We start from the raw sequence: 57,671 nt of genomic DNA, 5'->3' as shown, positions 1-57,671 counted from the left end.
AACACCAACTTAGCCAAGCAGACGTTATTGAGCGTCTAGCTGCTATTGGTGAGACCTTGGACGTAGCTGGTGCCTAGATGAGACTAAAGAAAAAGCTTGGTTTTCCAAGCTTTTTTCTGTGTTGATACTTTCTTGAACTGATAAGACAATCTAGCAAGCTTTTGACTTTTTTGATATAATAAAATTAAGACTAAATGTAACAAGGAAAACTAATGGATATTAAAGATTTACAAAAACGTCAAGAAAAAATTCGTAATTTTTCGATTATCGCGCATATCGATCACGGCAAGTCCACTTTGGCAGATAGAATTTTGGAACAAACAGAGACGGTCTCTAGTCGTGAAATGCAAGCCCAACTTCTAGACAGTATGGATCTTGAGCGTGAGCGTGGTATTACGATTAAGCTAAATGCTATCGAGCTTAATTACACAGCTAAGGATGGTGAGACCTATATTTTTCATTTGATTGACACACCAGGTCATGTCGATTTTACCTATGAGGTTTCACGTTCGTTAGCCGCTTGTGAGGGAGCTATTTTAGTGGTTGATGCTGCTCAAGGTATTGAGGCACAGACCTTAGCAAATGTCTATCTAGCACTAGATAATGACCTTGGGATTTTACCAGTCATCAATAAAATCGACCTTCCTGCGGCTGATCCAGAGCGTGTTAGACAAGAGATAGAAGATGTTATTGGTCTGGATGCTTCTGAGGCTGTACTTGCCTCAGCCAAGTCTGGTATTGGTATTGAAGATATCTTAGAGCAAATCGTTGAGAAAGTCCCTGCTCCGACAGGAGATGTCACAGCACCACTAAAGGCATTGATTTTTGATTCTGTCTATGATGCTTATCGTGGCGTTATCCTACAAGTGCGTGTTATGGAGGGTATGGTCAAGCCAGGAGATAAAATTCAGCTGATGAGTAATGGTAAGACCTTTGATGTGACTGAGGTTGGTATTTTTACTCCTAAAGCTATTGGGCGAGATGTTTTGGCAACGGGAGATGTAGGCTATATTGCAGCCTCTATCAAAACCGTAGCTGATACGAGGGTTGGTGATACGGTGACCCTTGCTAACAATCCAGCTTCTGAAGCGCTTCATGGCTACAAGCAGATGAATCCAATGGTCTTTGCAGGGATATACCCTATTGAATCTAATAAATATAATGATTTACGTGAAGCTCTTGAAAAGCTCCAACTGAATGATGCTAGTCTGCAGTTTGAGCCAGAGACGTCACAAGCCTTGGGATTTGGTTTTCGTTGTGGTTTTCTAGGCCTCTTACACATGGATGTGATTCAGGAACGCTTGGAACGTGAGTTTAACATTGATTTGATCATGACAGCACCATCTGTAGTCTATCATGTTTTCACGACAGATGGTGAGATGTTAGAGGTGTCAAATCCATCTGAATTTCCTGATCCGACCCGTGTGGCTGCTATCGAAGAGCCTTATGTTAAAGCGCAAATCATTGTTCCTCAAGAATTTGTCGGTGCCGTTATGGAGCTAGCCCAACGTAAGCGTGGTGATTTTGTAACGATGGATTATATAGATGACAATCGTGTCAATGTCATCTATCAGATTCCATTAGCTGAGATTGTTTTTGATTTCTTTGATAAATTAAAATCATCTACTCGTGGCTATGCTAGCTTTGATTATGAAATTTCAGAATACCGTAAATCAAGTTTGGTTAAAATGGATATTCTCTTAAACGGTGATAAGGTGGATGCATTAAGTTTTATTGTCCACAAAGAATTTGCTTATGAACGTGGAAAAATCATCGTTGATAAGCTTAAAAAAATCATTCCACGTCAGCAGTTTGAAGTGCCTATTCAGGCCGCTATTGGACATAAAATTGTCGCAAGAACAGATATTAAAGCACTGCGTAAAAACGTCCTTGCCAAGTGTTACGGAGGAGATGTCTCACGTAAACGTAAGCTTCTTGAAAAGCAAAAGGCTGGTAAAAAACGGATGAAAGCAATCGGAAGTGTCGAAGTGCCTCAAGAAGCTTTCTTAAGCGTCTTGAGTATGGATGATGAGTAATGAGTGAGTCAAAGGAGACAAAATGCCTATTCGTCGAGCTAAAAAAGAAGATATAGAAGCTATTCAAGTGCTGCTAGGACAGATTTTGGAGCATCATCACCAGTTACGTCCTGATTTATTTGAAAAAATGGGCAGTAAGTTTACCTCAGAGGAGCTTTTAGACTTGCTGGAGGATGAGACAAAACCCGTCTTTGTCTATGAAGATGATAAGGGAGCCATTTTAGGACATCTTTTTACTGCTATTTATGAAGCAAAGATGCCTAAAGTATCTCATAAAACCTTGTTTATAGATGATTTATGCGTTGATCAAACAGCGCGTGGTCAAAAAATTGGGGAGCAACTTTACCAGTTTGCCCTTGATTTGGCGAAACAGGAAAATTGTTACAATATTACCCTAGATGTTTGGGAGGGTAATGACGGAGCTAGACGTTTTTATGAACGTCTAGGTTTGCGTCCGCAGATGACGGTACTTGAGCAGATTTTATAAGACTTTATCTGCCTAAACAGGATTGATTTTGAGATTAGGAGATGCTATGGCTAGTTTGTTTGAGTATTTGAAAGAACACCAAAATGATGATTTTAGTGATTTTGCCCTTAATGATGTGGATCGTGTGTGTATCAATGAATTAGGTTATCTGCCTTTTGGTGAGATAGCCTCTTGGTCAAAAGGGCATAAGGCTAGCCTAAATTCCTTTTATCAAGCTTGTCGTCATCAGATGGAGGAAGATTTTTTAGTCAGCGCTGATAGGCTAGCCTTGCTAGATGTTATGGCGCAGTCAAAGCGTTTTAAAGAAATAGGTATACAATATTATGAGAGCCATATCACACGTGAATTTGAGCGTCAATTTGCGGCCGTGACATTTACTCTATCTCAAACAGCAGGGCATCAGATTGTATTTAGAGGGACAGATGACACCTTGGTTGGCTGGAAAGAAGATTTTAAGTTGAGCTATGTCCGAGAGATTCCTTCCCACCGCTCTGCGATCAGTTATTTAGAAGAGTATCTGCCTCATTTAGACGGTGAGATTTGTCTGACAGGGCATTCAAAAGGGGGAAACTTAGCGCTCTATGCCGCTAGTCATCTCCAAGAAGACTTACAAGCTAAAATCTCTCAGATTTTGTGGTTTGATGCACCTGGTCTTGAAGAGGGATTGCTAGAAACCTCTGGTTATTTAGCGATCAAGGATAAGACAAGAGGTTATCTTCCTCAAGACTCGATAGTTGGGATTATGCTTTGGCATGATGGGGATTATCAATGGGTCAAAAGCAAGTCATTTGGTATCAATCAACATAACATTGTCTTATGGCAAGTGACTTTGGAAGGAGCTTTTATTAAGGCTGATAAGCAAACCGAAGTCAGTCGTAGCTTAGAATTGACTTTCAAAGACTGGATGCATGAGTTTAGTGGGCAAGAGTTAAAATTAGTTTTTGATTTAGTCTTTGATACGTTTATAGACAATGGCTTTGAAAGTCTCAATGATTTTACGTTAGATGCCAATAAAAAACTGTTATCTACCATTTCGCAAATGCAAGAGCTAGATAAAAAACATAAGCAACTATTGACTAGAGCAGCCAAGTCTTTGCTGAAGCATTTTGCTAGTCATCTTTTAATGAACAATAAGGAAACATCATAAAAAGCAGGGATTTCCCTGCTTTTTAGTCAATATTTGTTAAGGTTTTATGGGTTAGTCTATCATCGGTGAATTCTAGTGAAATTTGAGCTTGAGCTTGAGTTTGGGTTTGGTTGCTAGCTCCTTCGATACCGCTAACCCAAAGAGCCTGTGTGCGGGTATTGTCTGATGAGACCGATTCAGAATAGACGTCAGGTTGACCGAGAAGATCAATGGCTTGTTGGAAAGTCATTCCATCTGCAATTTGTGCGATAGCTTGCTTTGAGATGGTGTTAAAGCGGATAAAGTTAAAGTTTGAAATAGCGCGTGTAATAGCACTATCACGAAGAAGGTTGACAGTCACTGTAACAGTATCAAATTGCCATGTATAGCCATCTAAGGTCACATCACCAGCAGGTGTTTGAAAGGTTTGCGCAGGCTCTCCAAAGAGATTTTTAAGGTCTTCTAGTGTTGAACCTCCAGAAAAATCATTATCACGGTTACCTAGCTTGATATTATTGAAAGCTAGACGAATATCTTGGTGTGCTGCTGGGACGTCTGAAACCTTAGTTTCTTGAGATGGATTGTTGGAAGTGGAACCATTTATCGAACAAGCACCAAGTCCCAAGCCAGCGATACACAGCATAGTAACTAAAGCTAATTTTTTCATAGGATTTCCTTTTCTATTTAGTATATTCATTATAGCATATAATCAGGCATGAGGGAGATTATATGTGTTATTTTGAAGAAGCTTAAAGCTAATCCTTGATACTTGATGGCTAATATGCTATACTAAATTTATATGCTTTGGGGTCGTTACGGATTCGACAGGCATTATGAGGTCTATTTGGCAACTCATCTCGCGGATGTAAAACGCCAGTTAAATATAACTGCAAAAAATAATACTTCTTACGCAGTAGCTGCCTAAAAACCAGCCTGTGTGACTCTCACAAGATTGTTTGCGTTTTGTTGAGGGTCTTATTGATTAGCAAACTACGTTTAGTTATTGCCTAGCTAACTAAAAAGAGATTGATAGGCTCGCAAGGATAGGGCTTGAGCTATGTGTCATTTTCTTGTTAAATAAAGACATAGCCTATGGTTGTAGATGAATAGATTGGCAGGTGTTTGGACGTGGGTTCGACTCCCACCGGCTCCATAGATATAAGCTAAAAAGCACATCGTGAAAACGATGTGCTTTTTTAATGTGATAAGATGTTTTGTCATTGATAAGATAGCGCTTAGCTGATATAATAGACAGTATGGTATCAGGTATTATCAATTTAAAAAAAGAAGCAGGGATGACGTCACACGATGCCGTATTTCGTTTGCGTCGTATATTACAAGAAAAAAAGATAGGACATGGTGGTACGCTAGATCCTGATGTTGTGGGGGTTTTACCTATAGCGGTAGGAAAAGCAACGCGCGTCTTAGAGTATATGACTGAGAGTGGAAAGGTCTATGAAGGACAGGTTACACTTGGCTTTTCAACGACGACAGAAGATAGTAGCGGTGAGATAGTGAGTAAAACGCCTGTTTCAACAAGCTTGACAGAAGAAATGGTTGATGAGGCTATGACGTCTTTTATCGGAGTTATCGAGCAAATCCCACCTATGTATTCAGCCGTTAAGGTTAATGGAAAAAAATTGTACGAATATGCTCGTGCTGGTCAACATGTTGAGCGTCCTGTTCGTAGAGTCACGATTGATTCGTTTGTACGCACCAGTCCTCTTTGCTTTGAAGGAGAGCTGTGTCGCTTTAGCTTTAGAGTGGCTTGTAGTAAAGGGACTTACGTGCGAACTTTAGCAGTAGATTTAGGAGAGAGACTAGGATATAGCAGTCATATGTCTTTTTTGACACGTACTGCCTCGGCTGGGTTAAAGCTAGAGCAAGCATTGACTTTAGATGAGATTGCTCAAAAAGTCAAACAAGCTGATTATGATTTTCTACTTCCTATTGATTATGGCGTTTTAGATTTGCCTAGGATTTCTATTACTTTAGCGCAAAAAGAAGATTTGCACTTTGGGCGTCAGATTCATTTGGAGGCGACAGAAGAGTTGCTAGCAGCTTTTTTTGAAGAACAATTAGTCGCTATTATTGAGCGACGCGGAGCATTGTATAAACCACGAAAAGTATTGAGTTAGAAAAGAGAGATTATGGACATTCAAGAGATTACGCATTATAGTCAAATTGAGCCAATTGGTGATTGTGTCTTGGTTTTAGGCTATTTTGATGGTTTACATAAAGGACACAAGGCTCTTTTTGATAAAGCGCGCCAAGTGGCAGAGCGCAAGCAATTGAAGATTGTGGTTTTGACTTTTAAGGAGTCACCGCAGCTTGCTTTTGCTCGTTTTCAGCCTAATCTTTTAAATCACCTGACCTATCCTGAAAAGCGTTACCGCAAGTTCGCTGAATATGGTGTTGACAAGCTATTTTTGACAGATTTCACGAGTTCTTTTTCTCGACTTTCAGCAGATGATTTTATAAGGGATTATATTAATCATGTAAAGGCCAAAGCTGTGGTGACAGGGTTTGATTACAAATTTGGCAATGATAAGTCAGATAGTCAGTATTTGAAAACACATTTTGACGGTGAGGTTTATACCGTTGATGAAGTGACAGAAGATGGTGACAAGATCAGCTCTACCCGCATTCGAAAGCTTATCAGTCAAGGTGATGTTCATAAAGCTAATAGCCTCTTAGGATATCCTTTTTCAACGAGAGGTATTGTCGTTCATGGAGATGCTAGGGGACGGACTATCGGTTTTCCAACAGCCAATCTAGCGCCGATTGATCGTACTTTTATTCCTGCTGATGGAGTGTATGTTACGAGCGTCCGTCTTGGAAACAAAGAGTATAAAGCCATGACTAGTGTCGGTAAAAATGTGACTTTTGGTGGCACAGAGTTAAGAATGGAAGCGCATTTATTTGATTTTGCTGAGGATATCTACGGTGAGACCATTGAGATTCTTTGGTGGGATAATATTCGAGATATGATAAAATTTGACACAGTAGAAGAATTAGTGGAGCAGTTAGAAAAAGATAGAAATTTTGCTTTAAATTGGAAAAAAAATAGTCAAAAAGTGTAATTTTGTGTATAATATTATTAGAGTAAAATTAAGAGGAGCTTTCATGATTACCTTATTTCTATCTCCTAGTTGTACCAGCTGCCGTAAGGCGCGAGCTTGGTTGTCTAAACATAAAATTGGTTTTGAAGAACACAATATCGTTACAAGCCCTCTGACACCAGATGAGCTGATGTCGATATTGGCTCTTACTGAAAATGGAACTGAGGATATTATCTCAACACGCTCAAAAGTTTTTCAGCGTTTAGATGTGGATGTGGATGAATTATCAGTCTCTGACTTGCTTAACTTAATTGCTGAAAATCCAAGTCTTTTGAGACGTCCGATTATCCTTGATGATAAGCGGATGCAAATCGGCTTTAATGAAGATGAGATTAGAGCCTTTTTACCACGAGATTACCGTATGCAAGAGTTGCAAGAAGCAACCTTAAAAGCAGAAATTGAGGGTTCTTATGAAAGATAACTATGCTTATCCGCTTGATGTGACATGGAGTACTGATGAAATAGGTACGGTACTTCATTTTTTAAATCAAGTTGAGAAAGCTTATGAGACAAAGGTTGAGGCCAGTAAGGTCTTAGAGGCTTATGCCACTTTTAAAACGGTTGTCAAAAGTAAAGCACAGGAAAAACAAATTGATAGAGAATTCACGAAAAATAGTGGTTACTCGCCCTATCAGGTTGTGAAAATAGCTAGGGAAAAAGAGAAAGGAATGATTTCTCTTGGACGATAAATTAGCATTTGCAAAAGATTTGATTAGGCGAGCTGGAAAGCGTATTTTAGAAGCTCTATCAGATGATTTAGAAATTGAAGAAAAAAGTGGTTTTGATGACCTTGTGACAACTCTTGATAAGCAAATACAACAGTTTTTGATTGAAGAGATTAGCTGTCGCTACCCTGAGGATGCCATCTTGGCTGAGGAAAATAACGTCAGGCATCCCTTTGATGATGGTAAGGTGTGGATTATTGATCCGATTGACGGTACTGTGAATTTTATTGTTCAAAAGGATTATTTTGCCGTGTTATTAGCTTACTATGAGGACGGTGTTGGACAGTTTGGTTTGATTTATGATGTTGTCAATGATCGTCTTTGTTATGGTGGCGGACAATATGACGTTTATCTGAATGATGAGTTGCTACCGAGTTACCAAGAAAAGCCTTTATCACGTTGTTTAGTTGCAGCTAATGGTGGCATGTTTGCTGATAATTATAAAGGCTTGAGAGATTTTATCGCTAAGACGTTAGGCTTACGTGTCTATGGCGGGGCTGGTATAAGCATGAGTCAAGTTTTGTCTGGAAAGCTTCTTGCTTATTTTTCGTATTTGCAGCCTTGGGACTATGCGGCTGCTAAGATTATGGGAGACAAGCTTGGTTATGTTTTAGTGACAATGGATGCTAAAGAGCCTGATTTTACAACCAGACAAGCGGTTATGTTTGTCCCTAAAGCATTGTTACCTGTGATAACATTATATATTCATTAAAACTTGTTGGTTTAGCTAGCAGGTTTTTTACTATTTGTCATTTAATGTTCAATCTGTGACAAAGAATATAGTAAGTAGCTTAAATTTATAGTATAATGAAAGATATGAAATTACCAGTAGATTTTATCGCTAAGTACCAAGAGCTTTTGGGGTCAGAAGCATCGGATTTTTTAGCGAGCTTTGAAAAACAAGCGCAGTCGGGTTTTCGGATCAATCCTTTAAAAGAGCAGCAGCAATCTTTTGAACACCCCATTTTAGGAACGAACTGGGGCTATTATGGAAAAGTGTCTGGCAAGTCTGTGGCCCACGCAACGGGGCTCGTTTATTCGCAGGAGCCTGCTGCTCAGATGGTTGGACAAGTAGCAGCGCCAAAACCTGATATGCGCGTTTTAGATTTGTCAGCCGCACCAGGTGGTAAGTCCACGCATCTCCTTTCTTATTTAGAAAATACCGGTCTTTTGGTGAGTAATGACATTTCAACAAAACGTAGCAAGATTTTATCAGAGAATATTGAGCGCTTTGGGGCTAGAAATGCCATTGTGACCAATGAAAGCGCAGAGCGTTTGGCAAGTGTATTTCCTTCTTATTTTGATATGATTGTTTTTGATGGGCCTTGTTCTGGAGAAGGGATGTTTCGTAAAGACCCATCTGCTGTGACTTATTGGCATAAAGACTATCCTAAGGAATGTGCTGATTTGCAAAAATCTATTTTAAGAGAGGCTATGCCTATGCTAGCGCAAGGTGGGGAGCTGGTTTACTCGACTTGTACTTGGTCCAAAGAAGAAAATGAAGAAGTTGTCTTATGGCTTTTAGAGCAGTATCCTTACTTAGAATTGGTGCCTATTGAGAAAATAGCAGGAATGTCAGAGGGCATAGAGATGCCAGAAGTTGCTCGTATGTACCCTCACCATTTTCAAGGGGAAGGACAGTTTGTGGCTAAGTTACGTGATAAGCGTCCTAAGAAAACGATTCAGCTTAGAAAAGCTCGTAGCAATCTGACTAGCCTTCAGCTAAAAGAGTGGAAGGCTTTTGAGCAAAAACATCTTAAGAGCTCTTTGAGTGGTATTTATCAGGTTTTTGGAGACCAACTTTATCTTTTGCCTAAAGATAGCCCAGAGATGAAGAATCTTAAAATCATGCGTAATGGCCTGCATCTAGGAACTTTTAAGAAGAATCGTTTTGAGCCATCGTTTGCTTTAGGATTAGCCTTAACACCTGGGGAAGTGATCAATAGTCTGGAAATTACTATAGAACAGTTTGCTGTTTATGTCTCTGGCAATATCGTTCCCCTAGAGACAAATCAGGCTAACGGATGGTACCAGATTACTTGCGAGGGCAACGGTTTAGGCTTTGCTAAGGTGACAGGAAATATACTCAAAAATTACTACCCTAAAGGCCTACGCTTTCAGGTCTAACTGTTATTGAATACATTCTTCAGATATTATACTATGCAAGGCGTAAGTCTTGTGATATAGTGAAGTTATGGAAATACTTAAGTTTCCTACTAATCATTCATGTGATTGGTTTCAATTTTAGAATAGGATTATTGTTTATGAAGAAAAGACAAAAAATCTTAGCATTAGGTTTGGTGGCTGTTTCTGCCATTATACTTGGTGCTTGTTCCAGCTGGATTGACAAAGGGCAATCCATCAATAGTGTCGGCTCAACTGCCTTACAACCCTTAGTGGAAGCTGCAGCAGATGAGTTTGCTAGTCAGCATATCGGAAAAACGATCAACGTCCAAGGTGGCGGTTCTGGTACAGGCTTATCACAGGTACAGTCTGGAGCAGTCCAAATTGGAAATAGTGATGTTTTTGCTGAAGAAAAAGAAGGTATTGATGCCAATGCTTTGGTTGACCATCAGGTAGCGGTTGCTGGCTTAGCTGTTGTTGTCAACAGCAAGGTTGAAGTGGATAATCTGACAAGTGAGCAACTACGTGATATCTTTACAGGAAAGATTAAGAACTGGAAAGAAGTAGGTGGTCAAGACTTAGATATTACGATTATTAACCGTGCAGCAAGTTCAGGATCGCGTGCTACTTTTGATAGTATCGTTATGGATGGACAAAGCGCTATTCGTAGTCAAGAGCAAGATTCTAACGGTATGGTAAAATCCATTGTCTCCCAAACCCCAGGAGCGATTTCTTATCTATCTTTTGCTTATGTAGATGATTCTGTTAAATCGCTTAAACTAAATGGTTTTGCAGCTACTCCTAAAAATGTAGCAACCAATGATTGGGTTTTATGGTCTTATGAGCATATGTACACCAAAGGAGCTGCAACAGGCTTAACCAAAGAATTTCTTGACTATATGATTAGTGATGAAGTCCAAAAACATATTATTGAAAATATGGGTTATATCTCAATCAATGATATGAAAGTTATCAAGGACGCTGCTGGCAATGTCACAGCCAAATAATTCTCAGATTGGAAAGAGAAAAATGGAAAATAAAAAATTGGTCACACAATTAACGACCCCATCAAAAAATTCAAGACTTGAAAAATTCGGTAAAAGCATCACCTTTTTCTGCTTGGCTTTAATTGTATTTGTCGTCGCTATGATTTTGATTTTCGTTGCTCAAAAAGGACTTTCAACCTTCTTTGTTGATAAAGTGAATATTTTTGAGTTTCTCCTTAGTGGCGATTGGCAACCAAGTGGCAAGAAATTTGGTGCAGCACCTATGATTTTAGGTTCCTTTATCGTTACCATTTTATCTGCTATTGTGGCTACACCATTTGCTATTGGTGCAGCAGTCTTTATGACAGAAATTTCCCCTAAATATGGCGCTAAAATTTTGCAACCTGCGGTTGAACTTTTGGTCGGTATTCCGTCTGTTGTTTACGGATTTATTGGTTTGCAAGTTGTTGTTCCGTTTGTACGTTCTATTTTTGGTGGGACAGGATTTGGTATTTTATCAGGGGTTTTTGTACTCTTTGTGATGATTTTGCCAACAGTAACCTTTATGACTGTTGACAGTCTGAAAGCTGTTCCGCGTCATTATAAGGAAGCCAGTCTAGCCATGGGAGCTACGCGTTGGCAAACCATTTGGCGTGTTATTTTAAATGCTGCGCGTCCCGGTATTTTTACCGCCGTTGTTTTTGGGATGGCACGTGCCTTTGGTGAGGCGCTAGCTATCCAGATGGTTGTCGGAAACTCTGCGGTCATTCCAACGTCACTAACAACACCTGCTGCGACGTTGACATCTATCTTGACAATGGGTATCGGAAATACGGTTATGGGTACCGTGCAAAATAATGTCCTTTGGTCACTTGCCTTAGTACTCTTGATTATGAGTCTTGCTTTCAACACAGTGATTAAATTTATCACGAGGGAGGGAAAGAAAAACTATGAACGCTAAAAAATGGGATAAAGTGGCGACAGCTACCCTCTATACGATTGCAAGTATCATTGTCCTTATTCTTGCATCACTTCTACTCTATATTCTAATACGTGGTTTACCGCATGTATCTTGGGATTTCCTAACAGGGCGATCATCTTCTTACCAAGCAGGTGGGGGGATTGGTATTCAGCTCTATAATTCCTTCTTTCTTTTAGTGGTGACACTGTTTATTTCAATCCCTCTATCTTTGGGGGCGGGCGTTTATTTGTCAGAATACGCGAAAAAAGGACGTGTGACAAACTTTATTCGCACTTGTATTGAGATTTTATCATCATTGCCATCTGTTGTTGTCGGTCTGTTTGGTTATTTGATTTTTGTGATTCAGTTTGGTTATGGCTTCTCTATTATCTCAGGTGCGCTTGCTTTGACTGTCTTTAATTTACCACAGATGACACGTAGTGTTGAAGATAGCTTACGTAACGTTCATCATACACAAAGGGAAGCAGGTTTGGCACTTGGTATCTCACGCTGGGAGACCGTTCTTCATGTGGTTATTCCAGAAGCCTTGCCAAGTATTATCACAGGTATCGTGTTAGCGTCAGGACGTATTTTTGGAGAAGCGGCGGCTTTGATTTATACAGCAGGACAATCCGCGCCAGCTCTTGACTGGTCTAACTGGAATCCTCTAAGTGTCACTAGTCCCATCTCGATTTTCCGTCAGGCTGAAACCTTATCTGTTCATATCTGGAAGGTCAATAGTGAAGGAACTATTCCTGATGCGACACAAGTATCTGCAGGAAGTGCGGCTGTTTTATTAGTTGTTATTTTGATTTTCAACTTGTCGGCACGCTATATTGGTAAAAAATTACACAGCAAACTCACCTCTGCTTAGCAGAAGAACAACGCTTTAAAGGAGTCTTTATGGCAAAATATAATTGGGATGAACGCCATATCATTACAATCCCAGAGGATAAGATTACACTACAAACTAAGGACCTTCATGTCTATTATGGTGATAAAGAGGCGATAAAAGGGATTGATATGCAGTTTGAAAAAAATAAAATTACTGCACTTATTGGTCCTTCTGGTTGTGGAAAATCAACCTACCTACGTAGCTTAAATCGTATGAATGATACGATTGATATTGCACGCGTGACAGGCGAAATTCTTTATGAAGGAATTGATGTGAATGCACAAAATATCAATGTTTATGAAATGCGTAAACATATCGGTATGATTTTCCAACGTCCGAACCCTTTTGCGAAATCGATTTATAAGAACATTACCTTTGCCTATGAGCGTGCAGGGGTTAAGGATAAGCAAGTGTTGGATGAGATTGTGGAAACATCTCTAAAACAAGCAGCACTCTGGGATCAAGTAAAGGATGATTTACATAAGTCAGCCTTCACCCTCTCAGGTGGACAACAACAACGTCTTTGTATTGCAAGAGCGATTGCGGTGAAGCCAGACATCTTGTTGATGGATGAACCCGCTTCAGCGCTAGATCCAATTGCTACCATGCAGTTGGAAGAAACGATGTTTGAGTTGAAGAAAAATTACTCTATCATTATTGTGACACATAATATGCAACAGGCTGCTAGAGCTAGTGATTATACTGCCTTTTTCTATTTGGGTGATTTGATTGAGTATGATAAAACAAACAATGTCTTTCAAAATGCGAAGCTAAAATCAACTAGCGACTATGTATCAGGACACTTTGGATAGGAGAGGTTATGACCAAAGAATCTATTTTACAAGTACATGATTTATCAGTGTATTTTAATAAGAAAAAAGCCTTAAATAGTGTCACTATGGATTTTTATCCTAAGGAAATTACAGCACTGATTGGACCATCAGGTTCTGGGAAATCGACATTGCTACGAGCTATCAATCGTATGCATGACTTAAATCCAGAAGTGACCTTGACAGGTGCGGTGGTTTATAATGGGCACAATGTCTATAGTCCTAAGATGGATACTGTAGCATTACGAAAAGAAATCGGTATGGTCTTTCAACAGCCCAATCCTTTTCCAATGACCATTTACGAAAATGTAGTCTATGGTTTACGTCTAAAAGGTGTTAAAGACAAAGAAATTCTAGATCAAGCAGTTGAAAAATCGTTGCGCGGTGCCTCTATTTGGGATGAGGTCAAAGATCGCTTGCATGATTCGGCTGTTGGTTTGTCAGGTGGGCAGCAACAACGTGTTTGTATCGCACGTGTTCTAGCTACTAGCCCTAAAATCATTTTGTTAGATGAGCCAACCTCAGCGCTAGATCCGATTTCAGCTGGAAAGATTGAAGAGACTTTGTACGATCTTAAAAATCAATATACGATGCTAATTGTGACACGCTCAATGTCTCAAGCGTCTCGGATTTCAGATAGAACAGGCTTCTTCTTAGCAGGTGATTTAATAGAGTATGGTAATACTAAGGAACTCTTCCTCAATCCGAAACATGAAGAAACCGAAGAATATATCTCTGGTAAGTTTGGTTAAGAAGAGAAAAAAGGAGACGAGACTATGATGCTACGATCAAAATTTGAAGAAGAATTAGAAAAAATGTACAATCAGTTCTACGCTATGGGGACAGAAGTTGTGGGACAGCTCAATAAAGCAGTGCGTTCTTTTGTAACGCATGACCGTGATCTTGCTCGAGAAGTCATCGAAGAAGATGAAGTGGTTAATGAATTTGAATCAAAATTAGAGAAAAAATCGCTTGAGATTATTGCACTGCAACAGCCTGTATCACAAGATTTGCGTACGGTTATCACGGTATTAAAAGCGTCTAGTGATGTTGAACGTATGGGGGATCACGCTTCTTCGATTGCTAAAGCGACGATTCGTATGAAGGGTGAGGAGCGTTTGTCCATTGTTGAGACACAAATCAAAGAAATGGGCAAGGAAGTTAAGCAAATGCTAGAAGATGCGTTTGATGCTTATATCAATCGGGATAGCCAAAAAGCCTATGAAATTGCAGCTTTTGATGAAAAAATTGACAATTATTTCCGTGAAATCCAAAATCTAGCGATTGAAGAAATCAAAAAACAACCAGATGCGCTATTTGCAGGAAAAGAATATTTCCAAGTGATTATGTTCTTGGAGCGTATCGGAGATTATGCTCGCAATATTTGTGAGTGGATTGTTTATTTAGAGACTGGTAAAATTGTAGAAATGTGATATAATGGTGTTACTTTGCAAGTAACGTCAGAGAAGATGAAGGTGTTGCTTTTGCGACATCTTCATTTTACTATAAATGATACGATAGTGAGGAGAATCATGAAAGTTGCACATTTTGTGGATAGCTTTGTCCCTGAGCATTACAATTTATTTTTAGATCTTAACCGTAAGGAAAAAAACTTTAGCGGTAATGTGGCTGTGAGTGGTGAAGCACTTGAGACAAGGGTGTCTCTTCATCAAAAAGACTTGATGATTCAGTCTGTATTGTTGGATAATCAAGAGCTTGAGTTTGAGATGGACAACAGTCAAGAAGCTGTTCATATCACGCTGCCTGAGACAGGTACCATGACTTTAGTTATCGAATTTTCAGGGAAAATTACAGATAATATGACAGGTATCTATCCTTCGTATTTCACCTTGGATGGTATTAAAAAAGAGGTTGTCTCAACACAGTTTGAAAGTCATTTTGCAAGAGAAGCGTTTCCTTGTGTGGATGAGCCAGAAGCTAAGGCAACCTTTGATTTAAGTTTAAAATTTGATCAAGAAGAAGGCGATATAGCTATCTCAAATATGCCTGAAATCAATAGTGAGCGTCGAAAAGAGACAGGTATATGGACATTTGAGACTAGTCCTAAGATGTCGTCTTATTTGTTAGCTTTTGCTTTTGGAGCACTCCATGGCATAACAACTGAGACTAAAAATGGAACCTTGGTAGGAAGCTATGCGACACGTGCGCATAAAACATCTGAGTTAGCGTTTGCTCTTGATATTGCGAAACGCACGATTGAATTTTACGAGGATTATTTTGGGGTTCACTATCCGATTCCTCAGTCACTCCATCTAGCTCTTCCTGATTTTTCATCAGGTGCAATGGAAAACTGGGGATTGGTGACTTATCGTGAAATCTACCTCTTAGTAGATGACAACTCATCGGCTCAAAGTCGCCAACAAGTCGCTTTAGTGATTGCTCATGAAGTAGCTCACCAATGGTTTGGTAACTTGGTGACAATGAAGTGGTGGGATGACTTATGGCTAAACGAGTCATTTGCCAACATGATGGAATATGTAGCGATTGATGCGATTGAGCCTAGCTGGCACATTTTTGAAGATTTCCAGACGGCAGGTGTCCCTCTTGCTTTGCAACGTGATGCGACTGACGGTGTTCAGTCTGTCCATGTAGAGGTCAATCACCCTGATGAAATCAATACTTTATTTGACCCTGCTATTGTTTATGCTAAGGGTAGTCGTTTGATGCATATGTTACGTCGTTGGCTTGGTGATAGTGCCTTTAGAGCAGGTTTGAAAGCTTACTTTGAACAATATCAGTATGCTAATACAATTGGACGTAACTTATGGGATGCTTTATCTCAAGCATCTGGTAAGGATGTTGCTGCCTTTATGGATTCTTGGCTAGAGCAGTCAGGCTATCCCGTGGTTTCATTGTCTGTGGAAGATGATACATTGATTGTGACACAGGAGCAATTTTTCATTGGAGAGCATGAAGAGCACAATCGTCTATGGCAAATTCCGCTGAACAGTAATTGGCAAGGTTTACCAGATATCTTAACTGAGAAAACGCTAAAAATCCCTAATTATAGTCAATTATGTCGCGATAACCAAGCTCAAGGTGCGCTGCGTTTAAACACTGAAAATACAGCACACTATATTATCAACTATAAAGGTATTGTGTTGGATAATGTTTTGGTAAGCTTCTCTGATTTAGACAGTACGTCCAAGTTGCAGATACTTCAAGACCGTAGGCTATTAGCTGAAGGAGGATATATTGATTATGCGACTCTGGTGCCGTTGGTATCAGGTTTGCGCAATGAAACCTCTTATTTGGTTAATGCTGCTATTAAGGCGATTCTTGATGGTTTAAAACTGTTTGTAGATGAAGGGTCACAAGAAGAATCCATCTTTAAACGAATGGTTGAGACTATTAGTGAGCAAAATTACAAGCGCTTGGGCTTTGTAAAGGTGGAAGGTGAGAGTGATGAGGACGAAATGGTTCGTCAAATCACCCTTTCTAATATGATTTATGCTGAAAATAGTGATGCTAGTCAAGAAGCTAATCGTATTTTTGCGGAATATGACCAAGATTTAGCTAAGATTCCTGCTTCTATTCGTCAGCTTGTATTGACCAATCATATGCAAAGTTATGAATCAAGAGAGTTAGTAGAGCGTTATCTTGAAACTTACGAAAAGACACAGGATAGTTATTTCCAAAGACAGCTAAGCCAAGCTCTTTCTAAAACAAAAGATTTGGAGACGCTTGAGTATATCCTTGGTAAATGGAAGGACAAAGATGTTGTTAAACCGCAAGATTTAGCGGTTAGTTGGTATCGCAATTTCTTAGCTAATAGTTTTACCCAACAACCTGTGTGGGAGTGGGCTAAGGAGAATTGGGAATGGATTAAAGATAGCCTTGGTGGGGATATGAGTTTTGATAAATTTGTTATCTATCCAGCCAATGTCTTTAAAACACCAGAAAGTCTAGCCTCTTATAAAGCATTCTTTGAGCCTCAATTGAATGATTTGGCCATTAGTCGTAATATCACAATGGGAATCAACGAAATTACAGCACGCCTTAATTTATTAGATCAAGCTAAAGACAAGGTACTTGCTGCTATCTCTGAATTAGCATAATGGTTTACCTCCTTGTTTATCAAGGGGGTTTTGGTTTAGATGTGATTAAGCTTTTTATGATATCCTAAAAAGGATATATGGCTTATAGGAGAGTCTAATACGATAGAGGAGACGGTCTATGATTAAAATTTTATTGATTGAAGATGACCTCAGCTTGTCCAACTCCATATTTGATTTTTTGGACGATTTTGCGGATGTCATGCAGGTGTTTGATGGCGAAGAAGGGCTTTATGAAGCTGAAAGTGGCATTTATGATTTGATTTTGCTTGACTTGATGTTACCAGAAAAAAATGGATTTCAGGTCCTTAAAGAGTTACGTGATAAAGGCAATACAACCCCTGTTCTTATCATGACGGCTAAAGAAGGGCTTGATGATAAGGGGCATGGTTTTGAGCTGGGAGCTGATGATTATCTGACAAAACCCTTCTATCTCGAAGAATTGAAGATGCGCATCCAAGCGCTTCTCAAGCGTGCTGGTAAACTAAGTCATAATAATCTGGTCTATGGTAATGTAACTGTTGATACCTCCACTAATACGACTTATGTTGACGGCAAAACTGTGGAGCTACTTGGAAAAGAATTTGATTTATTGGTTTATTTTTTGCAAAATCAAAATGTTATTTTGCCTAAATCACAGATTTTTGATCGCATTTGGGGATTTGATAGTGACACGACTATCTCAGTGGTTGAAGTGTATGTGTCTAAGGTGCGAAAAAAATTAAAGGGAACGCAGTTTGTCGATAATCTACAGACATTACGCAGTGTGGGGTATATTCTCAAAAATGATGAAGAACAAGAAGGTTAAAAAACTTCTAGCAGGCAGTCAGTTTAATCATTTTTTCCACTTTTTTGCTGTTTTTTCAGGGATTTTCATCATTATGACGACCTTGATTTTGCAGATTATGCGCACAGGTCTCTACTCTTCCACAGATAGTAGTTTATTGACGACTGCTAAAGATGCCGATCAATATGTCGGATGGGTTATGTCAAAAGCGACGAGAGCTAGTAATCTTTTGACGGATGATACTGTCTATGAGCCTAAGGTATCTTTTGCTAATTTTGCACCCAATACAGAGATTATTTTGTTTGATGAAGACGGAAATGCGCTTACAGAAGGGGCTATTTTTACCAAGCTTCAAAATATCAATGTAGATGTTAAGCGTCTAGGAACGATCATCTCAGCTAATGTACCTAGCCTTTTGGGAGATAGAAGCGAGCATTATCATTATATTACGGTAAAAGTTAACGCGAGCAACTATCCTGATGTTCGTTATATGACCATAGCTGTCAATGTAGAGCAACTCGTAGCAGCAAGTGATCGCTATGAGAGAATTATTATTACCTTGATGATTATCTTTTGGCTTTTGTCCATTGGAGCGAGTATATATCTAGCTATGTGGACGCAAAAGCCGATTGTAGAGAGTTATGAAAAACAAAAAAGCTTTGTGGAAAACGCAAGTCATGAGCTGAGGACTCCTTTGTCTGTCCTTCAAAATCGCCTAGAGGCACTCTTACGAAAGCCAAATGAAACGATTTTAGATAATTTTGAAAATTTGACCTCTAGTTTGGATGAAGTGCGCAATATGCGACTACTAACAACCAATCTTCTGAATCTAGCTAGACGTGATGATGGGATAAAACCAGAGTACAGTATCATCACAGAAGAGGAGATAGAGTCAATTTTTGATAATTATAGCCTGATAGCAAAGGAAAATGGGAAGGTTTTCCATTCAGAAAACCGAGTCAACCGTCCATTTAAGAGTGACCATGTGCTCTTGAAGCAGGTCATGACCATTCTTTTTGATAATGCTATGAAATATTCCCTTGAGGATGGTGTTATCACTATGATGGTGAAAACGACAGACAGGCATCTGATTATCCGTGTAGCAGATAATGGTTGTGGTATTAGTGATGCGGATAAAAAGCGTATTTTTGAGCGTTTTTACCGTGTTGATAAAGCGAGAACTCGCCAACAAGGTGGTTTTGGACTGGGCTTATCGTTAGCGCAGCAAATCATAAAAACGCTAAGAGGTAGTATAACGGTAAAAGATAATCAACCACATGGTGCAATCTTTGAAGTAAAATTACCTCTAGGAAAATAAAAAGTGTTAGCAAAAGCTAACACTTTTTAAATACAAAAAAAGCTGGGTAACCAGCTTTGCGGCATTAAGCCAATTTTGCAGCAAGACGAGCTTTATCACGACTTGCTTTATTTTTGTGAATCAACCCTTTAGTTTGGGCTTTGTCGATGCTAGAAGAAGCAGCACGGAAAAGCTCTTCAGTTGGGTTTGCTTCAAATGCTTTGATTGCAGAACGCATAGCTGATTTTTGCGCTGAGTTCTTAGCGTTTTGTTTCACATTGAGTTCTGCACGTTTGATAGCTGATTTGATGTTTGCCAATGTCTTTACCTCCATATTGATATAACTATGTTATTATATCGAAATAATCATTATTTGGCAAGTCTTTATCATTTTTTAAGGTAAATTTCGTCAATTTTATGATTGCTTGCCTTGTGTAAAATAATATCGGCACGATTTTTAGTTGGTGCGATATAATTTTCCAAATTGACCAGATTGATGGTCTGCCAGACGTTGCGAGCAAAAGCTAAGACTTCTGGTTTGGGTTGTGTTGTAAAGCGATAATAATAATTGCTAGGGTCTTTTTTAGCCAGTTCAAGAAGACTTTCAAAACGCTCTAAATACCAACTTTCAATAAGTTTGCTGTCGGCATCTATATAAATGGAAAAATCAAAATAGTCGCTGATGTAGAGGTGATTGTTTTGCTGATTTTGAAAGACATTGATGCCCTCTACAATGAGAAAATCAGGAGAAGAAATAGTCTGAAAATCGTTTGGAATAATGTCATAAATCTTGTGAGAATAGCGAGGAATACGGCTTTCTTGGCCATTTTTAACGGCTTCCAAAAAGCTAAGTAAGCGCTCCATATCGTAGGACTCGGGAAAACCTTTGCGATTTAAAAGCTGGTGTTCTTTTAAATAAGCATTTGGGTAGAGAAAACCATCGGTTGTCACTAGCTCAACATGGCTATGAGAAAAGGTTCTAGCTAGCAGTAATTGTAAGAGACGGCTAGTGGTCGATTTACCTACCGCAACAGAACCTGAAATACCAATAATAAATGGAGTAGGGCTTTGCTCTTTCTTTAAAAAGATGCTTTTTGAAAAAGCAAGGTTATCTTTAGCACGCTTATAAATGTCAATCAGGCTGATGAGTGGTAAATAGACATCACTAACATCTTGATGATCAATACGATCGTTGAGACTCTTAATGGTTTCGAGCTCAGCAGTTGTCAGAGGTGGCTCACTTTGTTGATGGAGGTTTTGCCATTCTAAGCGAGATAAGCGCTCAAAATTGATAAATGGATTAGTCATAGTCGTTCTCCTATTGCCTTTATTATAGCATGGAAAGCAAAAATTGAAAACCATTTCAATATATGATACAATCGACGTAAAGAGTAACAATCAATAAGGAGACATTATGGCAAATATGTACTACGAGGAGCATCCTGACAGTAAGCATGATATTCATGAGATTTCGGTCAATCTATTAGGTCATACATTTCATTTGATGACGGATGCGGGCGTTTTTTCAAAGAAAATGGTTGACTATGGTAGCCAAGTTTTATTAAAGGCGCTAGCTTTTCAAAAAGGAGAGCGTCTTTTAGATGTAGGATGTGGTTATGGTCCTCTAGGGATTGCTTTAGCAAAAGTAGAAGAGCTTGATGTGACGATGGTTGATATCAATCATCGTGCTGTGGATTTGGCTCAGAAAAATGCGTTGAACAATCAAGTGAAAGTGCAAGTTTTTCAATCTGATTTGTATGACAAGGTGACAGGGCATTTTGAGCATATCATCAGTAATCCGCCTATTCGAGCGGGCAAAAAAGTGGTCCATGCGATTATTGAAGAGGCAAAAGATTACCTCGTTTCTGGAGGTGATTTGACGATTGTGATTCAGAAAAAGCAAGGAGCTCCTAGCGCTAAAGCTAAGATGGAGCTGGTATTTGGCAATTGCCAAGTGCTTACAAAAGACAAAGGATATTATATTTTGAGGAGTGTCAAATAATGCGTACGGTAGATATCATTCAAAAAAAACGTGATGGCTATGAATTAACCACAGACGAAATCAAGTGGTTGATTGAAGGTTATATCACTAATCAAGTGCCTGATTATCAGATGTCAGCTTTTGCTATGGCGGTTTATTTTAAAGGAATGACCAGTCGTGAGATAGCTGATTTAACCATGAGTATGGTCAAGTCAGGTGATGAATTTGATTTATCGACTATCAATGGTGTCAAGGTCGATAAGCACTCAACAGGTGGTGTCGGTGATAAGGTTAGTTTGATTTTGGCGCCTTTAGTAGCTAGTTTTGGTGTTCCAGTTGCTAAGATGAGTGGTCGTGGCTTGGGGCACACAGGTGGGACGCTTGATAAATTAGAGTCTATCAAAGGCTTTCAAATCGAGCGCTCAGAAGCTGATTTTATAAAGCAGGTTAGCGATATAGACTTGGCGATTATTGGGCAATCTGATAGTCTTGTTCGTGCAGATAAGCTATTATATGCTTTGCGTGATGTGACAGCGACAGTAGATAGTATTCCATTGATTGCAAGCTCTATTATGAGTAAGAAAATTGCAGCAGGTGCAGATGCTATTTTACTAGATGTAACTGTCGGAGATGGTGCTTTTATGAAGACGCTAGAGGATGCTAAAGAGCTAGCGCAAGTAATGGTTGATTTAGGTAAGCAAGTGGGACGAAAAACCATAGCGGTCCTAACGGATATGAGTCAACCATTAGGCCGTGCGATTGGAAACCGCTTAGAAATTCTTGAAGCACTTGATGTCATGAAAGGAGAAGGTCGAGCTGATTTGACCGATTTTATCTGTGAGCTAGCAGAGTTGATGTTGGACTTAGCAGATGTTAAAGTCTCTAAAGAGAAAATTCGTGAACATTTAGTTGGCGGAGCTGCTTTAGCGAAATGGCATGAGATGGTGCTGGCTCAAGGCGGTGATTTAGCAGATCTTGAGCGCCCCTCAAAAGCTAGGTATGTTATTGATATCACAGCTGATCAGTCAGGCTACATTAGCGAGTTACCTGCTCTTACTTTTGGCTTGTTGGCTATGAAGCTAGGAGCTGGACGTGCCGTCAAAACAGATGCTCTCAATTATGAAACAGGTATCGTTTTTGATAAAAAAGTAGGAGATCAGGTCAAAAAAGGCGAAATTGTCGCGAAAATTTACACAGATGAAATCCTTGAGGAAAAAGTGGTTACAGAATTCAAAAAAAATGTTAAAATAGAGAGAGTAAGAAAAACACCACGAGAAATGCTAGCCATTATATCGTGATGAGGGTAAAACCATTAAGAGAGGGACCTATGAATTCAATCAATACCTTCATTGACCACACACTATTAAAGGCAGACAGCACTAAAGAGCAGATTGATAAGCTTTTAGAAGAAGCGAAAACGTATCATTTTGCCAGTGTTTGTGTTAATCCTACTTGGGTTTCATATGCTAGTGATGTCCTCAAAAATAGTGATGTTAAGGTGTGTACAGTCGTTGGTTTTCCACTTGGAGCAACGACAAGTGCTACTAAAGCTTTTGAGACGAGAGATGCTGTCGCTAATGGCGCTGATGAGATTGATATGGTTATCGCTATTGGTAGCCTAAAATCTAAAGATTATCAAGCCGTAGAAGATGATATTCGTGCAGTTGTCGAGGCTAGTCAGGATAAATTAGTTAAGGTTATTATTGAGACTTGCTTGTTGACAGATGATGAAAAGATTAAGGCATGTCAATTGGCAGTAGCTGCAGGTGCTGATTTTGTGAAAACATCCACTGGTTTTTCTCATAAAGGGGCAACCGTAGAAGATGTGACTCTTATGCGTCAAACGGTTGGCAAAGAGGTTGGTGTAAAGGCAGCAGGTGGTGCTAGAAATTTAGCTGACGCTAAAGCTTTTATCGAGGCTGGTGCCACACGTATTGGAACCTCAGCAGGTGTCGCTATCGTGACAGGAGAGTCAGCAAATGACGGCTATTGATAAAGAAGCCTTGATTGAAGCGGCTATTTTAGCGAGTCAGAGAGCTTATATTCCGTATTCACACTTTGCTGTTGGAGCGAGTCTTAGAACTAAAGAGGGTCGTATTTTTAGTGGTTGTAATGTTGAAAACGTGAGCTTTGGTTTGACCAACTGTGCAGAGCGTACAGCCATTTTCAAGGCAGTGTCTGAAGGACACAGAGATTTTGAAGAACTTGTTATTTATGGACAGTCAAAAGAGCCTATCTCACCGTGTGGTGCGTGTCGTCAGGTGATGGCAGAATTTTTTGACTCATCTGCTAGAGTGACTTTGGTGGCCCAAGATGGCAAGACGACGGTCGAGATGACGGTCGGGGAATTACTTCCGTATTCGTTTGCAGATTTGACATAATCTGTGTTTAGCGTTTAAGCCCTAAGGGCTTAGGTATTTAAAGTTTTTTTAGGAGGGTTCATTCTAATGAACAAGAAAGTTATCGGTTTGGGCTTGGCAGCGGTAGCAGCTCTTAGCTTGGCAGCGTGTGGTAATCGTAGTTCAAAATCTAGCAGTTCTTCTGCAGATTTGAAAGTAGCTATGGTTACAGACGTAGGTGGTGTTGATGACAAGTCATTTAACCAATCTGCATGGGAAGGTTTGCAAGCTTGGGGGAAAGAGCATGACCTTACAAAAGGGAATGGTTATGATTATTTCCAATCAACAAATGAGTCTGAGTATACCAATAACCTTGACACTGCTATCTCTGGTGGCTATCAATTGATTTTTGGTATCGGGTTTGCGCTTCATGATGCGATTGAAGAAGCAGCAGAAGCAAATACAGATACAAACTTCGTTTTGATTGATGATGAAATCACAGGTAAAGAAAACGTTGCTAGTGTCTTATTTGCAGATAATGAAGCAGCTTACCTTGCAGGTATTGCAGCTGCTAAAACAACTAAGACCAAAACAGTTGGATTTGTTGGTGGACAAGAAGGAACAGTTATCTCTCGCTTTGAAGAAGGATTTAAAGCAGGTGTTAAATCTGTAGATGACACTATTGAAGTGAAGGTAAACTATGTCGGCTCTTTTGGTGATGCCGCTAAAGGTAAGACTATTGCAGCTGCTCAGTATGCTTCAGGTGCAGATGTTATCTATCAAGCTGCAGGTGGTTCAGGAACAGGTGTCTTCAGTGAGGCTAAATCAATCAATGAAAGCCGTAATGCTGATGATAAAGTTTGGGTTATCGGTGTTGACCGTGACCAAAAAGACGATGGTAACTACAAATCAAAAGATGGTCAAGAATCTAATTTCGTATTAGCTTCTACAATCAAAGAAGTTGGTAAGGCCCTTCAATTGATTTCAAATGACACTCTTGACGGTAAATTCCCTGGCGACAAAACAACACGTTATGGTCTTAAGGCAGGTGGTGTTGAGATTGCTTTGACAAACACATCTGAAGAGACTAATAAAGCTGTTGAGGAAGCAAAACAAAAAATTATTGATGGTGACATTACTGTCCCTGAAAAATAATGTATCTTAGAGAAAAGCGATCTAAGAGATCGCTTTTTCGCTAAGGCTGAGATAGATTATATCTCAGTAAAGCACATCTGTAAGGTGTGTTTTACTGAATTATAATGTTATTTTGAAAGGGAGAGACATGGCAAAAAATGTCATTGAAATGAAAGAAATCACCAAAAAATTTGGTGACTTCGTCGCAAATGACCATATTAATTTGTCTGTTCAAAAAGGCGAAATTCATGCCCTCTTAGGTGAAAATGGGGCTGGGAAATCGACCTTGATGAATATGTTGGCAGGTTTGTTGGTGCCTACAAGTGGTGAGATTGTGGTCAATGGTGAGAGTGTTACGATTGATTCACCTTCAAAATCCTCACAGCTTGGTATTGGGATGGTGCATCAGCATTTTATGTTGGTGGAGGCTTTTACAGTTGTCGAAAATATTATTTTAGGAACAGAAACTGTAAAAAATGGCATTCTAGATTTAAAACAAGCTAGTAACGAAATAGAAGAGTTATCTCATAAATACGGTCTAGCCGTTGACCCACAAGCTAAGATTGCAGATATTTCTGTGGGGATGCAACAGCGTGTTGAGATTTTAAAGACACTTTATCGTGGTGCAGATATTTTGATTTTCGATGAACCAACAGCTGTGTTGACGCCATCAGAAATTTCAGAATTGATGACGATCATGAAAAATCTTGTTCAAGAAGGCAAGTCTATCATATTGATTACGCATAAGCTTGATGAGATTCGTGCAGTAGCAGATCGCGTGACCGTTATTCGTCGTGGTAAGAGCATTGAGACGGTGGAAGTGGCAGGTGCCACATCTTCTGATTTGGCTAAGATGATGGTAGGGCATTCGGTTTCTTTTACAACGGAAAAAGAAGCTTCTAAACCCAAAGATGTGGTGTTGTCCATAAAAGATCTTGTCGTCAATGAAAATCGTGGTGTACCAGCTGTTAAACAATGTAATCTTGAAGTACGTGCAGGTGAGATTGTTGGGATTGCAGGGATAGATGGTAATGGGCAGACAGAGTTAATTCAAGCCATTACAGGTCTTAGAAAAGTGAAATCTGGTAGTATTACGATTAAAGGTCAAGATGTTACTAAGATGTCCGCTCGTAAGATTACAGAGTTGAGTGTTGGGCACGTTCCAGAAGATCGTCATCGCGATGGCTTAGTGTTAGAGATGACTCTAGCAGAAAATATGGCACTTCAGACCTACTATAAATCTCCTATGAGTAGTAACGGTATGCTCAATATGCCTTATATCAATGAGCATGCTAGAGAATTGATGACTGAATTTGACGTACGTGGTGCTAATGAATTGGTGCCAGCAAAGGGCTTTTCAGGAGGAAATCAGCAAAAAGTTATTATTGCACGTGAAATCGATCGAGATCCAGACTTATTGATTGTTAGTCAACCGACTCGTGGATTGGATGTTGGGGCGATCGAGTATATCCATAAGCGTTTAATTGAAGAACGTGATCGCGGTAAGGCTGTTTTAGTAGTTAGCTTTGAATTAGATGAAATTCTCAATCTATCTGATCGGATTGCGGTTATCCATGATGGTAGTATCCAAGGTATTGTCTCACCAGCTACAACCAATAAAGAAGAATTAGGTATGTTAATGGCTGGCGGAAGCATTGAAAAAGGAGGAGAGTAATGTCTAAGAAAGGTCAACAAATTGCGGTACCTCTGATTTCAGTCTTGCTAGGTATTGTCTTGGGTGCCATTATCATGTTTATCTTTGGCTATGACCCTATATGGGGCTACGAAGAGTTGTTTAATAAAGCTTTTGGTAGTGCTAAAGATATCGGTGAAATTTTTACAGCTATGGGACCACTTGTTTTGGTGGCACTTGGTTTTGCTGTAGCTAGTCGAGCAGGCTTCTTTAATGTGGGCTTGCCTGGGCAAGCTTATGCAGGTTGGATTGCTGCAGGCTGGTTTGGTTTATCAAATCCAGATATGAGTCGTCCGTTGAGTATTCTATTAACAGTAGTTATTGCTATGATTGCTGGGGGGATTATTGGCGCTATTCCAGGTATTTTAAGAGCCTATCTTGGGACAAGTGAGGTTATTGTGACCATCATGATGAACTACATTGTCCTTTATTCAGGAAACGCCATTATCCGTAGTTTCTTTGCTAAAGATATCATGCGTAATGCAGATTCTAGTATCAAAGTCTCTGAAAATGTCAGCTATCAAACAGCTTGGTTGGATAGTCTGACCAATCATTCCCGTATGAATATTGGTATATTTATTGCCATTATTGGGATTATTCTTATTTGGTTTTTATTGAATAAAACGACTTTAGGTTTTGAGATTCGTGCCGTTGGTTTGAATCCTCATGCCAGTGAATATGCTGGGATGTCAGCTAAAAGGACTATTATTTTATCAATGATTATCTCAGGAGCTTTTGCAGGTCTTGGAGGAGTTGTTTATGGTCTAGGGACTTTTGAAAATGTCTTTGTTCAGCCAAGTTCGGTTTCTATCGGTTTTGATGGAATGGCAGTAGCTTTATTGGCTCAAAATAACCCTATTGGTATCTTTTTCTCAGCATTTCTTTTCTCATTCCTCAGTGTCGGTTCTTCAGGAATGACCATTGCAGGTATTCCTAAAGAGTTGATTAGTATTGTGACTGCTTTGATTATCTTCTTTGTTGGAGCACACTATCTCATTGAGCGCTATATCAAACCTAAAAAACAAATGAAAGGTGGTAACTAAGGTGTCTATTGCTACATTATCACTTTTAGTATCAACAACCTTGATTTATGCAACACCCCTGATTTTTACCAGTATCGGTGGCGTTTATTCTGAACGCAGCGGTGTTGTCAATGTCGGCTTAGAAGGTATCATGGTCATGGGAGCCTTTTCTGGGATTGTGTTCAATCTAGAGTTTGCAGAGACTTTCGGAAAAGCAACGCCTTGGCTAGGTGTTTTAGTCGGTGGATTAGTAGGTATTTTATTCTCACTGATTCATGCACTTGCTACGGTTAATCTTCGGGCAGATCATATCGTTAGTGGAACGGTTCTAAACTTACTAGCACCAGCTCTTGCCGTATTTCTTTGCCGTGTTATCTATAATAAAGGACAAACTGATACTATTGTTGAGTCATTTGGTAAATTTGATGTCCCTGTATTAGCGCATATTCCTATTTTGGGAGATATTTTCTTCTCAGGGACAAGTGCTATTGGTTATGTGGCTATTTTGTTTACCTTCTTAGCATGGTTTATCCTTTATAAGACACGTTTTGGACTTCGCCTACGTTCTGTTGGGGAGCACCCTCAAGCGGCAGATACGCTTGGTATCAATGTTTATATGATGCGTTATATGGGTGTTATTATCTCGGGCTTTTTAGGTGGTATAGGTGGTGCGATTTACTCGCAATCTATTTCAGGAAACTTTGCGGTTACAACGATTTCAGGACCAGGGTTCATCGCTCTTGCGGCTATGATTTTTGGGAAATGGAATCCAGTTGGTGCGATGTTAGCTAGTCTTTTCTTTGGTCTATCTCAAAGTTTAGCAGTTATCGGTGGTAACTTAGCCTTTCTGAAAAATATACCAGCTGTATATCTGCAGATTACACCATATATCTTGACGATTGTCGTCTTGGCTGTTTTTCTTGGAAAATCTGTAGCTCCAAAAGCAGATGGTATCAATTATATCAAGTCAAAATAAGACTAAAACACCCAATGATTTGGGTGTTTTTTAATGTAGAAAGGATAGTAGTGCTATGAGATATGAAACTTCGTGATAAATTAAACAAAATCATTGAAAGCGGTTTAATAATATGATATAATGAAAAAGTAGTATTTAGAAAAGAGGAGAATTTTTTATGAGTAAAATTGTTGTTGTGGGGACAAACCACGCAGGTACCGCGGCTATCAAAACAATGCTTAGCAACTATGGTGCTGAAAATGAGGTGGTGACTTTCGACCAAAACTCAAATATTTCTTTCTTAGGATGTGGAATGGCACTCTGGATTGGTGAGCAAATTGATGGTCCAGAAGGTTTGTTTTATTCTGACAAAGAGCAATTGGAAAGCATGGGAGCAACTGTTTATATGGAGTCACCAGTGCTTGATATTGACTTTGATAATAAAAAAGTAACAGCACTTGTTGATGGGAAAGAGCATGTAGAATCATATGAAAAATTGATTTTGGCAACAGGTTCTCAACCAATCATCCCACCAATCAAAGGCGTGGAAATTAAAGAAGGGTCACGTGATTTTGAAGCTACCCTTGAGAATTTACAATTTGTTAAATTATATCAAAACTCAGCAGAAGTTATTGAAAAGTTAGAAAAACCAGGTATCAACAGAGTTGCTGTCGTTGGTGCAGGCTATATTGGTGTTGAGTTGGCAGAAGCTTTTGAGCGTAAAGGTAAGGAAGTTATTCTTGTTGATATTGCTGACACATGTATGGGGGGTTATTATGACCGTGATTTCACAGATTTGATGAGTAAAAATCTTGAAGACCACGGGATCAAACTAGCTTACGGTCAAGCTGTACAAGCTGTTGAAGGTGATGGCAAAGTTGAGCGCTTGGTGACTGATAAAGAAACCTTTGATGTTGATATGGTTATCATGGCAGTTGGTTTCCGTCCAAATACAGCACTAGGCAAAGGGCGTTTGGAAACGTTTGCCAATGGTGCTTGGGTAGTTAATAAAAAACAAGAAACAAGCATCAAAGATGTTTATGCTATTGGTGATTGTGCTACAATTTATGATAATTCAAGAGATGATATTAACTACATTGCCTTAGCATCTAATGCGGTAAGAACAGGTATTGTAGCGGCACACAATGCTTGCGGTACAGAGCTAGAAGGTGTTGGTGTACAAGGTTCAAACGGTATCTCTATTTATGGGCTTAATATGGTATCGACAGGTTTGACTTTAGAAAAAGCTAAAGAAGCAGGTTACAATGCCGTTGAAACAAGCTTTACAGACTTGCAAAAACCTGCCTTTATGAAACATGATAATTATGAAGTCTCAATCAAGATTGTCTATGATAAAGATAGCCGTGTCATTCTTGGTTGTCAAATGGTCTCTTATGACGATATTGCTATGGGTATCCATCTCTTCTCACTAGCGATTCAAGAAAAAGTGACTATTGAAAAACTGGCTTTAACAGATTTATTCTTCTTGCCTCATTTCAATCAACCATATAACTATATCACTATGGCTGCTCTTTCAGCAGACGAATAATAGTTTAAAAGTACAGGTCAAAAACCTGTACTTTTATGTTTATTACTGAAGAAGAAGTAAAAACCATAGTAATCACTATGGTTTTTTAGATTAGTTTTTAGAAGCTGCTTGGAATTCTGGGTTTTCAAAAGCTTCATCAATGATAGCTTTCAATTCGTTTGCAGAAGCTTGCATTTGTTGCAATTCTTTATCGTTAAGTGGGATGTTGATTGGACGAACAACACCATGCGCACCTACGATTGCAGGTTGACCGATGTAGCAGTCAGTAACGCCTTCGTATTGACCAGCTTGGAATACTGAGATTGGAAGAACAGCATTTTCATCATCAAGGATAGCTTTTGTGATACGAGCAAGAGCTACTGCGATACCGTAGAATGTAGCACCTTTTTTGTCGATGATAGAGTAAGCTGCGTCACGAACGCTCACAAAGAGGTCAAGGATTTCTTCAGCGTTAAAGTTTTGAACGTCTTGAAGATAGCTTTCAAGGTTGACACCAGCAACGTTGGCATGTGACCATACAGCAAATTCAGAGTCACCGTGTTCACCCATGATGTAGGCGTGAACTGAACGTGCATCAACACCAAGTTTGTCAGCAAGAACTTTACGGAAGCGAGCTGTATCAAGTGATGTACCAGAACCGATAACGCGTTCTTTAGGGAATCCTGAGAATTTCCAAGTTGAGTAAGTCAAGATATCTACTGGGTTAGCAGCGACAAGGAAGATACCGTTGAATCCTGATTTGACAACTTCAGTAACGATTGATTTGTTGATAGCAAGGTTTTTACCAACAAGGTCAAGACGAGTTTCACCTGGTTTTTGAGGTGCACCAGCGGTGATGACAACAAGGTCAGCATCAGCACAATCTTCGTATTTAGCTGCGTAGATTTTTTTAGGTGAAGTAAAGGCAAGGGCATGTGACAAGTCTTCAGCATCACCAACAGCTTTATCAAACAAAGCTGGAATTTCAATAATACCTAGTTCTTGAGCGATTCCTTGGTTGACAAGTGCAAAAGCGTAAGATGAACCTACAGCACCATCACCGATAAGAATAACTTTTTTGTGTTGTTTAGTTGCAGTCATTATCTAAACATCTCCTTAAATTTATTCAGGGAAAATTCCCATACACACCTATTCTATCACTTTAGTCTCATTCTGTCACGAAGAAAAAGAGAAAAACTGTTGAAAAATAAGAAAAAAGAAAATAACATTTCTGAAAACACTACCGTTATTTTACAAGATTAGAGTCTCTTTTAAGCGAGGAATATGGTAAATATAGGGAAAAATCAGTGAAATTGTGGTATAATAATAGGTACTGAAATAAAATGAAGGAACCTTTCCATGAAAGATAAAAATTTAGTAAATGTTAATTTGACTAGCGAGATGAAGACTAGTTTTATTGACTATGCGATGAGTGTCATTGTGGCACGTGCATTGCCAGATGTCAGAGATGGTCTAAAGCCTGTTCATCGTCGTATCCTTTATGGGATGAATGAACTAGGAGTGACGCCTGACAAACCCCATAAAAAGTCTGCTCGTATCACAGGGGATGTCATGGGTAAATACCATCCACATGGTGATTCGTCTATTTATGAGGCTATGGTGCGCATGGCGCAGTGGTGGTCTTATCGTCATATGTTGGTTGATGGTCACGGAAACTTCGGGTCTATGGATGGCGATAGCCCTGCAGCACAGCGTTATACCGAAGCGCGTATGAGTAAGATTGCGCTTGAGATGCTACGTGATATCAATAAAGATACCGTAGATTTTCAAGATAACTATGACGGTAGCGAGCGTGAACCTGTTGTTTTACCTGCTCGTTTTCCCAATTTATTGGTTAATGGTGCAACAGGTATTGCAGTTGGTATGGCAACCAATATTCCTCCCCACAATCTTGGTGAGGCGATTGATGCGATAAAATTAGTCATGGACAATCCCCAAGCAACCACAAGAGATTTGATGACAGTCTTACCTGGACCTGATTTTCCGACAGGAGCCTTGGTGATGGGTCGCTCTGGCATCTTTAAGGCATATGATACAGGGAAGGGTTCCATTGTTTTACGCTCAAAAACAGAAATTGAAACGACCAAGACTGGGCGTGAGCGTATCGTCGTGACAGAATTCCCTTATGGGGTCAATAAAGTTAAGGTACATGAGCATATCGTTCGCCTAGCACAAGAAAAACGGATCGAAGGGATCACAGCGGTTCGTGATGAGTCCAATCGTGAGGGCGTTCGTTTTGTCATTGAGGTCAAACGAGATGCCTCAGCCAATGTTATCTTGAATAATCTATTTAAGCTAACTAGCTTACAAACCAACTTTAGTTTTAATATGTTGGCGATTGAGCAGGGTATTCCTAAGATTTTAACATTACGTCAGATTATTGATAACTACATTGCTCACCAAAAGGATGTTATTGTCCGTAGGACACAGTTTGACAAGGCAAGAGCGCAAGCAAGGGCGCATATTTTAGAAGGCTTACTGATTGCGCTTGATCACTTGGACGAGGTTATCGCTATTATTAGAAATAGTGAAACAGATGCGATAGCACAGACTGAGTTGATGAGTCGCTTTTCACTATCAGAGCGTCAAAGCCAAGCGATTTTAGATATGCGTTTGCGTCGTCTGACAGGTTTAGAGCGTAGTAAGATTCAAGCTGAATACGATGATTTACTCGTTTTAATTGCGGATTTGGCAGATATCTTAGCTAAGCCAGAGCGTGTCATAGCTATCATCAAAGATGAGATGGATGATATAAAGCGCAAGTATGCCGATAAGCGTCGTACGGAGCTTATGGTTGGCGAGGTCATTAGCCTTGAAGATGAGGATTTGATTGAGGAAGAGGACGTCCTTATCACCTTATCAAATAAAGGCTATATCAAACGTCTAGCTCAGGACGAATTTAAAGCTCAAAAGCGTGGAGGGCGTGGTGTCCAAGGAACAGGCGTCAACGATGATGATTTTGTCAAGGATTTGGTATCGACAAATACTCACAACCCACTGCTCTTTTTCACCAACTTAGGTCGTGTTTATCGCTTAAAAGCTTATGAAATTCCAGAGTACGGTCGTAGTGCAAAGGGCCTCCCTATTGTCAATCTGTTGCGCCTTGAAGAAGGAGAGACTATACAAACGATGGTTAGCTTAGACGAGAAGGCTAACAACTGTGATTATTTCTTTTTCACCACTATTTTAGGGACTGTTAAGCGGACTCCGATAAGTGATTTTAAAGCTATTCGTCAAAATGGATTGCGAGCTTTGAAATTAAAAGAAGGAGATCAGTTAATGAGTGTTAATGTCACCAAAGGAGATGATGATATTATCCTTGGGACGTCTTATGGTTATGCCCTTCGCTTCAATGAAAGCAAGATTCGCTCGATGAGTCGTATCGCAACAGGTGTTCGAGGTATCAAGCTCAGAGAAGGAGATAAAGTAGTAGGTGTCTCTGTCGTTGATGACACTCAGCAGATTTTGATTGTGACTGAAAAAGGTTTTGGAAAGAAAACATCAGCTAGTGAGTATCCTAAGAAAAACCGTGGTGGTATGGGGATTAAGACAGCGCATATCACTGAAAAAAACGGCTCTCTATCAGCATTAGTTAGTGTTTCTGGTGAAGAGGACCTTATGGTGATTACAGATACGGGAATTATCATCAGAACTAAAGTTGCTGATATTTCAGAAAAAGGACGGAGCACTCAAGGTGTTAAAATCATGCGTTTAACAGATGGTGCGAAGATTATGACCTTTGCTTTAGTTGAGGCTGAAGGAGATGATCATCAGGATTTAGATGAGGAATAAGAGAGTATATGGCAAAAGAAACAGTAAAAAAAGGGAAATTAGGTCAGATTTTACGTAGTATTGTACTACTAGTTCTTGTAGTAGTCGGCTTGGCTTTAGTTTTCAATAAGCCCATCCGTAATTATTTGATTGGGCTCAATACTAATAAGTATCAGATTACTAAAGTGAGTAAAGAGGAGATTGCTGAAAATCAAACGGCACAGACGACTTTTGATTTTGCTTCTGTCGAGTCCATTAGTGCCGAATCTATCTTGAAAGCTCAGATGGAGGCACAGCACTTGCCTGTTATCGGTGGGATTGCCATCCCAGATGTTGGCTTGAATTTACCGATTTTCAAAGGAGTCGGCAATGTGGAGTTGTCCTATGGAGCAGGTACCATGAAGGAAAATCAAGTCATGGGTGGCGAAAATAATTATGCGCTGGCTAGTCATCATGTCTTTGGGATGACAGGCTCTACTGATATGTTGTTCTCACCGCTAGATCGTGCTAAAGAAGGGATGAAGATTTATCTAACTGATAAAGATAAGGTTTATACCTATGTGATAACGGGTGTCACTGTCGTCACACCAGAGCATGTCGAAGTAATCGATGATACACCAGGTAAGAGTCAAGTCACTCTAGTGACTTGTACGGATGCTGAAGCGACTGAGCGGACAATTGTCCACGGTGAGCTAGAAGCAACAACAGACTTTGATAAAGCAGATCAAACGATTTTAGATGCTTTTGATAAAACTTACAATCAAATGACTTTATAAGAAACTATCTAGAATAGTGTTCTAGATTTTCTTTTAGAAAAGAGGAAAACGATGAAATGGAATGCCATACATCACGTCGCACTGATTGTTTCTGATTATGAAAAATCACGTGCCTTTTATGTGGATATATTAGGCTTTGAGATTATCCGTGAGCACCATCGTCCAGAGCGACATGACTACAAGTTAGATTTACGTTGTGGATCAGTAGAGTTGGAGCTGTTTGGCAATAAAAAAGATGCTGCTGATTATCAAGAACCCCCCAAACGCCCTAGTCATCCCGAAGCCTGTGGTCTTAGACACCTTGCGTTTTACGTAGATGATGTGGATGCGTGTAAAAAAGCCTTAGAAGACTTAGGGATTTATGTAGAGCCTGTGCGCCGTGACAGCTTTACAGGTAAGAAAATGACCTTTTTCTTTGATCCAGATGGTCTGCCTTTAGAATTGCACGAATAGAGGAAAACTGTTTTGTAACGACACTCTTGGTAAAAGATGGTATAATAGGATATCAGATTTTTTGAAAAACTAGGAAATAATCATAAACGAGGATATCATATGCTTTTTAAAAAAGTAATGACAATGGTTAGTCTCTTTTTGCTGACCTTTTTGACCATACCAAGAGCTCATGCAGCTACAACGAATCAAGTTCAAGATGTTATCGATGAGTCTTACGTGCAACCAGATTATGTTTTAGGCTATTCGCTATCAGATAGTCAGCGCTCAGAGACCTTATCGCTTTTAGGCTATGAGGAGAAGACCGATACTAGTATCAAGACATTGACGACAAGTGCTTATGCAGTGATTATGGATGTTGCTGACGATAGTAGCTTACAGTTGTATTCGTCTGTGAAGATTAAAAAGTTAGGTGCTTCAAAGGGTTTGACGGTGTCGATTGTGACACCTGAAAATATCACTAAGGTCACAGAAGATATGTATCGTAATGCAGCTGTGACTTTGGGCATTGAGCATGCTGAAATTACGGTAGCCTCGCCTATTGCGGTGACAGGAGAGAGTGCTTTAGCGGGGATTTATTATTCCTTGGAGCAAAATGGTGCTAGTGTCTCTAGTGAGACGAAATCACTAGCACAAGAAGAGCTCAGTGCCCTATCAGATATCAATGCTGAAAATGAAGGCAAGGAAGGTTATGATGCCGATAAGCTCAATGTTGCTATGACTGATATTAAAACAGCTGTCGCTGAAGGAGGAGATAAGTTATCCGAAGCTGATATTCAAAAAATTGTTGACGATACTCTGGCTAATTACGGTTTGACAAACAGTATGACCTCTACACAGATTAACCTAATTGTGAATTTTGCACTTAATTTATCCAAGAGTTCTGTGATTAAAAATAGTCAATTTACAGAAACCTTGACATCCCTAAAAGATAGTATTGTCTCAAATGCTAAGTCAACCTTTAGCGGTATTGATTTACAGTTTGATGCTAGCAGTGCGATTGAGTCAAGTAAGGGCTTTTTAGCTAACTTATGGCAGCATATTGTTAATTTCTTTACAGGATTATTTTCATAAAATAGGAAGCTGGGCGTAAGCTCAGCTTTTTTTGAGAAAACATTGACAGCTTTTTGAAAAATTGATACAATCTTACTACTTTCGGAATTATCTGAAAATAATTAAAAGGGAGAATCTTATGGAAAATCATCATGATAGAGTATCTCGCTGGAAGACACGACTAGCAGCTATGGGACCAGGTATTTTACTAGCATCAGCAGCTGTTGGAGGGTCTCATATTGTCTCATCGACTCAAGCAGGGGCTATTTATGGCTGGCAATTGGCTATTTTGGTATTGGTTATCAATCTAGTCAAATACCCTTTCTTTCGCTTTGGGACGCAATATACGTTGACGACAGGCAAGAGTTTGATTGAAGGCTATGCTGAAAAAGGAAAATGGTATCTTATTTTATTTTTCTTTATGAATATTTTTTCAGCACTTATCAATACAGCAGCAGTTAGTATTTTAGCAGCAGCTATCTTGTATAATATTTTTCCGAGTGGTTTTGGTTTATCTATTTCTCAGTTGACAACAATGATTATTATAGTCACTTGGGCCATGTTGTTGATTGGTGGTTATCGCTTTATTGATGGGCTATCTAAGTGGGTTATGACGGCTCTCACTTTGGCGACAACAGCAGCTGTACTGATTGCTATCTTTCAGCATCGTGAGTATGTCCCAGATTTTAGTGCCCCTAGCCCTTGGCAATTAGCAGCGCTACCGTTTATTGTATCGTTGATGGGGTGGATGCCTGCGCCAATTGAGATTTCAGCCATTAACTCTATGTGGAATGTAGAAAAGCAAAAAAGTGTCAAAGTTTCTTTTGCTGATGGTTTATTTGATTTTAATGTTGGCTATATTGGTACAGCTATCTTAGCCCTTATCTTTTTAGCTTTGGGAGCGTTGATTCAATTTGGTTCTGGAGAGGCTATTCAAGGGGCGAGCGCTGCTTATATTGAACAATTTATCGGGATGTATGCGAGAGCTCTTGGGGATTGGTCACGTTTATTGATTGCATTTATTGCTTTTTTATGTATCTTTGGGACGGTCATTACAGTTATTGATGGTTATTCACGCGCCAATGCAGAGACACTACGCTTATTACGTGGTCAGAAAATGTCATCACCAATGGCATTTAACATATGGATAACAGCAACATCGTTGATTGCGATTGTGATAGTCTTTTTCTTTGCTGGTAATGTAGCGACCATGCTACGTTTTGCCATGATTGCCTCTTTCTTAACCACTCCATTTTTTGCGTATTTAAATTATATGTTGGTGACTAAAGAGGACACTAGCATGCCTAAGTGGTTGCGTTGGCTCTCTATTGTAGGTCTTATTTATCTCTTTGGCTTTGCTCTTTTTTTCCTTTATGCCATTATGATAGGTGCAGTTTAACAGTAGCTTATATAGGCTACTGTTTTTCTATTCTCACTTTCCTTGTAATTAAAGCTTAAAGTGATACAATATAATTATAAAAACATGAGAAAGAGAGATTATCACATGAACGAATTAAAAACATTAGTGCTGGCTAGTATCGGATTGACGTCATTGACCCTTGAAAAAACCAATCAGCTGATTGGTGATTTGGTAGCCAAGGGGCGTTTAACCATAGCTGAGGGTCAAGAGTTGCAAGAAGAGTTGACCAGAAAAAGCAGTGCCAAAGATGAGGCGGAGTTAGGAAGTCTAGCCAAAGAGGATAGGAAAGTTAACTATGCAAGTCAGGCTGATATCACAAGATTAGAAGCTAAGCTTGATAAACTCTTGGCTCAAAACGATAAGAAACACGATGAGTAGTCAGAAACGTTTACGTGAAATTGTGGCAGCTTTCTCTAAAGTCACTTGGAAAGCTATAGGAGATAGAAGAAAATCTGAGCTCAATCAAGAAGGACCTAAACAACTGCGCCTTGCTTTTGAGCAGTTAGGGCCAAGCTTTGTCAAAATCGGTCAAATCTTATCAACACGTAGCGATATACTACCTAAAGCATACGTAGATGAGCTAAGTCAACTACAAAGTCATGTTCTCCCTTTAGATAGTCAATTAGCTTTAGAAGCGATTGAAAAAGAGTTAGGACAACCGCTTGAGAGTGTTTTTTCAGTGATTTATCCAGAACCTTTAGCCAGTGGTTCGGTAGCTCAAACACATCTAGCTAAACTTCATACGGGACAAAAAGTAGTGGTTAAAATCCAGCGTCCCAATCTAGCGAAGGTTGTGACAGAGGATTTAGAGTTACTGATTAAGTTATCAGCTAAGCTACCCAAAAGTTTCATGCCAATGGTTGACTTAGCGCAAGTCTTTAAAGAGTTAAAAGCATCATTATTGTATGAAATTGACTTTAGACATGAAGCGCAGGCTATCTTACGCTTTCAAAAAAATAATGACAGTAACTGTATCGCTTCTCCTAAGCTTTATGAAGCTTATACTACCAAGCAACTTCTGGTTGAAGAGTACATTGATGGTATTGCTATCAATCACTATGAGGCCTTGCTTGCCAGTGGCTATGACTTGGAGGAAATCGGGCGTAAACTAATGCTTAGTTTTATTAAGCAAGTCTTTAAAGATGGTTATTTTCATGGGGATCCTCATCCTGGTAATCTGTTGATTCACCAAGGTAAGATTTATTTCATTGATTTTGGGATTGTTGGGGATTTAGAAGATAGTAAGAAGAGTGCCTTAAATGATATGCTTTATAGTTTTACGACGCAAGATAGTGACGCATTGAGTCGAGCCATTATCGAGCTCACAGGTTACGATAGTTCGCTCAATCCTATCAGTTTTAATAGTGATGTTCAGCATTTACTAGATAAATACGCTAAGCTTGACTTGGGAAAACTCTCTATTACAGCAGTGTTAGAAGATTTACTAGCTCTATTTAGACAACATCATCTGACGATCCCACCTCAGATAACCATTCTGGAAAAAGCCTCCCTGCAGATTGAAGGGCTATTTAGCCATCTAGCTCCGCATCTGAGTTTAATGACTTTAGCCAAGCATTATTTTATAGAGAATATGGGACCAGAGATGTTAGCTGACGCTTTGAATACAGATAATATGCTGATTGCCTTGTTTTACATGCTAAGAAGTGCTAAGCATATGCCACGTCGATTGAATCAACTCCTTGAGCAATTGCTCAATGGACGTTTTCTAGTCACGCATGATTTTTATGGTTATGATAAACGTATCACCATCGTCAAATCTTTACTCAATCGCCTGATTTTAGCGCTTTTAGTGATGACTTTTATGGTGACAGGAGGCTTATTATCGCTCAATGCCCAGTGGAGTGGTTTGATGTATGCTATGTTTGCCCTAGCCTTGGTGATGTTTATAGCTTTGCTATTTAGTTTTTGGCGTTAAAAAACTTGAAATCTCACTAGACAACCGCTAAAATGGATATAGAGAGAAAAGGAGTCGTGATGTGAATAGAGAAGAGATTCGTATCTTTGAGCGTTTGCGATTTGCAGCGCTTTTAACATTTGTCAGCGGTTTTTTAGATGCTTATACCTTTACCACACAAGGACAGCGTTTTGCAGGCTTACAAACAGGTAATTTAATCAATATGATGGTTCATATGACACGGGCTAATGTCTGGCTGTCTTTGACCTATTTGATTCCTGTCTTATTTTTTGCACTTGGTATGGCTGTTAATGTCAGCTTAGAGCGTTGGGTACGTCAAAAGGGTTATCCTTGGCATTTTGTGAGCAGTTGTTTGATTACGTTAGGTGTCTTGAGCGTTGCCCTATATGCTCCCTTTGTTGAGAACAATGCGGTGATTTCAGGTTTGTCGTTTTGTGCAGCCATGCAATTAGGAACCTTTAAGCGTGTACGCGGTCAAGACTATGCGAATATCATGATGATTGGTAATATCAAGCGTGTCGTTGAGCAGATAACTATTGGAAGTTTGACAAGGGATCGTTTTATGATTGTCAAGGGCTTGCATATTTTATGGGTTGTTTTCACGTTTTGTTTGGGAGCTTTTGTGGCAGCTTGCTTGGGAAGATTAGTTGGTGTTAAAGCGCTTTATGCAGTCCTACTGCCTTTGGTGATGATAAATGCTTATTTACTAGCAGAGTTATATGAGAGACCGATTATCCTTAATCTCACCAGAAAAGGTTAGTTTAGTCTATTAGCCATTTAGAGAGCATTTTTCTGAAAAATGGTGTATAATGATATGATATGTTATTAAATCTATCTTGTTATTGTGGGAGGTATTATGCGTTTTGGTAAAAAGCAATTCTATTATGCGGTTAGTTTTTTTGCGCTATGTATTGCTATTTTAAATTATTGGAGTTTTGCATCTGATGTCTTGTGGACCATATTTCGTGCGTCGCAGCCCTTTTTGATAGGGGCAGCAGTTGCCTATATCGTCAATATTGTGATGTCTTTTTATGAATTAGGGTATGAGCGTGTCTTTACGCACAACGTTATGGATAAGTTAAAGCGCCCAGTGTGTATGATACTCGCTTATGCGACCTTTGTGGTTGCTATCACTTGGTTATTTTCGATTATCTTACCTGATTTGATTGCTAGTATCAGCTCACTCTTGACGGTTGGACCTTCCAATATCAACAAGCTTATCAAAGCTATCAATGAAAATCCTCAAGTGTCTAAATTGATTAGCTATGTTGGGACAGATAAGGAAATTATTGCACAGGTGAGCAATTTTGGTCAGCAGGTCTTAAAGCAAGTATTGGCGACGTTGGTCTCATTGATGACCTCAGTAACCTCTATCGCACAGACCTTTATCAATGTCTTTATGAGTGTGATTTTTTCATTTTATGTTTTAGCAAGTAAGGAAAAGTTAGGGCGCCAATGTAATCTTATCATTGATACGTTTACCGGTAAACATGCCAAAACGATTCATTACGTCTTAGGCATTTTACATAAACGGTTTCATGGGTTTATCGTTGGTCAAACCTTAGAAGCGATGATTTTGGGGAGTTTGACAGCTATCGGAATGACTGTGCTACATTTTCCATACGCTAGTACCATAGGTGTTCTTATCGCCTTTACAGCGCTTATCCCTGTTGTAGGTGCTTATATTGGTGTGACGATTGGTTTCTTTTTAATTGTGACTCAGTCAGTGCCTCAAGCTGTTGGTTTTGTTGTTTTTCTTGTGATTTTACAGCAGTTTGAAGGAAATGTCATCTATCCGCGTGTGGTAGGCGGTTCTATTGGACTTCCTGGGATGTGGGTCTTAGTAGCTATCACGATTGGTGGTAGTCTAATGGGACTGTTTGGCATGTTGATTGCAGTACCTCTAGCAGCTAGTCTTTACCAAATGATTAAAGACCAAGTGGCTAAACGTCAATCGGTCGATTTAGATAATCCAGAACAAAAAATAATCACAGAAGTAATTGATTAAAAAATACCTCCACTTAAGTGTTCCTTTACGGATGAATAAGTGGAGGTGTTTTTATGTATTGCATTCAAAGTCAGGGCAAACAACTGTTACCAAGAGAGCGCTTAGAAGCACTAGGAGCTGATAAGCTAAGTAATCAAGAATTACTAGCGATTTTACTTCGTACAGGGACAAGAGAAACCCCTGTTTTAGAAATTTCGACACAGATTATTAGCCAGATAAATTCATTAGCGGACTTTAAACACTTATCTTTACAAGAATTGCAGAAAATAAAGGGAATAGGCAAGGTCAAGTCGGTAGAATTAAAAGCGATGTTGGAGCTAGCTAAGCGTATCCAAGATTCTGATTATCAGCAAAAAGAGCAGATATTAAGTAGTCAACAGTTGGCACGTAAGATGATGTTAGAGCTATCAGATAGTAAACAAGAACACCTGATAGCTATTTATCTCAACACGCAGAATCGTGTGATTGAGCAAAAAACGATTTTTATCGGAACAGTGAGGCGTTCGATAGCAGAGCCACGAGAGATTCTTTATTATGCGTGTAAAAACATGGCGACAAGTCTGATTGTCGTACACAATCACCCGTCAGGGTCTTCAACACCTAGCCAAAATGATGAAGATTTCACGAAAAAAATCAGGGCAGCTTGTGATACCATAGGTATTGTCTGCCTTGATCATATTATTGTAGGACGTCATGAATACTATAGTTTTCGTGAAGAGGGTCTTATTCTGGCTGATTAGAGCTCATTGACAAAGTAATCAAAGAGTGCCATGTCTTTAGGACTATCTTCAATGAGCAACTCAGGATGCCATTGAACCCCTAAAAAGGTAAGATGATCGTCTTTTGAGACAGCCGCTTCGATGACTCCTGTATCGGGGTCAAAAGCAATTGGTTGTAAGGCATCAGCAATTGTTTTGATGCTTTGACGATGAAAAGAGTTGATCTGAGCTTGAGCACCATAAATTTTTGAGAGGACACAATCATTTTTGATGATGACAGGATGCGTCCTGACATTCCCTTCTTCATTTTGCCAATGCCCTTTGATCGCTTGATTCAGACTGCCGCCTAGTGCGACATTCATCAACTGTAAGCCTCGGCAGACACCAAAGATAGGCTTTTTCTGACGAATAGCTTCTTTAATGACAGCCATCTCAAAAATATCACGGTCTCGGAAAAAGTCGGTGTCTGTAGTTTGGCGTTCTTCATGATAATAAGAGGGATCGACATTTTGCCCGCCGATGAGGAGGATTTTATCGACCATTGAGACGTAAGTTTTGGCATCCTCTTCATTGCTGATAGGAAGAAGAAGCGGCAAACCTCCTGCTTGCTGAATAGCCTTGACAAAGCCTGTTGGCGCATATGACCAAGGGATGTTGATGTCTTGTTTGATACGTTGATTGGCTGTGATACCAATAATTGGTTTTGTCATTCCCTCTCCTTCTGTGTTTATGATATTAAGATTGGTTTTGTGATTGGTTCATAAAGTAAAGTAGTGTCTGTAGTTCACTCGTTAAGTCCACATATTGAACAATGACATCCTTAGGCACGCTAAGGTGAATCGGTGAGAAACTCAAGATACCTTTGATACCTGCTTGAACCAAACAGTCAGCGACGTCTTGAGCTTGTGTACTTGGAACAGTCAAAATAGCTGTCTCAATACAGCTTTCTGCCATATGTTCTTTAAGGGTTGAAATACCGTAGATAGCAATACCATCCTCAGTAGTGGTACCGACTAATTCATTGTCATCGCGATCAAATGCCATAGCGATTTGCATTTTGTTACGGTCATGAAAACGGTAATGCAGTAGCGCACGGCCAATATTGCCACATCCTACGAGCATGACGTTAGTGGTTGAGTGGTCGTTTAAAATGTCAGCAAAAAAATCCATTAGTTTTTTGACATCATAACCAAAACCACGACGTCCCAGCTCACCAAAATAAGAAAAGTCACGTCTCACTGTCGCTGAGTCGATACCAATGGCATCAGCGATTTGCTTGGAGCTAGCTTTTTCAAAGTGGTTGGTATTAAAACGTTTAAAAATACGATAGTAAAGCGGCAAGCGTTTGGCAGTCGCTTTAGGAATGGATTTATCAATCGTCATGGTAAGGATACCTCCTAAATATCAATTATGATTAACTTGTCTTTTTCTATATCCTTATTGTATCAAAAACTTTGTGAAAAAAGCAACAAATTGATTTGTTATAAGTGAAAAAATCTTATGATAGCATAAGATTTTTCAAGATGGTGTTTAAAGTGATTTTTTAGTGAAGACTTGTCGCTCTACAAGACTATCCATTAGGAAGTAGAATTTGTCTTGTAAGATACGATGTTTACTATCTTTAAAAATATTAACCAATCGTAGTCCTGATTTATCGGTAATGACTAACTTGAAGGCGCTTAAATCTTTTTTGACCGTAATTTTCAACGGAAAACCCTCACCAGAATTAGGGACTTCTTCGAGTAAGCGAGTGAGCTCGAAATTACCGATTTTGTTTTGGATAAAGGTTGTATCACGTAGTGTGTAAGCCTTTATATTAGGGCTGATAGCGTAGCTATAAGGGCAATCAGCCAGATGAATTTCAGTTTCAAAAGCCATATTAGTTACCTATAATATTTCTAAGTGTTTTAGCGAGCAAGGACAGCTCTTTTTTGGTGTTAAGCTCAGAGAGGCTGATACGGATGGATTCATGTAATCTTGGAGAGTTGTCTCCAAAATAGCTTGCTAGGACATGGCTTGGTGTGACAGCACCAGCAGTACAAGCAGAGCCAGTAGAAACAGCAAAGCCAGCCAAATCTAGCTGAGTCAGGAGCAAGCCATTATGTTGGCCTCTAAAGCCAATATTGATAAGATGAGGAAGTGACTGGGCGCTACTATTGAGGTAGTAATGAACTCCTAAGCTATCAAGCTCTTGTAGGAAATGGTTTTTGAGTTTTGTGACGTTGAGGTAGTTTTCTTCAAGGTGAGCATAGGCTTCCTTGGTAGCTTCTGCCATACCAGCAATACCTACCATATTTTCAGTACTAGCTCGTCTTTTATCTTCTTGGTCGCCTCCATGGATGAATTTATCCATGGATACATCCCCTACATAGAGAAAACCAACACCTTTAGGCCCGTGATATTTATGAGCAGAAGCTGACAAAAGATCAATACCTAACTCTTTGGGTGAGATAGCAATTTTGCCAAAGGCTTGAACAGCATCTACATGAAATGCTGCTTGATGCGTAGAGAGCAACTCTCCAACAACTTTGATAGGAAGAAGATCACCTGTTTCGTTATTAGCGTACATCATGCTGACCAAAATGGTATCCTCACGCAGAGCTTCTTGGACTTGCTCAGGGGTGATATGGCCATCTGTAGCTGGGAGATAAGTCACTTCAAAACCAAAGCGCTTTTCAAGATAGTGCATGGTTTCTAGAACAGCATGGTGTTCGATAGCAGTGGTTATCAGATGTTTTCCTTTGTCTTGATGTGCTAGAGCATAGCCTTTGATGGCGAAGTTGTCGCTTTCAGATCCTCCAGAAGTAAAAATAATATGACGACTAGAGACATCAAGTGCTTGAGCGATTGTCTCACGATAATCTCTGAGACGCTGATTGGCTTTGCGACCAAAATGATGAAGGCTTGAGGGATTACCATAATCATCTGTCAGTTGTTTAGTCATAGCTTCAAGAACATTTGGGCTAATAGCAGTAGTTGCAGCATTGTCAAGATAAATAGGTGTGTGTGTAATAGTAGTCAGATCCTTTCTCATATCACTCAAGTGAGTGTTATTATTAGTCTTTTTGAAAAGCAAATAAAGGGCTTAGTGGGCGACGTTCGTGAATATAAACGATAGCCTTAGCAATTAAGTCAGCAGCAGAGAGGTAAGTGACATTGCTAGGGACGCGCTCTTTGGTTAAGACAGAGTCTGTTACGATAATGTCTTTAATAGGAGAGGCTTCTAGAATATCAGCAGCGCCACCAGCAAAGAGACCGTGGCTAGCAACAGCATAAATATCAGTAGCGCCACCACGCTCCAAAATTTTAGACGCTTCGGCAAAGGTACGTCCTGTATTTAAGATATCATCAATGATAATGGCTTTTTTACCTTCAACATCACCAATGATATAGCCTTCCTCACGAGATGAATCATCTTGTGCATAATCAATGATAGCAATAGGAGCATCTAGGACTTCTGCTAGGCTACGAGCACGTTTGATTCCTGAATTTTTAGGACTAACGATGACGACATCCTCGCCAGTGAGTCCCAAACGGCTATAATGCTCTGCAAAGAGAGGTGTCGTAAAGAGATTATCCACTGGAATGTCAAAGAAACCTTGCACCTGAACAGCATGTAAATCAAGCGTCAAAAGACGATCAACACCAGCTTTGACCAACATATTGGCAACTAATTTAGCAGTGATAGGTTCGCGAGAGGCTGCGATACGGTCTTGTCTAGCATAGCCAAAGTATGGAATGACAACATTGACAGAGTTGGCACTAGCACGCTTACACGCATCAATCATAATCAATAATTCCCAAAGATTGTCATTGACTGGAAAACTAGTCGACTGGATGATGTAAATATCATCACCACGAACGGTTTCCTCAATGTTAATCATAATCTCGCCATCTGAGAACTGACGGCAAGAAACCTTTCCAAGCGGGATTCCTGAGACTTCAGAAATCTTCTCAGCAATTGGAAGGTTGGAAGTGAGTGAAAATAACTTGATAGGTTTGTCGGCATATTGTTCGACCATTTCTTGGAAACTCCTTTAATTATAAACCTTATAAAAGTAATACTTTCATTTTATCAAAAAAGAGGAGAAAATTCACCCTCTAGCGTCAAATTACTTGCTTTATGTTTTCTTATTTGGTATCATTCTAAATAAGAAAACATAAACAAGGAGTTAAAATGCGATTTAGAAAATTTATCATCACGGCACTGATTGGTGTCTTTGCGCTTGTTATGGAGTTTGGCTTTGACCAGCCTCACATTGCTTATCTTTTGGTGGCTATTGCAGGTGGGTGTATGGCATTTGTCATGTTGGTTGATATGATTAAGACGCTTCGTCATGGTCAGTATGGTGTTGACCTTTTAGCTATCGTGGCTATTGTGACGACGCTTTTAGTCGGTGATTACTGGGCGAGTCTGATGATTTTAATCATGCTGACAGGTGGTGAGAGCTTAGAAGAGTACGCAAGCCGTCAGGCTAGTCGAGAACTGCGAGAGCTTTTGGACAATTCACCGCAAGAAGCGCACCTGAAAAAAGGAGAAGACTGGGTAGATGTCCCCGTTGATGACGTAGCGATTGGCGATATTATTTTAGTGAAACCAAACGAGGTCATCCCTATTGACGGTGTGGTAGTGCAAGGAGAGACCAGCGTCAACGAATCTTCTCTGACAGGTGAGTCACTCCTAGTAGATAAAACGATTAACGACGAAGTGCTATCTGGTTCGATAAATGGCGACAATGCCATTCGGATAAAAGCAAGTCGTCTAGCTAAGGACAGTCAGTACCAAGTCTTGGTCAATCTCATCAAGGAAACAGAGCAAAAGCCTGCCCGCTTTGTGCGTCTGGCAGACCGCTATGCGGTGCCATTTACCGTTGCTGCCTTTGTCATTGGTGGGCTTGCTTGGTATATTAGTGGTGATGTCATGCGCTTTGCGCAGGTCTTGGTGGTTGCTTCACCTTGTCCTTTGATTTTAGCAGCGCCCATTGCCTTTGTGGCAGGGATGAGCCGCTCAAGCCGTTCTGGTATTGTCATCAAGTCAGCAACCAGCTTTGAAATGCTTGAAAAAGCAAAACTAATCGCCTTTGACAAGACAGGTACAATCACCAATGGTCAGCTCATGGTGGATAAGATTGTTCCAAATACTGGTGTCTCAAAAGAAGAGCTCTTGCAGATTGCAGCTAGTAGCGAGCAAGAATCTACACACATTTTGGCTCGTTCTTTGGTTGATTACGCTAAACAAGAAGGCATAGACTTGTTACCACTGACTTCTAGTAAAGAGCTAACAGCTATGGGAGTGGAAAGTCAGATTGATGGGCACCTCGTCCGAGCAGGAAAGGCGAGCCTGATGGCTGACTTGCCTAGTGATTTGCAGGCGCATGAGACCGCTATCTACGTCTCAAAAGACGACCACTATCTAGGGTATATCGGCTTTAAGGATACCATTCGCCCAGAGTCTAAGGAAACCATAGAGCGCCTTAAAAATTATGGCATTCAAAACGTGCTTATGCTGACAGGGGATAAAAAAGCTGTCGCTGAAAAAGTCGCCAAAGAAGTGGGTATCACACAAGTGCAGGCAGAGTGTCTGCCCCAAGATAAAATCAAACGTCTGCAGGACGCTCCAAGTGATCAACACCCAACAGTCATGGTAGGAGATGGGGTCAATGACGCTCCAGCGCTTGTCGCAGCTGATGTCGGCATTGCCATGGGAGCGCACGGTGCGACAACGGCTAGTGAAAATGCAGATGTTGTCATCCTCCAAGATGACCTCAGTAAAGTGGCTGGCTTGGTTGGTATCTCAAAAGATACGTTGCTTGTGGCAAAACAGTCTGTATGGATTGGTCTTGGTATTTGTTTCCTATTGATGTTGATAGCAAGTACTGGTGTTATCCCAGCTTTACTAGGTGCTATTTTACAGGAGGTTATTGATACCATATCTATTTTATCAGCGCTAAGAGCGAGAAAAGACAGATAAAAACAGCTAATTCTAGCTGTTTTTATCTGTCTTTTGGTGTCTAAGTGTGGCACTGAATCTGGCAACCTTGCTTTTAGCGTATTTAAAATTGATACTTTGCTCGGCTAAGAAGTGGTCAAAATCATCCTTACCTTTTTTAGCGTCAAGCACTTCTAGCTCAAGCTCATAATCACGAATGCCAGCGTATTGATTGTCATCTAAAGCCATGAGCCCAATCGCCGTTTGGCATTCTCGTCTAGTGGTAGTGAGATAGCCAAAAACAGCTAACTGACTTGGGTCAACCCCTTGGTCTTTGATACGCTTTGTGATGTCATTTTCGGGCAATTGTCCTGTTTTAATCATCTCTTTAGCCTCATCAATAGGCAGAGCGATATTGTACTCCCAGTTGCCGACATCTTTTGGGATTTTTAGGGTCAACTCGGCTGCGTTTGAGATGGTGCGGATACGCAATGACATGCGGTGGGCTTTCATGTCGAAGTTTTCAGTATCAAAGTAGTAGTTGGTTTGTGTGACAGGTGCTACGTGTGAAAATTGCGCCTTGAGACGATTAAACTCGTCTTTTGTCAGCATCGTTTTAAATTCTATCTCAAGATGGTTCATAGTTCACGTCCTTTGGAAATTTTATGGTATAATAAACGTTAAGTTTATTTTATAAGAAATTGGCTCATTTGACAAGGTTTTGTCATGGGCTTAGAGGAGAGAGTGTATGGGCATGGACTGGGAAACCTTTTTAGACCCTTATATCCAGACAGTTGGTGAGTTGAAAATCAAGCTGAGAAGTATTCGCAAGCAATTTCGTAAGCAAAATAAACACTCGCCCATCGAGTTTGTGACAGGACGTGTCAAGTCTATTGAGAGTATTAAGGAAAAGATGGTCTTGCGTGATATTCGTTTTGAAAATCTAGCGACGGATTTGCAGGATATTGCTGGGCTTCGTATTATGGTACAGTTTGTCGATGATGTTGATGAAGTGTTAGAGTTACTTCGATCTCGTCGTGATATGACAATTGTACAGGAGCGAGACTATATCAAGAATATGAAGTCAAGCGGTTATCGCTCATATCATGTTATTGTGGAGTACCCTGTAGATACCATTCATGGGCAAAAGCGTGTATTGGCTGAGATTCAGATTAGAACCTTAGCGATGAATTTTTGGGCAACAATTGAGCACTCGCTCAATTACAAATACCAAGGGGAATTTCCAAAGGAAATCAAAAAACGTCTTGAGGTGATGGCAAAGATTGCTTTGGAGCTGGACGAGGAGATGCGTAAGATTCGTGAAGATATTCGTGAGGCGCAGCTCTTATTTGATCCTGAAAATCGAAAGTTGAGTGATGGTGTAGGAAATAGTGATGACACAGATGAATTATACCGATAATCCGACAAGAGTAGCGATTATCAGCAATGGCAAATATCAGAGTAGAAAAGTAGCAGGGAAGCTTTTTAGTGTTTTTCGTGACGCGAGTGATTTTTACCTAACAAAGAAAAATCCAGATGTTGTGATTAGTATTGGTGGCGACGGCATGCTTTTGTCAGCTTTTCATATGTATGAAAAACACTTAGACAGTGTTCGTTTTGTTGGGATTCACACAGGGCATTTGGGATTTTATACCGATTATCGTGATTTTGAAGCGGATATGCTGGTTGAGAATTTGCGACAAGATACAGGAGAAAGTGTTTCTTATCCGATATTAAAAGTCAAGGTCACTTTAGGAGATGGTCGTATTATCAAAGGGCGCGCGCTCAATGAATCGACCCTAAAGCGTATCGAAAAAACGATGGTGACGGATGTTTTTATCAACAATGTCAAGTTTGAGCGATTTCGAGGAGATGGCTTATCGGTATCAACACCAACAGGTAGCACTGCTTACAATAAATCCTTGGGAGGAGCTATTTTACATCCTACTGTCGAAGCATTGCAGCTGACAGAGATTTCAAGTCTTAACAATCGTGTTTATCGCACAATAGGCTCTTCTCTTATCATTCCCAAAGAAGAGACAATAAAGGTTATTCCTAAGCGCTTGGGGCTCTATACGATTTCCATTGATAATAAAACCATGCAGTATCGTAATGTCCAAAAAGTAGAGTATTCTCTGGATAATCAAAAAATCCATTTTGTGGCAACACCTAACCATACAAGCTTTTGGGAGCGTGTCAAGGATGCGTTTATCGGAGAATTGGATTCATGAGATTTGAGTTTGTAGCAGACCGTCGTACCAAGGTCAAAACGTTTTTAAAAGGACACGATATTTCAAAAGGACTTCTAGCTAAGATTAAGTTTAAGGGGGGTCATATCTGGGTCAATGGCAAGGAAGAAAATGCTATCTATCTCCTTGAAGTGGGTGATAAGGTGGCGATTGACATTCCTGATGAATTGCCACATGATACACTGCAACCTGTTGTTAGTCCGTTAGATATTGTCCATGAAGATGAGCATTTTTTGGTGTTAAATAAACCTTTTGGCGTTGCCAGTATTCCTAGTAAGCTCCATTCTAATACGATTGCTAATTTTGTTAAAGCTTATTATGTTGAAAACCATTATCCCAATCAGCAGGTTCATATTGTAACCAGGCTTGATAAGGACACAAGCGGTTTGATGTTGTTTGCCAAACACGGTTATGCACACGCGCGTCTAGATAAGCAATTGCAGCAAAAAACGATTGAAAAGCGCTATTATGCCTTGGTTTCTGGTAATGGGGAATTAGCAGATGAAGGGGATATTATAGCGCCGATTGCCAGAGATGAGGATAGCATTATTACAAGAAAAGTAGATCCGTCTGGAAAGTATGCTCACACTAGCTATAAAGTTATTGAGCGCTTTGGAGATGTGTATTTAGTCGATGTATGGCTACACACAGGTCGTACTCATCAAATTCGTGTGCATTTTGCCCATATTGGTTTTCCGCTTTTGGGCGATGATTTGTACGGCGGGAGGATGGATCTTGGTATCACTCGCCAAGCTTTGCATTGTCATTCTCTTAGATTTACAGACCCTTTCACAAAAAAGCAGCGCTGTCATGAAATTGGCTTGACAGATGATTTTGATAGCGTTATCATAGAACTGAAAGAAAATAATAGAAGGAGTTGACTATGCGCTCTTTATTTGGAACTTTACGTGAAAAAGTAGCTAGTAACTATGTCAAGATTGTCTTTCCAGAGGGAAATGACGACCGTGTCTTGCGAGCTGCAGCACGCCTTAAGTTTGAAGGCTTGATTGACCCTGTGATCCTCGGTGAATATGACGAGGTGCACGACTCACTAGCTCGTCTAGGCTTTGTAGACCAAGACTACACCATTATCAATCCCAATGACTACGCAGACTTTGAGAACATGAAAGAAGCCTTTGTTGAGATTAGAAAAGGAAAAGCGACCCTAGAGGATGCGGATCGTCTCTTGCGTGATGTTAATTATTTTGGGGTCATGTTAGTCAAGATGGGCTTGGCTGATGGTATGGTGTCTGGAGCCATTCACTCAACAGCTGATACAGTTCGCCCTGCTCTTCAAATCATCAAGACAAAACCAGGCATTTCAAGAACCTCAGGCGTCTTTTTGATGAACCGTGAGTCAACAGATCACCGTTTTATCTTTGCAGATTGTGCGATCAATATCGACCCAAATGCACAAGAATTGGCTGAGATTGCTGTCAATACAGCAGAAACAGCTGCTATTTTTGACATTGATCCCAAAGTTGCTATGTTAAGCTTTTCAACTAAGGGAAGTGCTAAAGCCCCACAAGTGACCAAGGTCCAAGAAGCAACGCAATTGGCTAAAGATATGGCGCCTGATTTGTGTATTGATGGCGAGTTGCAGTTTGATGCGGCCTTTTTCCCAGAGACGGCTGCTATTAAAGCACCTGGCAGTCCTGTGGCTGGTCAAGCTAATGTCTTTATCTTCCCAGATTTACAATCTGGGAATATCGGCTACAAGTTGACGCAAAGACTTGGTATGTTTGAAGCGATAGGTCCTATTTTACAAGGTCTTAATGCGCCTGTGAACGACTTATCACGAGGATCAAGTGCTGAGGATATCTATAAACTATCGATTATCACAGCAGCGCAAGCTTTAGACGCGCGTGATTAGAAATAGCAACGAGTAAAGGAGCCTTGTCTCCTTTTTCATTTGAAAAAAGTAATAGAGGTGAACAGATGACAACGGTATTATTAACAGGAGCATCGGCTGGTTTTGGGCGTGCCATAGCTAAGCGTTTAGTAGCTGATGGTTGTAGAGTGATTGGTGCTGCTAGGCGTATGGATAAACTGGATGCTCTCGCCAAAGAACTAGGGGCCGCCTTTTACCCTCTTGAAATGGATATTTGTTCTCAAGAATCGGTAGATAAAGCTCTAGCTAGCTTATCAAAAGAATGGAAAAACATTGATGTTCTGATAAATAACGCAGGCTTGGCGCTGGGGCTTGATAAAGCCTATGAAGCAGATATCAAGGACTGGCTGACCATGATTGATACCAATATTGTTGGGCTTGTTTATGTGACCAGAAAGATCCTGCCTAGGATGGTTGATCATCATAAAGGATTGATTATCAATATCGGCTCAACAGCAGGGAGCGTTGCTTATCCAGGTGCTAATGTATATGGAGCGAGTAAAGCTTTCGTCAAGCAATTCTCACTTAATCTTCGAGCAGACCTTGCTGGAACGCGTATTCGTGTGTCTAATATCGAGCCTGGTCTTTGTGAGGGGACGGAATTTTCCAGTGTGCGCTTTAAGGGAGATCAAAAGAAAGTAGAGGCTTTGTATAAAGGGGCGAATGCCATAACGCCAGTAGATATTGCAGAGACAGTTGCTTGGATTCTAAAGCAACCAGAGCATGTCAATATCAATCGTATCGAGATGATGCCTACTTCCCAGACATTTGGTGCACAACCTGTCCATAGAGACTTGTAGAGAAAATAATAAAAAAATGATAATTTTCATGACAAATTGATGTTATTTTGATGACAAAAAAGCCCTGTTTATTTAAGCAAGGGCTTTTATTAAGGCTTTATGTGAAGATTGATTTGTAATACTTTAATTATTGTGAATTGTTAGAAAATAATTAGGTCTTTTCTTTTTGAAAGCGTGTGCTATAATTGTCTGGTCATTAAGGAACAGGAGGTTTTTCACGATGACAGATGATGCACACAATGCTTTTAATAAAGCTAGTAAGGCAGGATTTTTAGTGGCTTTGGGTATTGTCTATGGTGATATTGGGACAAGTCCTCTTTATACGATGCAGTCTTTGGTTGTTAATCAAGGAGGCGGTAAAGCCATTGATGAATTCTTTATCTTAGGCTCCATTTCTTTGATTATTTGGACATTGACGTTGGTGACGACGATTAAGTATGTGGTCATTGCCCTTAAAGCAGATAATCATCATGAAGGCGGTATCTTTTCCCTTTATACGCTTGTGCGAAAGATGAGTCCTTGGTTGATTATTCCTGCGATGATAGGCGGGGCGACCTTGTTGTCAGATGGGGCGATGACGCCTGCGGTAACAGTGACCACAGCGATAGAGGGGTTAAAGGCAGTTCCTTTTTTGAGTGCTTTTTATAGTAATCAAAGTCATGTGATTTTGACTACCTTATTGATTTTAGGGTTGCTGTTTAGCATACAACGTTTTGGGACGAATTTGATTGGGAAATTATTTGGTCCTGTGATGTTTGTATGGTTTATGGTCTTAGCCATCAGTGGCTTAGTCAATAGTCTGGGATATATGGAGGTCTTTAAGGCGATCAATCCTTATTATGCCATTTCTTTTCTGATGAGCCCAGATAATCATCGCGGTATTTTTATTTTAGGGTCTATCTTTTTGGCAACGACAGGGGCTGAAGCTCTTTATTCTGATCTTGGTCATGTCGGTAGAGGTAATATCTATGTGTCTTGGCCTTTTGTCAAGCTCTCTATTGTATTATCTTATTGTGGTCAAGGTGCTTGGTTGCTGGCTCATCCAGAAGAGGCCGACCTTAATCCGTTTTTTGCAAGTGTACCGACTAGTTTTCGTTTGAGCTTGGTTGTTTTAGCGACTCTGGCAGCGATCATTGCTTCACAAGCTTTAATATCAGGTTCTTTTACACTGGCAGCTGAGGCAATGCGTTTGAAGTTATTCCCGCTGTTTAGAACCATCTATCCAGGTGAGCGTCTCGGCCAAACTTATATCCCTATCATTAACTGGTCTTTATTTATCGTGACGACACTGACTGTTCTCTTTTTTAAGACCTCTTCACAAATGGAGGCGGCTTATGGCTTAGCGATCACCGTAACCATGTTGATGACGACTATTTTGTTGACGTACTATCTTATCAAAAAAGGTCAAAAACCTGTTGTCGCAGTTAGCTTGATGTCTTTTTTTGCCCTTATTGAAAGTGTCTTTTTCCTTGCTTCTATTATCAAGTTTTTCCAAGGTGGCTATATTGTTGTGTTATTAACCTTATGTATTTTAGCCATTATGACTATTTGGTACAAAGGGGCTGAGATTATCTCTAATCATGTGAAATTACTCGATTTGAAAGAATACATTCCTCAATTAAGACAGCTAAAAGATGATGAGAGGTATTCTCTTTATCAGACAAATATCGTTTATATGACCAATCGGCTAGAAGGCGATATGATTGACCGCTCTATCTTGTACTCTATTTTAGATAAGCATCCTAAGCGGGCTTGTGTTTATTGGTTTGTTACGGTAAATGTCACTGATGAGCCTTATGGTGCTAGCTATACGGTAGATACCATGGGGACAGACTTTATCGTTAAATTAGAGTTGCAATTAGGTTTTCGAATGCGTCAAGTTGTTCCCAAATACCTCAGAACCATTGTTCAAGAGTTGATGGCTAGTGGACGCATAGCCAAGCAAATACAGACCTATACGATTGATGAAGGACGAGAAGTAGGAGATTTTCGCTTTGTTGTGTTAGATGAACGTGTCGAAGAGACCGCAGGTCTTTCTTTAAGAGACAGCCTTATCTTACAGCTAAAAGCTAGTATCAAACACTGGACAGCTAGTCCTATCAAGTGGTTTGCTCTCCAATTTACGGATGTGACTTTGGAGCCTGTTCCGATTATGATTGATAGCCCAAGAGGCTTTGAGATAAGTGAGCGGACGCCTTACAGCTCAAAACCATCGTCTGACATGGAGGGACCAGACGTCACATCAGACCAGCCGACAAGAGCTTGTCCCGACTCAGCTAAATAACTTTCTAATAAAGGTTTTATATCTTGTGCCAACCGCAAATAACCGAGCGGTTGGTTTTTAGTATCTGTGACTGAGTAGTAAGAATCCATCATCAGCGTATCAAAGCTGAGATTGGCTTGAGTCATATGCAGGGATTTGCTCTTTGTGTGCTGAAGCTGTGTTTTAAACCAGCTATCCAAAGATTCTTCTGCTTGAAATGGCTCAAGAGGTGCTAGAGGTGCTTGATTAGAGTAGAAGACACTCCCTTTTTTATCATATAAGCTTAGGCGATAAGGGAGATTGTCAAGTAACGAAAAAGCCAAGTGATAGTAAAAATCGCTCAACTGTGCGGCTAGACGGATAAGGGCTTTAGGATTTGAAAAATCCTCATGATTGGCTAAGATAGTATCCTCTTTATCTGTAAAGCTAAAAAGCAGTTGGTGATGCGTTTGATTGAGCGCAGAAAAGCTAAAGATAGCGTCAACGTCATCAGTAGCAAAAGAGCTAGGCTTGGGCTTGATACTTATCTCAAAGAGATAAGTAAAGCTTTCTGCTAGTTGGGTAAAATAGTGTTCTTGCTCGGCAGATTCAGCCAAGGCTAAAATAGATAGTTGTTTCATAAATTCATCATAACGATTTTTAAGCAAAGACGCAAGCTAAGTGTTTTAGTTTTCCATAGGATAGTATTAAGAAAAAGCGCTATAATACTATCTCTTTAACAAAGAAAAGACTATACTTTAGATACTTAGACAAAAGGAGGACAATCGATGTTACATAAAAAGCTAAAACCGTTTCCAGACTCTTTTTTGTGGGGAGCTTCTACCTCAGCCTATCAAGTGGAAGGTGCTGCTCTTGAGGATGGCAAGGGACCGTCTTGTCAAGATGTCAAGGATATTCCTGAAGGGACCTCGGATTTGTCGGTCTCTGTGGATCATTACCATCATTATAAAGAAGATATCGCTCTAATGGCTGAGATGGGCTTTAAGTCGTATCGGTTTTCGATTTCTTGGTCACGTATCTTACCAGATGGTGTGGGAGTAGTTAATGAAGCAGGTGTGGATTTTTACAATCGCTTGATTGATGAGTGTCTGAGCTATGGTATAGAGCCTATTGTGACGATGTTTCATTTTGATATGCCTGCTAAGTTAGATGAGCGAGGCTCTTGGAGTAAGCGAGAATCAGTAGATTGGTTTCTTGAGTTTGCGCGTGTTTTATTTGAACGTTTTGGGGATCGTGTCAAGTATTGGTTGACGATCAATGAGCAAAATATGTTGACTTTAGTAGGACCTATCATTGGGACACTTCATGTACCAGAAGGGACAAGTAACCTTACAAAAGAAATCTATCAGCAAAATCATCATCAATTGGTGGCGCAAGCTAAAGCAATGCAGCTCTGTCATGAGATGTTGCCAGATGCAAAGATTGGTCCAGCGCCAAATATTTCCTTGACTTATGCAGCTAGTGCCAAACCTGAAGATGTCATTGCAGCTCAAAATAATAATGCGATTCGTAATTGGCTTTATTTAGATATGGCAGTTTATGGTGTTTATAATAATCTTGTGTGGGCGTATTTGGAGGAGATGGATGCTACACCTGTCTTTGAAGTAGGTGACAAAGAAGTGCTACGAGCTGCCAAACCAGATTTTATCGGCTTTAATTACTATAATACGGCAACGGTTGAGCAAAGTAATGGTAGTGAGACACTAGACCCTGGGGCAGATCAACAGTCTGCTCGTGGTGAAGCTGGCTTTTATCGTGGGGTTGATAACCCTTATCTTCAAAAGACAGCCTTTGGCTGGGAAATTGACCCTGTCGGTTTTAGAGCGACGATGAGAGAGATTTATAGTCGTTATCGTCTGCCTCTTTTAGTCACCGAAAATGGTCTAGGGGCTTATGATGAGCTGACAGCTGATGGTAAGGTGCATGATTCTTACCGCATTGACTATCTGCGCCAGCATATTGCTCAAATCCAAGAGGCCATCACTGATGGTGTTGAGATGTTAGGTTATAATCCTTGGTCTGCTATTGATTTGATTTCAACGCATGAGGGTATCAAAAAGCGCTACGGCTTTATCTATGTTGATCGTGATGAGTTTGATTTAAAAACGTTGAAACGTTATCGTAAAGATTCCTTTTATTGGTATCAAAAAGTCATTGCCTCAAATGGTCAAGACTTAAACGATTAGGTGATCGTTTATTATACACAGATTAAAAACCGTCTCCAATAATGAACTGCACCCCAAAAGTTAGACATAAAATCTAACAATTGGGGTGCTTTTCT

General features: G+C 40.0%; 57 protein-coding genes and 1 other RNA gene (1 of these 58 running past the window's edge). 47 read left to right on the top strand and 11 right to left on the bottom strand.

All coding sequences use genetic code 11. The features are described from left to right. From trhO to ACLN19_RS03700, 4 genes are all read left to right on the top strand, one after another. Positions 1-77, top strand: partial view of an oxygen-dependent tRNA uridine(34) hydroxylase TrhO gene (gene trhO / locus ACLN19_RS03715; protein WP_413383419.1) — the end only. The gene continues 907 nt to the left of window position 1, outside the view; the window shows 77 of its 984 coding nt (coding positions 908-984); the start codon falls outside the window, past its left edge; it ends in the stop codon at positions 75-77. A gap of 135 nt (positions 78-212) precedes the next feature. Then, a complete protein-coding gene (gene lepA / locus ACLN19_RS03710) occupies positions 213-2,036 on the top strand; it encodes a translation elongation factor 4 (protein WP_413383417.1) in 1,824 nt (607 codons plus the stop codon). Between the two features lie 22 nt (positions 2,037-2,058). Further along, a complete protein-coding gene (locus ACLN19_RS03705; RefSeq protein ID WP_413383415.1) occupies positions 2,059-2,523 on the top strand; it encodes a GNAT family N-acetyltransferase in 465 nt (154 codons plus the stop codon). A gap of 46 nt (positions 2,524-2,569) precedes the next feature. Further along, complete coding sequence (locus ACLN19_RS03700) at positions 2,570-3,670, top strand: Mbeg1-like protein (RefSeq protein WP_413383413.1); 1,101 nt, start codon at positions 2,570-2,572, stop codon at positions 3,668-3,670. 22 nt (positions 3,671-3,692) lie between these two features. On the opposite strand, the gene ACLN19_RS03695 is transcribed toward ACLN19_RS03700, so the two are convergent. Further along, a complete protein-coding gene (locus ACLN19_RS03695; RefSeq protein ID WP_413383411.1) occupies positions 3,693-4,316 on the bottom strand; it encodes a DUF3862 domain-containing protein in 624 nt (207 codons plus the stop codon). Between the two features lie 139 nt (positions 4,317-4,455). Here ACLN19_RS03695 and ssrA point away from each other — a divergent pair. From ssrA to ACLN19_RS03615, 16 genes are all read left to right on the top strand, one after another. Next, positions 4,456-4,805, top strand: a transfer-messenger RNA (tmRNA) gene (gene ssrA / locus ACLN19_RS03690). A 100-nt stretch (positions 4,806-4,905) separates the two neighbouring features. Next, positions 4,906-5,787 carry a tRNA pseudouridine(55) synthase TruB gene (gene truB / locus ACLN19_RS03685; protein ID WP_413383409.1) on the top strand — a complete coding sequence of 294 codons (882 nt, stop codon included), beginning with the start codon at positions 4,906-4,908 and terminating at the stop codon, positions 5,785-5,787. Between the two features lie 12 nt (positions 5,788-5,799). After that, entirely contained in the window at positions 5,800-6,732 is a 933-nt protein-coding gene (locus ACLN19_RS03680) for a bifunctional riboflavin kinase/FAD synthetase (RefSeq protein ID WP_413383407.1), read from the top strand. Between the two features lie 43 nt (positions 6,733-6,775). Then, a complete protein-coding gene (locus ACLN19_RS03675; RefSeq protein ID WP_413383405.1) occupies positions 6,776-7,192 on the top strand; it encodes a Spx/MgsR family RNA polymerase-binding regulatory protein in 417 nt (138 codons plus the stop codon). After that, on the top strand, positions 7,182-7,460 hold the full coding sequence (locus ACLN19_RS03670) for a UPF0223 family protein (RefSeq protein WP_413383403.1): 279 nt from the start codon (positions 7,182-7,184) through the stop codon (positions 7,458-7,460). Before ACLN19_RS03675 ends, ACLN19_RS03670 begins: the two co-directional genes overlap by 11 nt. Continuing rightward, positions 7,450-8,208, top strand: coding sequence for an inositol monophosphatase family protein (locus ACLN19_RS03665; protein WP_413383401.1), 759 nt, complete (start codon positions 7,450-7,452; stop codon positions 8,206-8,208). Before ACLN19_RS03670 ends, ACLN19_RS03665 begins: the two co-directional genes overlap by 11 nt. A gap of 104 nt (positions 8,209-8,312) precedes the next feature. After that, positions 8,313-9,623: an RsmF rRNA methyltransferase first C-terminal domain-containing protein gene (locus ACLN19_RS03660; RefSeq protein ID WP_413383399.1), complete on the top strand. Its 1,311-nt coding sequence runs from the start codon at positions 8,313-8,315 to the stop codon at positions 9,621-9,623. Between the two features lie 137 nt (positions 9,624-9,760). Then, positions 9,761-10,627, top strand: coding sequence for a phosphate ABC transporter substrate-binding protein PstS family protein (locus ACLN19_RS03655; RefSeq protein ID WP_413383397.1), 867 nt, complete (start codon positions 9,761-9,763; stop codon positions 10,625-10,627). A gap of 22 nt (positions 10,628-10,649) precedes the next feature. Next, positions 10,650-11,567, top strand: a complete 918-nt coding sequence (gene pstC / locus ACLN19_RS03650; protein WP_413383395.1) for a phosphate ABC transporter permease subunit PstC — start codon at positions 10,650-10,652, stop codon at positions 11,565-11,567. Continuing rightward, positions 11,557-12,441 (top strand): phosphate ABC transporter permease PstA, encoded by an 885-nt coding sequence (gene pstA / locus ACLN19_RS03645; RefSeq protein ID WP_413383393.1) that lies wholly within the window; start codon positions 11,557-11,559, stop codon positions 12,439-12,441. The genes pstC and pstA overlap by 11 nt, the downstream gene beginning before the upstream one ends. Positions 12,442-12,470: 29 nt before the next feature. Then, positions 12,471-13,274 carry a phosphate ABC transporter ATP-binding protein PstB gene (pstB, locus tag ACLN19_RS03640; RefSeq protein ID WP_413383391.1) on the top strand — a complete coding sequence of 268 codons (804 nt, stop codon included), beginning with the start codon at positions 12,471-12,473 and terminating at the stop codon, positions 13,272-13,274. A gap of 8 nt (positions 13,275-13,282) precedes the next feature. Next, the gene (gene pstB / locus ACLN19_RS03635) at positions 13,283-14,044 is read left to right on the top strand and encodes a phosphate ABC transporter ATP-binding protein PstB (RefSeq protein WP_413383389.1); all 762 of its coding nucleotides are present in this window, start codon (positions 13,283-13,285) and stop codon (positions 14,042-14,044) included. 27 nt (positions 14,045-14,071) lie between these two features. After that, positions 14,072-14,725, top strand: coding sequence for a phosphate signaling complex protein PhoU (gene phoU / locus ACLN19_RS03630; protein ID WP_413383472.1), 654 nt, complete (start codon positions 14,072-14,074; stop codon positions 14,723-14,725). A gap of 96 nt (positions 14,726-14,821) precedes the next feature. Continuing rightward, positions 14,822-17,371 (top strand): M1 family metallopeptidase, encoded by a 2,550-nt coding sequence (locus ACLN19_RS03625; RefSeq protein ID WP_413383470.1) that lies wholly within the window; start codon positions 14,822-14,824, stop codon positions 17,369-17,371. A 118-nt stretch (positions 17,372-17,489) separates the two neighbouring features. Beyond that, positions 17,490-18,176, top strand: coding sequence for a response regulator transcription factor (locus ACLN19_RS03620; protein ID WP_413383387.1), 687 nt, complete (start codon positions 17,490-17,492; stop codon positions 18,174-18,176). After that, complete coding sequence (locus tag ACLN19_RS03615) at positions 18,157-19,473, top strand: sensor histidine kinase (RefSeq protein WP_413383468.1); 1,317 nt, start codon at positions 18,157-18,159, stop codon at positions 19,471-19,473. Before ACLN19_RS03620 ends, ACLN19_RS03615 begins: the two co-directional genes overlap by 20 nt. A gap of 64 nt (positions 19,474-19,537) precedes the next feature. Here the strand turns inward: ACLN19_RS03615 and rpsT are convergent, their stop codons facing one another. Together rpsT and coaA are read right to left on the bottom strand one after the other, a co-directional pair. Then, positions 19,538-19,786, bottom strand: coding sequence for a 30S ribosomal protein S20 (gene rpsT, locus ACLN19_RS03610; RefSeq protein WP_413383385.1), 249 nt, complete (start codon positions 19,784-19,786; stop codon positions 19,538-19,540). A gap of 53 nt (positions 19,787-19,839) precedes the next feature. Next, complete coding sequence (gene coaA / locus ACLN19_RS03605) at positions 19,840-20,760, bottom strand: type I pantothenate kinase (RefSeq protein ID WP_413383383.1); 921 nt, start codon at positions 20,758-20,760, stop codon at positions 19,840-19,842. Positions 20,761-20,866: 106 nt separating this feature from the next. On the opposite strand from coaA, the gene ACLN19_RS03600 reads away from it, so the two are divergent. From ACLN19_RS03600 to nox, 9 genes are all read left to right on the top strand, one after another. Beyond that, positions 20,867-21,454: a class I SAM-dependent methyltransferase gene (locus ACLN19_RS03600; protein WP_413383381.1), complete on the top strand. Its 588-nt coding sequence runs from the start codon at positions 20,867-20,869 to the stop codon at positions 21,452-21,454. Beyond that, positions 21,454-22,731 (top strand): pyrimidine-nucleoside phosphorylase, encoded by a 1,278-nt coding sequence (locus tag ACLN19_RS03595; RefSeq protein ID WP_413383379.1) that lies wholly within the window; start codon positions 21,454-21,456, stop codon positions 22,729-22,731. Before ACLN19_RS03600 ends, ACLN19_RS03595 begins: the two co-directional genes overlap by 1 nt. Positions 22,732-22,760: 29 nt before the next feature. After that, a complete protein-coding gene (gene deoC / locus ACLN19_RS03590) occupies positions 22,761-23,426 on the top strand; it encodes a deoxyribose-phosphate aldolase (RefSeq protein WP_413383377.1) in 666 nt (221 codons plus the stop codon). Next, a complete protein-coding gene (locus ACLN19_RS03585; protein WP_413383375.1) occupies positions 23,413-23,814 on the top strand; it encodes a cytidine deaminase in 402 nt (133 codons plus the stop codon). The genes deoC and ACLN19_RS03585 overlap by 14 nt, the downstream gene beginning before the upstream one ends. Positions 23,815-23,880: 66 nt before the next feature. Further along, positions 23,881-24,927 (top strand): BMP family lipoprotein, encoded by a 1,047-nt coding sequence (locus tag ACLN19_RS03580; protein ID WP_413383373.1) that lies wholly within the window; start codon positions 23,881-23,883, stop codon positions 24,925-24,927. 127 nt (positions 24,928-25,054) lie between these two features. Next, entirely contained in the window at positions 25,055-26,581 is a 1,527-nt protein-coding gene (locus tag ACLN19_RS03575) for an ABC transporter ATP-binding protein (RefSeq protein ID WP_413383371.1), read from the top strand. Then, positions 26,581-27,642, top strand: coding sequence for an ABC transporter permease (locus tag ACLN19_RS03570; RefSeq protein ID WP_413383369.1), 1,062 nt, complete (start codon positions 26,581-26,583; stop codon positions 27,640-27,642). Before ACLN19_RS03575 ends, ACLN19_RS03570 begins: the two co-directional genes overlap by 1 nt. A 1-nt stretch (position 27,643) precedes the next feature. Next, positions 27,644-28,597: an ABC transporter permease gene (locus tag ACLN19_RS03565; RefSeq protein WP_413383367.1), complete on the top strand. Its 954-nt coding sequence runs from the start codon at positions 27,644-27,646 to the stop codon at positions 28,595-28,597. Between the two features lie 157 nt (positions 28,598-28,754). Then, positions 28,755-30,125, top strand: coding sequence for a H2O-forming NADH oxidase (nox, locus tag ACLN19_RS03560; protein ID WP_413383364.1), 1,371 nt, complete (start codon positions 28,755-28,757; stop codon positions 30,123-30,125). A gap of 90 nt (positions 30,126-30,215) precedes the next feature. Here nox and ACLN19_RS03555 read toward each other — a convergent pair whose 3' ends face one another. Next, positions 30,216-31,205: an L-lactate dehydrogenase gene (locus tag ACLN19_RS03555; protein WP_413383362.1), complete on the bottom strand. Its 990-nt coding sequence runs from the start codon at positions 31,203-31,205 to the stop codon at positions 30,216-30,218. A 258-nt stretch (positions 31,206-31,463) separates the two neighbouring features. On the opposite strand from ACLN19_RS03555, the gene gyrA reads away from it, so the two are divergent. From gyrA to radC, 10 genes are all read left to right on the top strand, one after another. Continuing rightward, positions 31,464-33,917, top strand: a complete 2,454-nt coding sequence (gene gyrA / locus ACLN19_RS03550; protein WP_413383360.1) for a DNA gyrase subunit A — start codon at positions 31,464-31,466, stop codon at positions 33,915-33,917. An 8-nt stretch (positions 33,918-33,925) separates the two neighbouring features. Further along, positions 33,926-34,672: a class A sortase gene (locus ACLN19_RS03545; protein ID WP_413383358.1), complete on the top strand. Its 747-nt coding sequence runs from the start codon at positions 33,926-33,928 to the stop codon at positions 34,670-34,672. Between the two features lie 51 nt (positions 34,673-34,723). After that, on the top strand, positions 34,724-35,125 hold the full coding sequence (gloA2, locus tag ACLN19_RS03540; protein WP_413383356.1) for an SMU1112c/YaeR family gloxylase I-like metalloprotein: 402 nt from the start codon (positions 34,724-34,726) through the stop codon (positions 35,123-35,125). A gap of 99 nt (positions 35,126-35,224) precedes the next feature. Next, positions 35,225-36,196, top strand: a complete 972-nt coding sequence (locus tag ACLN19_RS03535; protein ID WP_413383354.1) for a DUF1002 domain-containing protein — start codon at positions 35,225-35,227, stop codon at positions 36,194-36,196. A 118-nt stretch (positions 36,197-36,314) separates the two neighbouring features. Then, positions 36,315-37,574, top strand: coding sequence for an NRAMP family divalent metal transporter (locus ACLN19_RS03530; RefSeq protein WP_413383352.1), 1,260 nt, complete (start codon positions 36,315-36,317; stop codon positions 37,572-37,574). Between the two features lie 105 nt (positions 37,575-37,679). Continuing rightward, complete coding sequence (locus ACLN19_RS03525; RefSeq protein ID WP_413383350.1) at positions 37,680-37,973, top strand: hypothetical protein; 294 nt, start codon at positions 37,680-37,682, stop codon at positions 37,971-37,973. Continuing rightward, positions 37,966-39,531 carry an ABC1 kinase family protein gene (locus tag ACLN19_RS03520; protein ID WP_413383348.1) on the top strand — a complete coding sequence of 522 codons (1,566 nt, stop codon included), beginning with the start codon at positions 37,966-37,968 and terminating at the stop codon, positions 39,529-39,531. The genes ACLN19_RS03525 and ACLN19_RS03520 overlap by 8 nt, the downstream gene beginning before the upstream one ends. A 61-nt stretch (positions 39,532-39,592) precedes the next feature. After that, positions 39,593-40,291, top strand: coding sequence for a YoaK family protein (locus tag ACLN19_RS03515; protein WP_413383346.1), 699 nt, complete (start codon positions 39,593-39,595; stop codon positions 40,289-40,291). Positions 40,292-40,387: 96 nt separating this feature from the next. Further along, positions 40,388-41,539, top strand: coding sequence for an AI-2E family transporter (locus ACLN19_RS03510; protein ID WP_413383344.1), 1,152 nt, complete (start codon positions 40,388-40,390; stop codon positions 41,537-41,539). Positions 41,540-41,592: 53 nt separating this feature from the next. Continuing rightward, positions 41,593-42,279: a RadC family protein gene (gene radC / locus ACLN19_RS03505; protein WP_413383342.1), complete on the top strand. Its 687-nt coding sequence runs from the start codon at positions 41,593-41,595 to the stop codon at positions 42,277-42,279. On the opposite strand, the gene ACLN19_RS03500 is transcribed toward radC, so the two are convergent. From ACLN19_RS03500 to ACLN19_RS03480, 5 genes are all read right to left on the bottom strand, one after another. Next, positions 42,276-42,968, bottom strand: a complete 693-nt coding sequence (locus ACLN19_RS03500) for a gamma-glutamyl-gamma-aminobutyrate hydrolase family protein (RefSeq protein ID WP_413383340.1) — start codon at positions 42,966-42,968, stop codon at positions 42,276-42,278. The genes radC and ACLN19_RS03500 overlap by 4 nt on opposite strands. A gap of 25 nt (positions 42,969-42,993) precedes the next feature. Next, a complete protein-coding gene (locus ACLN19_RS03495) occupies positions 42,994-43,641 on the bottom strand; it encodes a redox-sensing transcriptional repressor Rex (RefSeq protein WP_413383338.1) in 648 nt (215 codons plus the stop codon). Positions 43,642-43,788: 147 nt separating this feature from the next. Then, positions 43,789-44,136: a DUF1831 domain-containing protein gene (locus tag ACLN19_RS03490; protein ID WP_413383336.1), complete on the bottom strand. Its 348-nt coding sequence runs from the start codon at positions 44,134-44,136 to the stop codon at positions 43,789-43,791. A 1-nt stretch (position 44,137) separates the two neighbouring features. Next, positions 44,138-45,292: a cysteine desulfurase family protein gene (locus ACLN19_RS03485; RefSeq protein ID WP_413383333.1), complete on the bottom strand. Its 1,155-nt coding sequence runs from the start codon at positions 45,290-45,292 to the stop codon at positions 44,138-44,140. 22 nt (positions 45,293-45,314) lie between these two features. Further along, positions 45,315-46,280 (bottom strand): ribose-phosphate diphosphokinase, encoded by a 966-nt coding sequence (locus ACLN19_RS03480; RefSeq protein WP_413383331.1) that lies wholly within the window; start codon positions 46,278-46,280, stop codon positions 45,315-45,317. A gap of 155 nt (positions 46,281-46,435) precedes the next feature. Between ACLN19_RS03480 and ACLN19_RS03475 the strand changes: the two genes are divergently transcribed. Then, positions 46,436-48,229 (top strand): heavy metal translocating P-type ATPase, encoded by a 1,794-nt coding sequence (locus tag ACLN19_RS03475; protein WP_413383329.1) that lies wholly within the window; start codon positions 46,436-46,438, stop codon positions 48,227-48,229. Between the two features lie 12 nt (positions 48,230-48,241). On the opposite strand, the gene ACLN19_RS03470 is transcribed toward ACLN19_RS03475, so the two are convergent. After that, positions 48,242-48,829 (bottom strand): CYTH domain-containing protein, encoded by a 588-nt coding sequence (locus tag ACLN19_RS03470; protein WP_369908629.1) that lies wholly within the window; start codon positions 48,827-48,829, stop codon positions 48,242-48,244. A gap of 106 nt (positions 48,830-48,935) precedes the next feature. On the opposite strand from ACLN19_RS03470, the gene yjbM reads away from it, so the two are divergent. The 6 genes from yjbM to ACLN19_RS03440 all read left to right on the top strand — a co-directional run bounded on the left by yjbM (position 48,936) and on the right by ACLN19_RS03440 (position 55,411). Next, positions 48,936-49,607, top strand: a complete 672-nt coding sequence (gene yjbM, locus ACLN19_RS03465) for a GTP diphosphokinase (protein WP_413383327.1) — start codon at positions 48,936-48,938, stop codon at positions 49,605-49,607. Next, the gene (locus ACLN19_RS03460; protein ID WP_413383325.1) at positions 49,582-50,418 is read left to right on the top strand and encodes an NAD kinase; all 837 of its coding nucleotides are present in this window, start codon (positions 49,582-49,584) and stop codon (positions 50,416-50,418) included. The genes yjbM and ACLN19_RS03460 overlap by 26 nt, the downstream gene beginning before the upstream one ends. Then, the gene (locus tag ACLN19_RS03455) at positions 50,415-51,317 is read left to right on the top strand and encodes an RluA family pseudouridine synthase (protein ID WP_413383323.1); all 903 of its coding nucleotides are present in this window, start codon (positions 50,415-50,417) and stop codon (positions 51,315-51,317) included. The genes ACLN19_RS03460 and ACLN19_RS03455 overlap by 4 nt, the downstream gene beginning before the upstream one ends. Positions 51,318-51,319: 2 nt before the next feature. Beyond that, the gene (gene pta, locus ACLN19_RS03450; protein ID WP_413383321.1) at positions 51,320-52,309 is read left to right on the top strand and encodes a phosphate acetyltransferase; all 990 of its coding nucleotides are present in this window, start codon (positions 51,320-51,322) and stop codon (positions 52,307-52,309) included. A gap of 65 nt (positions 52,310-52,374) precedes the next feature. After that, a complete protein-coding gene (locus tag ACLN19_RS03445) occupies positions 52,375-53,127 on the top strand; it encodes an SDR family oxidoreductase (protein ID WP_413383319.1) in 753 nt (250 codons plus the stop codon). A gap of 220 nt (positions 53,128-53,347) precedes the next feature. Then, positions 53,348-55,411, top strand: coding sequence for a KUP/HAK/KT family potassium transporter (locus ACLN19_RS03440; RefSeq protein WP_413383317.1), 2,064 nt, complete (start codon positions 53,348-53,350; stop codon positions 55,409-55,411). Here the strand turns inward: ACLN19_RS03440 and ACLN19_RS03435 are convergent. Continuing rightward, positions 55,324-56,010 (bottom strand): hypothetical protein, encoded by a 687-nt coding sequence (locus tag ACLN19_RS03435; RefSeq protein ID WP_413383315.1) that lies wholly within the window; start codon positions 56,008-56,010, stop codon positions 55,324-55,326. The genes ACLN19_RS03440 and ACLN19_RS03435 overlap by 88 nt on opposite strands. A gap of 147 nt (positions 56,011-56,157) precedes the next feature. Here ACLN19_RS03435 and ACLN19_RS03430 point away from each other — a divergent pair, with 147 nt between their 5' ends. Further along, the gene (locus ACLN19_RS03430) at positions 56,158-57,576 is read left to right on the top strand and encodes a glycoside hydrolase family 1 protein (RefSeq protein ID WP_413383313.1); all 1,419 of its coding nucleotides are present in this window, start codon (positions 56,158-56,160) and stop codon (positions 57,574-57,576) included. The last annotated feature ends 95 nt before the right edge of the window (positions 57,577-57,671 follow it).

The organism is Streptococcus lishijunsis, assembly GCF_047290665.1.
Classification (GTDB): domain Bacteria; phylum Bacillota; class Bacilli; order Lactobacillales; family Streptococcaceae; genus Streptococcus.
This window is presented reverse-complemented; position numbering and strand designations above follow the sequence as displayed.

Bases quoted from the DNA above. Each gene is read 5' to 3' on its own strand.
- lepA (WP_413383417.1), top strand. From the start codon at position 213: ATGGATATTAAAGATTTACAAAAACGTCAAGAAAAAATTCGTAATTTT.
- ACLN19_RS03705 (WP_413383415.1), top strand. From the start codon at position 2,059: ATGCCTATTCGTCGAGCTAAAAAAGAAGATATAGAAGCTATTCAAGTG.
- ACLN19_RS03700 (WP_413383413.1), top strand. From the start codon at position 2,570: ATGGCTAGTTTGTTTGAGTATTTGAAAGAACACCAAAATGATGATTTT.
- ACLN19_RS03695 (WP_413383411.1), bottom strand. From the start codon at position 4,316: ATGAAAAAATTAGCTTTAGTTACTATGCTGTGTATCGCTGGCTTGGGA.
- truB (WP_413383409.1), top strand. From the start codon at position 4,906: ATGGTATCAGGTATTATCAATTTAAAAAAAGAAGCAGGGATGACGTCA.
- ACLN19_RS03680 (WP_413383407.1), top strand. From the start codon at position 5,800: ATGGACATTCAAGAGATTACGCATTATAGTCAAATTGAGCCAATTGGT.
- ACLN19_RS03675 (WP_413383405.1), top strand. From the start codon at position 6,776: ATGATTACCTTATTTCTATCTCCTAGTTGTACCAGCTGCCGTAAGGCG.
- ACLN19_RS03670 (WP_413383403.1), top strand. From the start codon at position 7,182: ATGAAAGATAACTATGCTTATCCGCTTGATGTGACATGGAGTACTGAT.
- ACLN19_RS03660 (WP_413383399.1), top strand. From the start codon at position 8,313: ATGAAATTACCAGTAGATTTTATCGCTAAGTACCAAGAGCTTTTGGGG.
- ACLN19_RS03655 (WP_413383397.1), top strand. From the start codon at position 9,761: ATGAAGAAAAGACAAAAAATCTTAGCATTAGGTTTGGTGGCTGTTTCT.
- pstC (WP_413383395.1), top strand. From the start codon at position 10,650: ATGGAAAATAAAAAATTGGTCACACAATTAACGACCCCATCAAAAAAT.
- pstA (WP_413383393.1), top strand. From the start codon at position 11,557: ATGAACGCTAAAAAATGGGATAAAGTGGCGACAGCTACCCTCTATACG.
- pstB (WP_413383391.1), top strand. From the start codon at position 12,471: ATGGCAAAATATAATTGGGATGAACGCCATATCATTACAATCCCAGAG.
- pstB (WP_413383389.1), top strand. From the start codon at position 13,283: ATGACCAAAGAATCTATTTTACAAGTACATGATTTATCAGTGTATTTT.
- phoU (WP_413383472.1), top strand. From the start codon at position 14,072: ATGCTACGATCAAAATTTGAAGAAGAATTAGAAAAAATGTACAATCAG.
- ACLN19_RS03620 (WP_413383387.1), top strand. From the start codon at position 17,490: ATGATTAAAATTTTATTGATTGAAGATGACCTCAGCTTGTCCAACTCC.
- ACLN19_RS03615 (WP_413383468.1), top strand. From the start codon at position 18,157: ATGAAGAACAAGAAGGTTAAAAAACTTCTAGCAGGCAGTCAGTTTAAT.
- rpsT (WP_413383385.1), bottom strand. From the start codon at position 19,786: ATGGAGGTAAAGACATTGGCAAACATCAAATCAGCTATCAAACGTGCA.
- coaA (WP_413383383.1), bottom strand. From the start codon at position 20,760: ATGACTAATCCATTTATCAATTTTGAGCGCTTATCTCGCTTAGAATGG.
- ACLN19_RS03600 (WP_413383381.1), top strand. From the start codon at position 20,867: ATGGCAAATATGTACTACGAGGAGCATCCTGACAGTAAGCATGATATT.
- ACLN19_RS03595 (WP_413383379.1), top strand. From the start codon at position 21,454: ATGCGTACGGTAGATATCATTCAAAAAAAACGTGATGGCTATGAATTA.
- deoC (WP_413383377.1), top strand. From the start codon at position 22,761: ATGAATTCAATCAATACCTTCATTGACCACACACTATTAAAGGCAGAC.
- ACLN19_RS03585 (WP_413383375.1), top strand. From the start codon at position 23,413: ATGACGGCTATTGATAAAGAAGCCTTGATTGAAGCGGCTATTTTAGCG.
- ACLN19_RS03580 (WP_413383373.1), top strand. From the start codon at position 23,881: ATGAACAAGAAAGTTATCGGTTTGGGCTTGGCAGCGGTAGCAGCTCTT.
- ACLN19_RS03575 (WP_413383371.1), top strand. From the start codon at position 25,055: ATGGCAAAAAATGTCATTGAAATGAAAGAAATCACCAAAAAATTTGGT.
- ACLN19_RS03570 (WP_413383369.1), top strand. From the start codon at position 26,581: ATGTCTAAGAAAGGTCAACAAATTGCGGTACCTCTGATTTCAGTCTTG.
- nox (WP_413383364.1), top strand. From the start codon at position 28,755: ATGAGTAAAATTGTTGTTGTGGGGACAAACCACGCAGGTACCGCGGCT.
- ACLN19_RS03555 (WP_413383362.1), bottom strand. From the start codon at position 31,205: ATGACTGCAACTAAACAACACAAAAAAGTTATTCTTATCGGTGATGGT.
- gyrA (WP_413383360.1), top strand. From the start codon at position 31,464: ATGAAAGATAAAAATTTAGTAAATGTTAATTTGACTAGCGAGATGAAG.
- ACLN19_RS03545 (WP_413383358.1), top strand. From the start codon at position 33,926: ATGGCAAAAGAAACAGTAAAAAAAGGGAAATTAGGTCAGATTTTACGT.
- gloA2 (WP_413383356.1), top strand. From the start codon at position 34,724: ATGAAATGGAATGCCATACATCACGTCGCACTGATTGTTTCTGATTAT.
- ACLN19_RS03535 (WP_413383354.1), top strand. From the start codon at position 35,225: ATGCTTTTTAAAAAAGTAATGACAATGGTTAGTCTCTTTTTGCTGACC.
- ACLN19_RS03530 (WP_413383352.1), top strand. From the start codon at position 36,315: ATGGAAAATCATCATGATAGAGTATCTCGCTGGAAGACACGACTAGCA.
- ACLN19_RS03525 (WP_413383350.1), top strand. From the start codon at position 37,680: ATGAACGAATTAAAAACATTAGTGCTGGCTAGTATCGGATTGACGTCA.
- ACLN19_RS03520 (WP_413383348.1), top strand. From the start codon at position 37,966: ATGAGTAGTCAGAAACGTTTACGTGAAATTGTGGCAGCTTTCTCTAAA.
- ACLN19_RS03510 (WP_413383344.1), top strand. From the start codon at position 40,388: ATGCGTTTTGGTAAAAAGCAATTCTATTATGCGGTTAGTTTTTTTGCG.
- radC (WP_413383342.1), top strand. From the start codon at position 41,593: ATGTATTGCATTCAAAGTCAGGGCAAACAACTGTTACCAAGAGAGCGC.
- ACLN19_RS03500 (WP_413383340.1), bottom strand. From the start codon at position 42,968: ATGACAAAACCAATTATTGGTATCACAGCCAATCAACGTATCAAACAA.
- ACLN19_RS03495 (WP_413383338.1), bottom strand. From the start codon at position 43,641: ATGACGATTGATAAATCCATTCCTAAAGCGACTGCCAAACGCTTGCCG.
- ACLN19_RS03490 (WP_413383336.1), bottom strand. From the start codon at position 44,136: ATGGCTTTTGAAACTGAAATTCATCTGGCTGATTGCCCTTATAGCTAC.
- ACLN19_RS03485 (WP_413383333.1), bottom strand. From the start codon at position 45,292: ATGAGAAAGGATCTGACTACTATTACACACACACCTATTTATCTTGAC.
- ACLN19_RS03480 (WP_413383331.1), bottom strand. From the start codon at position 46,280: ATGGTCGAACAATATGCCGACAAACCTATCAAGTTATTTTCACTCACT.
- ACLN19_RS03475 (WP_413383329.1), top strand. From the start codon at position 46,436: ATGCGATTTAGAAAATTTATCATCACGGCACTGATTGGTGTCTTTGCG.
- ACLN19_RS03470 (WP_369908629.1), bottom strand. From the start codon at position 48,829: ATGAACCATCTTGAGATAGAATTTAAAACGATGCTGACAAAAGACGAG.
- yjbM (WP_413383327.1), top strand. From the start codon at position 48,936: ATGGGCATGGACTGGGAAACCTTTTTAGACCCTTATATCCAGACAGTT.
- ACLN19_RS03460 (WP_413383325.1), top strand. From the start codon at position 49,582: ATGACACAGATGAATTATACCGATAATCCGACAAGAGTAGCGATTATC.
- ACLN19_RS03455 (WP_413383323.1), top strand. From the start codon at position 50,415: ATGAGATTTGAGTTTGTAGCAGACCGTCGTACCAAGGTCAAAACGTTT.
- pta (WP_413383321.1), top strand. From the start codon at position 51,320: ATGCGCTCTTTATTTGGAACTTTACGTGAAAAAGTAGCTAGTAACTAT.
- ACLN19_RS03445 (WP_413383319.1), top strand. From the start codon at position 52,375: ATGACAACGGTATTATTAACAGGAGCATCGGCTGGTTTTGGGCGTGCC.
- ACLN19_RS03440 (WP_413383317.1), top strand. From the start codon at position 53,348: ATGACAGATGATGCACACAATGCTTTTAATAAAGCTAGTAAGGCAGGA.
- ACLN19_RS03435 (WP_413383315.1), bottom strand. From the start codon at position 56,010: ATGAAACAACTATCTATTTTAGCCTTGGCTGAATCTGCCGAGCAAGAA.
- ACLN19_RS03430 (WP_413383313.1), top strand. From the start codon at position 56,158: ATGTTACATAAAAAGCTAAAACCGTTTCCAGACTCTTTTTTGTGGGGA.